We start from the raw sequence: 42,003 nt of genomic DNA on the forward strand, positions 1-42,003 counted from the left end.
ATCGTCATCAATACGGCAATGGCAGCCATCTGGTCTAGCGTGGCTTCAAACATGTTAGAAACAGAAGCGGCAGCGAGTGCGGCCAACACGTTAGCCCCAAGCCAGATACTACGTTTGCGAGCTGATTTTACAACGGGTGCGAAGGTATCTTCGTCATCGTCCATACCTGCCATACTCATCATCGAGTGCTCGGCATCTTCACGGATAACGTCAACTACGTCATCGATAGTGATACGGCCAACGAGATGCTGATTCTCGTCTACGACAGGAGCAGAGACCCAGTTACGACGTTCGAACAGACTAGCAACATCTGAATCACTGGTATCGACAGTGATCGCTTCGTCAGCATCTTCCATGATGTCGACAATTTTGACATCAGGCTGGGTCGTGATCAGCAGAGTAATGGGTAGTTCACCAATCAGTTTGCTTTCTTCATCAATGACATAAAGAGCATCCGTTGCTTCTGGTAGTTCACCTTTCATACGCAGATAACGTAAAACCACGTCCACATCTACGTCACCACGAATCGTGATAACGTCGGTGTTCATCAGTCCACCTGCAGTGTCTTCTGGGTAGGACAGGGCGGTTTCGACACGCAGACGGTCAGAGGAGTCCATTTGCGACAGGACTTCGCGTGACAGGTTGTCTGGCAAGCTACGCAGTACATAAGCCACGTCATCGGTATCCATGCCTTCTGTCGCTTCTGCAAGCGCCTCTGGTGCCATTTTGGATACGAGACTATCTTTGACGTCTTCGTTCAGTTCGTCGAGGATTTCACCGTAGTCTTCAGGGTCGGTGAGTTGCCAGAGAACTTCACGGCTTTTGCGTGGAGAGGCTTCTAAAAGGTGAGCGATATCCTCAGGTTCCATGTCCTGTAACTGACGACGAACATGGACGAAGCGGCCATTTTCTAGCGCTTCTGTGACTTCTTGGAGGGCTTGGTGAGCTTGGTCGAATTCAATTTGCTCTGCCATTCATTCCTCCCAATTCCTGATATTTACAATGCGTTGAATAATAACTTAATTCTAGGCGCCTTTTAATAACAACTTATGATACTAAGCAAATTTATTTATTGGAGCAGTGAGGGGAAGGAGAGTGAGAGGTAATAAAAAAGCGAGTAAATTACTCGCCTTCATCAAATTTATCTTCGATTAAGTGGCAAACGGCATCCAGTGCTTCTTCTGCTTGCTCACCCGCAGCGTGGATTGTGACGTACTGTCCTTGAGCAGACTCAAGCATTAATAAACCCATTACGCTGTCTGCTGTGGCGGTTTTGTCTTCTTCATTGTCGATAGTGATGACCGCTTCAAAGCTCTGGGCCAGTTCGACCAGTTTGACGGCTGCGCGAGCATGTAAGCCAAGGCGATTTTGAATCAATACTTTACGACTTAACTCCACAGCTACTCCTTAGTGTTTTTCTCTAGTGAGGTATGACGAATTTGCACTTGGTGTCCTTTATTGGCGAAGTACTCACCGATTTGCTGAGTTAAGTACACCGAACGATGTTTACCTCCGGTACAACCTATTGCAACGGTCAAATAGCTGCGGTTATTTTTCTCGAGCAGAGGTAACCAATTCTCTATAAAGTTTTCAATTTGGTATTTCAAACTTAACACCGATTGGTGCTGCTCCAAAAATGCGGCGATAGGGGCATCCAAACCCGTAAGTGGGCGCAACGCTGGTTCCCAATGTGGGTTGGGCAAGAAGCGAACGTCGAATACGTAATCGGCATCGGAAGGCAGGCCATATTTGAAGCCAAAAGACTCAAATACCATAACAAGCCCTTTGCGATCTCTGCCTTCAACACGCATACGCACGGTTTCACTCAACTCATGCAAAGATTGTCCGCTGCTGTTCAGTACAAGATCGGCATGCGCTTTAAGTGGCGTTAAAATTTCTTTCTCACGCTCGATGGCTTGGTCAAGGGAGAGAGAGGTGCCACCTAAAGATAAAGGGTGGATTCGGCGTGTTTCGCTGTAGCGTTTGAGTAGCGTTTCCTTATTGGCGTCCAAGAAAAGCACGGTCACATCAAGCTCTGTTTTCAACTGCTCCAGTGTACCAGTCAGTTCTTTTAGCTTTTTAGGGATATTGCGAATATCAATGCTTACCGCAACATTCTGCTTGCTGTCAGCAACAGAGTGAACAAATGCGTCCAGCAAATTCACTGGGAGGTTATCAACACAGTAATAACCTAAGTCTTCCAGTACGCGCAGCGCAATACTCTTACCGGCACCTGAGTGCCCGCTAACCACGATTAGTCGCATGATGTCCGTCCTGCTTATTGGTGAATCATGATGTCGTAAAGTTCTTCATCACTCTGAGCATTGCGCAGTAGTTTCAATACTTGCTTATCGCTCAGACGTTCTGCCATAGAGGATAGAGTCTTGAGGTGCTCTTTGCACTGTTCTTCTGGTACAAGGAGCGCAAAAAGAAGGTCGACAGGTCGATTATCAATCGCATCGAATTCAATTGCTTCATCACATTGCAGCAAGACAGCAATAGCCTTGTCGCTCGATTGCATTCTAGCGTGTGGGATCGCAATACCGTTTCCGATACCAGTACTGCCCATTTTCTCTCTGTTGAGCATGCACTCGAACAGTTCGGTAGAATCTTGGCCCGTTTGATCAGCCACGATGCGGCTGATCATTTCAAGGGCGCGTTTTTTACTCGTGCAGTGGACCGCACTCTTGGTGCAGTCCAATGACAGTATTTCGCTCAGTTGCATGATTAATGACTGTTTAGTTTTTCTTTGTGCTTATTGAGTTGGCGAACCAATTTATCTACCAGCGAATCGATCGCGGCATACATATTTTCGTCATCAGCTGATGCGTGGATTTCGCCTTGATTTATATGAAGCGTAGCTTCCGCGATTTGAGTGATTTTTTCAACTTTTAGTACAACATGTACTTGATTGATATGGTCGAAGAACCTTTCGAGCTTCTGAAACTTAGAATTTACATAGTCTTGCATTGAATCGGTAAGATCAACGTGATGGCCTTGAATATTGATTTGCATAGACTTTCCTTTTCAGTTAGTGCCTTATAATAGGCGTTTACGCTGACTTGAAGGGGCAATTCCCAAGGATTCTCGATATTTGGCTATCGTACGTCTTGCGACCTGAATCCCTTGGTCAGCCAGAAGAGCAGCAATCTTGCTATCACTCAATGGCTTAGCAGTATTCTCTGCTGCGACCAGTTTTTTAATGAGTGCGCGAATTGCTGTTGACGAACATTCTCCGCCGTTGTCAGTACTAACATGGCTAGAGAAGAAGTACTTCAATTCAAAAATGCCACGTGGTGTATGCATAAATTTTTGTGTTGTTACACGAGAAATCGTGGATTCATGCATGTCCACTGCCAAGGCTACATCATTTAGTACCATTGGCTTCATGGCTTCCTCACCATACTCGAAGAAATCTTGTTGATGTTCAACAATACATCTTGCAACTTTGAGTAGCGTCTCGTTTCTACTCTCTAAGCTCTTAATTAACCATTTTGCCTCTTGCAAATTGCTGCGGATGTACTGGCTATCCGCGCTATTGCCTTTGCCTAATTGAGCATATTGTTGATTAACTTTTAATTTTGGAACGCTATCTGGGTTGATAGAAACAGTCCATTTGCCGTTGTCTTTAAAAACGGACACATCTGGAATTACGTACTCGGTATCATCCGGTGTGATACGGCTACCGGGACGAGGATCTAACTGCTGGATAAGTTTGAGGACTTCACGGAGATCGGCTTCTTTCAGCTTAGTCTCTTTGATGACGAGCTTGTAATCACGGTTCCCCAGGTGATCAATATGATCCGCAAGAATCATTTTGGCTTCAGCAAGCCATGGCGTGTCTTCTGGGAAAGTCGCCAGCTGTAGCAGTAGGCACTCTTGTAAGTTGCGTGATGCCACACCGAGCGGATCGAACTGCTGAATACGTTTACGAACGGCTTCTACTTCGTCTAACTCAATCTCTTCGTTATCGAAGCTCTCATGAATTTCTTCAGGAGATAGGGTTAGGTAACCGTAGTCGTCAACAGCGTCAATAATCGCTAATGCAATCGTACGATCGGTTTCACTGAATGGTGTCAGGTCAAGCTGCCACATTAGGTAGTCATGCAATGATTCCGTGGTTTCGCCTTGGTAGACGGGCATATCATCATCAAGAGCTAAGCCAGTGCTACCGGTATTCGCGCTGTAGACGTCATCCCAAGTGGTATCGATTTCAAGTTCAGAGCTGATCTCTGACTTCTCAATTACGTCTGAACTGTCTGGAACGTCAATGTCTGCTGGTTCGTTAGCACTGTTGCTATCAGCAGCCTCGACCGCTGATTTATCTTCACCGTTTGCTAGAGGCTCATCTTGGCCTTCTTCAACTTCCAATAATGGGTTTGAATCCAAGGCTTCTTGGATTTCCTGTTGAAGATCGAGTGTCGACAGTTGCAGTAAGCGAATCGCTTGTTGCAACTGTGGCGTCATGGCTAACTGTTGACCTAGCTTGAGTTGTAATGAAGGTTTCATTCAGTGTTACTTACCTTGTAATGCTCAGAATCTTACCGTTCCTAATATAATCATAGACGGAATTGTTCGCCGAGATAAACTTGTTTCACCTGTTCATTATTGAGAACTTCTGCCGGAGTTCCCGATGCAATTAGGTGCCCTTGGCTTACGATATAGGCTTTTTCGCATACGTCCAGTGTTTCACGCACGTTATGGTCAGTGATTAACACTCCGAGGCCGCGATCGCGTAGATGCTCGATGATTTTCTTGATGTCATTAACCGAGATTGGGTCAACACCTGCGAAAGGTTCATCCAACAAAATGAATTGAGGGTTGGCTGCTAAAGCGCGAGCGATTTCCACCCTGCGTCGCTCACCCCCTGATAGTGCCATACCCGCACTGGTTCTGATGTGCTGGATGTGGAATTCTTCCAACAAATCTTCCAGCTTATCTTGGCGCTCTTCACGTGTCATTTCTTGACGAGTTTCGAGTACAGCCATGATGTTATCTTCTACCGACAGCTTACGGAAAATCGACGCTTCTTGCGGAAGGTAGCCAATCCCGAGACGCGAACGACTGTGCATCGGCAGAATACTGATGTCTTTATCATCAATGGTGATGGTGCCTTCATCTCGTGGCACTAAGCCGACAATCATATAAAACGAGGTGGTTTTACCTGCGCCGTTTGGGCCTAGCAGCCCAACAATCTGACCAGATTCAACTTCCAAGCTAACATCGGTTACGACTTTGCGCTTTTTGTAGCTTTTCGCCAAGTTTTTCGCACTCAGTACTGCCATATTAGTTCTCTATCTGATTGGGTTGCAAAATGGTCGTAACGCGCTCTTCCTTAGAGCTATCAGCGACTAGCTTTTGTTTACCAATTTGGTAACGAATCGAAGAACCTTTAATAGTGTTGTTGTCTTGTGCCAGTTGCGCTTGACCTTTCATGGTCAATTCGTCTGTAGAAATACGGTAATCCAGCTCCACAGCTTGACCACTCAGTGTCTTACCATCGTCCATCAGCTGAGAAAACTTCGCAGGTTTACCAAATGCTTGAATCTGTTTGATGGCTTCGGTTTTAGGATCGCGCGTTACCACGATTCTATCAGCATCGATATTGATGCTACCTTGCTTAAGAGATACATCGCCTTTAAAGATAACCTGGTTACTCTTCATATCCACCTGTTGGGTGTCAGAGTTAATGTAAACCGGTTGTTGAGTATCCGACTTAAGTGCCAGCGCTTGAGGCGCCGCCAATACCAGTGCCAGTAGGCTAAGGTGTAACGGTTTCATATCGACCTTGAACTTCGTCTGTCAGAGTTGCGGTATGCTGCTTTAAGTTGCCTTGCATTGCGCCTCCAGTAGTTTCAAATTGTGGCCCAACCAACATGACCTGTTGATCAGCTTTAAAATCACGATTGGTTAGATTAATGACTAACTTGTCTGTTGCCATGGTATCAAAACTCGCACCTGGCAGAAGATTTTGCATTAAGACCTTGTCATATAACGTTAAGACTTGGTCTTCATCTAACACGGCTCTTGTGGCCGTCACCTTCCATTCAATGACGCTACCTTCACGGTAAACCATCAAAGTCGGGTTATTAAAAATGGTATCTCCACTCTTAGCATAATGGTCTAAGTTCGTGGAGCGGATGATGTAACTGCGGACACCATCTTCACCATAGGTGATGTTTTCCAGTCCAGTACCACTGAACATGGGCAGTTCAGAATCTGGTGCTACTTGAATTGCGTCGTTGCCTTTTGGGGTCAGTAGGTAATAACCGCACCATGCGACAACGAAGATCAAGAGCAAATAAATAAGGCGAGTAAAACTCATATAATGAAGGCCTATCGTTTAGCTCAGTACTTCCCTGACCATTGCCTTTATTTGTGTAATAAATGATTTAAATGTTTGTGCTGATATTACATCACGCCAGCTTTTAGTAAATCGTGCATGTTCAGTGCACCCACAATTTTTTCGTCTTTACATAAAATCAGAGCGTTAATATTTTTATTCTGCATCAAGTTCAAACCTTCAACCGCTAGCATATCAGGGTGCGCTGTGGTTGGATTTGTCGTCATGACTTCGCCAATCGCGGTCGTATGAATATCAATGCGTTTGTCTAAGGTGCGACGTAAATCACCATCGGTGAATATACCAAGCATAGCATCGTGCTCATCGACGATAGCGGTCATGCCTAGCCCTTTTTCTGAAATTTCAAGCAGGGCATCGCGAATCAATGCGTTTGGAGAAACTTTAGGTAACGCTTCTCCAAAGTGCATAATATCAGACAACTTAAGCAGCAGTTTTCTCCCTAACGCGCCACCTGGATGAGATAGGGCAAAATCTTCGGCAGAAAAACCACGCGCTTGAAGTAGGGCTACGGCTAATGCGTCTCCCATTACTAATGTGGCCGTGGTACTGCTGGTCGGTGCCAACCCTAGTGGGCAAGCTTCTTGAGGTACCGTGATTTGCAGGTGCAAGTCAGACAGTTTTGCCATATTGGATTCTGGCTTGCCTGTCATGCTAATTATCTTGATGTTCAGGCGTTTTAATACCGGAAATAGAGACAGAATTTCGTTTGACTCACCAGAGTTAGAAATTGCGAGCACAATATCTCCAGGGCTGATCATGCCCAAGTCGCCATGTGCTGCTTCGCCAGGGTGAACAAAAAACGCAGAAGTCCCCGTGCTTGCCAGAGTCGCAGCAATCTTGTTACCAATGTGGCCTGACTTGCCAATACCCATAACGACTACTTTGCCGCTGTTGGAAAGGATCAGTTCGCACGCTTTCTCAAATTGATCATCAAAGTAGGTATCCAGCTCTTGCAGAGCAGCAACTTCGATATCAAGAACTTGTTTAGCAGCAGCGCGAAAATCAAATTGATTGGACATATCAGTTCTCTACTTATTTATCGTGGTAATTAAGCGGCCATGTTTGCGAATAAGTACACTTGATAACCTAGGAAGCATGCAAACAAGATTGCACCTTCAATACGGTTAATACTGCGTGATTTACCCAAACACATCGCGACAAGTAACAGTGAAACGCCTAACATGACCCAGAAGTCACGTCCCATCGCGTACTCACTCAGCACCGATGGATTAATGATGCCAGGAATGCCCATTACGGCCAGAATATTAAACACATTCGAGCCAATAATGTTACCGACGGCCATGTCGTCTTCACCTTTTAAAACACCAGCAAGCGATGCTGCGAGCTCAGGTAGACTAGTGCCGATGGCAATGATAGTCAGGCCGATGACAAGATCGCTCATGCCAAAATACTTCGCAATAATCACCGCGTTATCCACTAGCATGCTTGCTGCCAAAGGAAGCAGTATCAGGCCAATAACCACCCACATGATCGCTTTAGGGTTGCTGACGCCTTCTGGGATCTCTGACTCTTGGTCATCAAGAAAAACATCACCTGATTTTTGTTCTTTGCGGCTGATCTGCAACATAGCAAATAAAAATGCCCCAAAGAGTACAAACAATAAGACACCTTCATAAAAACCGAGATGGCTATTCCAAAGCAGAATACCGGCGAGTACTGTTACTGCAATCATTAATGGCAGTTCCCGGCGGATGACCGCGGAGCTAATCGACAGAGGCTTGATGAGTGCTGTAATACCTAGGATTAACGCGATGTTCGCGATGTTTGAGCCTAAAACGTTACCCACTGCAGTATCGGTTTTTCCGTCCCAGGCTGCGGTTGCAGAAACCATCATCTCTGGCGCAGAAGAGCCCATCGCAAGGATTGTCATGCCGATGACAAGAGGTGAAATACCGACGTTGCGGGCTATCGCTGCAGAACCAAAAACAAGTTTATCTGCACTCCATACGAGCAAAACAAGACCGACTATAAGCAACGCTACGGCTTCGAGCATGAGAATTCCTAAGTATTAAATAAGTAAAATGAATAACCGCTAATTTTGACCTTTTGCGGCCTAAAATGGAAGATAAACGACGAATAAATTAAAGGTTAGTAACGAAAATGTATGCAAATGTCGTTCATTTAAATCAGCAATTCTTGTCTAGGATTTAAACACTTTGCGCTGATTTGATCGTAATCCACAAAAAATTGCAGGTATATACTCGACTTTATTTAATTGAACAGTGCTTTAAATTCAAAGCCAATGTGCTTATGATTGCAGCCTAATAAATGTACCGACGTTACTTTATTAAACGTGAAATTCAACTCCGTTGTGTGTCTGGTTGATGATGCCGTGAGTTGCAACGCTCCGACAGTAGAAGAGATGATATGTCGAACAACGATTTAGTCACCGTGAACAACCTCACTTTTTCACGGGGAGAGCGCAAGATCTTTGATGGTATTGATCTGCATGTTCCTGAGGGCAAAGTGACGGCCATTATGGGACCATCGGGAATAGGTAAAACTACACTGCTGCGTTTAATTGGTGGTCAGTTGTATCCCGAGCAAGGAGAGATCTGGTTTGATGGCGACAATATTCCCTCTCTCTCGCGTAAAAAACTCTACCATGCTCGAAAGAAAATGAGCATGTTGTTTCAATCAGGAGCTTTATTCACTGATTTGAATGTCTTTGATAACGTCGCCTTCCCATTGCGAGAGCATACGAATTTATCTGAAGAGCTGATTCGTACCATGGTGTTGCTTAAGCTTGAAGCCGTCGGTCTACGCGGCGCGGCACAATTGATGCCGAGCGAGCTATCGGGTGGCATGGCTAGACGCGCTGCGTTGGCGCGTGCGATCGCCCTAGATCCTGATTTAATCATGTATGATGAACCATTTGTCGGACAAGACCCAATCACCATGGGTGTCTTGGTTGAGCTCATTAGTAATCTAAATCAAGCGTTAGGTTTAACTTCTATAGTCGTTTCTCACGACGTGCCTGAAGTAATGAGTATTGCCGATTGGGTTTATCTGATGGCCGATGGCAAAATTATCGCTTTTGGCACACCAGAAGAGCTTAATCAGAATCCTGACCCTCGCGTTCAGCAGTTCTTACAAGGTGATGCAGATGGTCCTGTACCGTTTCGCTTCCCTTCTCAAAGTATCGAAAAGGACTTATTTGATGGTCGATAACTTTATGCATTTTGTCGCCTCACTAGGTAGACGAACGCTCTCCATCTGCGGAGCATTTGGTCGTGCGACTTTCATGCTGATTGGGGCACTGTTTACTAAGCCACAACCGCTCAAAAGCTTTCCTCTGCTCGTTAAACAACTTTATTCCGTAGGCGTCCAGTCTCTGGCGATTATCGTCGTATCTGGGTTGTTCATTGGTATGGTCTTGAGCCTACAAGGCTATGTTGTGCTGGTGGATTACGGCGCAGAGGGCAGTTTGGGGCAAATGGTGGCGCTCTCATTGCTACGTGAATTAGGGCCCGTTGTCACTGCACTTCTGTTTGCTGGTCGTGCAGGCTCTGCGTTAACTGCAGAGATAGGTTTGATGAAAGCGACGGAGCAACTCTCTAGCCTTGAAATGATGGCGGTAGATCCTTTGAAAAGAGTGATTGCGCCACGTTTTTGGGCTGGTGCTATTTCAATGCCATTGCTGGCTATGATTTTCATGGCAGTGGGTATTTGGGGCGCCCAGCTTGTTGGTGTTGACTGGAAAGGTGTTGACCATGGCAGTTTTTGGTCAGCGATGCAGTCCTCAGTTGAACTAGGACAGGATATTGGTAACAGTATGATCAAATGCTTTGCGTTTGCAATTACGGTTACTTGGGTCGCTCTATTTAATGGTTATGATGCTATTCCTACTTCGGAAGGGATCAGCCGAGCAACTACGCGCACTGTTGTGCATTCTTCTTTAGCAGTACTGGGACTAGACTTTGTACTGACCGCATTGATGTTTGGGAATTAATCATGCAACAAACACGTAAAACTGAATTATGGGTTGGCAGCTTTGTATTAGCGGGAATTTGCGCGATTCTTGTGATGATTTTTCAAGTTGCTGACGTAAAAAGCATTGGCTCTGGTGATACTTACACCCTCAAAGCTGAGTTCGATAATATTGGTAGTTTAAAAGTTCGCTCGCCAGTAAAAGTGGGTGGGGTTGTGATTGGCCGGGTAAGCAATATTTCGCTTAACCCAGATAACTTATTACCTGTTGTAACTCTATCGATCAATAGCAAATACGATCAATTCCCAGAAACGTCGAGCGTACAAATTTTGACGTCTGGCTTGATTGGTGAGCAATACATTGGTTTAGTACCAGGCTTTGTTTTTGACGATGAAGTCATGCTGGTCGATGGCGATACCATCGAAGACACCAAATCAGCGCTCGTGCTTGAAGACTTAATTGGTCAAGTGCTTTACAGCGTAGGTGGTTCAGACGATTCAAGTAAGGAATAACTATGTTAGCGAGATTATTACTTTCAGTTTGTGCTGTGTTTAGCGCGTTTGGTACAAGTGCAGCAGAAGTGGATAAAACTGAACCTTATAAGATGATGAAGCAAGTGGCTGAAGTCACGTTCGAAAGATTAAAAGCTGAGCAGCCGAAAATCAAACAAGACCCAGATTTACTCAAGGTGATTGTTGAAGAAGAGCTAATGCCTTACGTCAACTACCGCTATGCTGGGTTAAAGCTCCTAGGTCCAAACCTAAAAGGAGCGAAACGTGAAGACGTACTTGAGTTTATCGATGCATTTCGCGCGTACTTAATTGCTTCTTATGCCCAGGTGCTAACGCAATACAGTGACCAACAAATTGAATTTGGTCCTGAGCCTAGCATTGATGACTCTAAGCGTATCACCAGCATTAAAGTTGATATCATCGATACGCCGCGTCCAAACATCAAGCTAGAGTTCAAATTGCGTAAAGACAACAAATCTGGTGAGTGGGAAGCATTCGATATGATTGCGGAAGGCATTAGTTTACTCTCTAGCAAACAGTCAGAATGGAATAGCAAAATTCGTCAAGAAGGCATTTTATCTGTCGCGAAAGATCTAGAAAAATTAGCTGCGGAACCGGTTCGCTTTGAGGCGAAGAAATAATGGCCCAGACTCCCGCTCAGTGGCAATTAGATCAAAACATTCTTAAGCTAACAGGGGCACTTGATAGAGATACAGTGCCCTCATTGTGGGCGTATGCTCAGCAATGGCAACCAGCTCAAGCTGAGCTGGAATGCTCGTTAAAAGAGATAGAGCGCGTCGACTCTGCAGGAATGGTGATGTTAATCCACTTATTAGAGCATGCAAAAAAGCAAAACTGTCATATAATGCTCAGTTTCGTGCCGGCGCAACTGCGCACTTTGTTTCAACTGAGCAATGTTGAATCTTTAGTGGCCAAACACATACAGAATTATCAGGGGTAAATTGTGGATAGCGCAAAAGTACAACAGTTATTAGAAGAAGCACTAAACCTTCAAGAAGTGCATGTAAAAGGTGAAGGTAGCCACTATGAGGTGGTTGCTGTTGATGCTTGTTTCGATGGAATGAGCCGCGTTAAGAAGCAGCAGTTAATTTATGGTCCTCTGATGGAATACATCCAGCGTAACGACATTCACGCATTATCAATTAAAGCGTTCACACCAGAAGAGTGGGCTCGTGATAAGAAACTGATGTCGCTTTAAGGTTTATTGATGGAAAAGTTTCGAGTTATTGGGTCAGATAAACCACTCGTTGGTGAAGTGACCATTTCCGGTGCAAAAAACGCAGCACTGCCGATTTTATTTGCGTCTATCTTGGCGGAAGAGCCTGTAGAAGTGGCAAACGTGCCACACCTTCGTGATATCGATACAACCATGGAACTGCTTAAGCGTTTAGGCGCGAAAGTAAGCCGTAATGGTTCTGTTCACGTCGATCCAAGTAGCATTACTGAATACTGCGCACCGTATGATTTGGTGAAAACCATGCGTGCTTCTATTTGGGCTTTGGGCCCGCTCGTAGCGCGATTTGGTCAAGGTCAGGTTTCTCTACCTGGCGGTTGTGCTATCGGTGCTCGTCCTGTTGATCTGCATATTTCTGGCCTAGAGCAGTTGGGCGCAACGATTACGCTTGAAGATGGTTACGTTAAAGCTGAGGTTGATGGTCGTCTAAAAGGTGCGCACATCGTGATGGATAAAGTCAGCGTAGGCGCAACGATCACCATCATGTGTGCTGCAGCACTTGCTGAAGGCACTACAACACTAGACAACGCGGCGCGCGAACCTGAAATTGTAGACACAGCGGATTTCCTAAATAAGCTTGGTGCAAAAATTTCTGGTGCAGGCACAGATACGATCACGATTGAAGGTGTTGAGCGCCTAGGTGGTTGTAAACACAACGTGGTTGCCGACCGTATTGAGACGGGAACATTCCTTGTCGCTGCCGCGGTATCTGGCGGTAAAGTAGTATGTCGTAACACTAACGCTCATTTGCTTGAAGCGGTTTTAGCCAAGCTAGAAGAAGCTGGCGCGCTTGTCGAAACGGGTGAAGATTGGATTTCAGTTGATATGACTGATCGCGAGCTGAAAGCAGTGAGTGTACGTACAGCGCCGCATCCAGGCTTCCCGACCGATATGCAAGCGCAATTTACGCTACTAAACATGATGGCGAAAGGCGGCGGCGTAATCACTGAGACTATCTTTGAAAACCGCTTTATGCACGTACCAGAACTCATGCGTATGGGCGCGAAAGCCGAGATTGAAGGCAACACCGTTATCTGTGGTGATGTTGAGTCATTAAGTGGTGCGCAAGTCATGGCAACCGACCTACGAGCTTCGGCTAGTTTGGTAATTGCGGGCTGTATTGCTAAAGGCGAAACCATCGTTGACCGTATTTACCATATCGACCGCGGTTACGACAAAATCGAAAATAAACTGGCTGCACTTGGCGCAAATATTGAGCGAGTGAGCGAGGCAAGTTAAACTGCACCGCAGGTAACTTGGATATCAAGAGAGCCGAAACCTGAGTTTCGGCTTTTTTATATCACTCTCATGACCATAGTTATCCTTTATGGAAAGAGAGAAATTAATAGCTGTATCTGGCAAAAGCCGGTTCCTGGAGAACAAGAATGATTGCACTGTTACGTGTATTTGCTGTCGCTATCTTTGCGATTGTTATGTTTATTGGTGGTTGTGGTTACTGCCTGTTAAGCCCCCGAAACCCTAAGCACGTTTTCACTTTTGGCCGCTTGTTTGCCAAGATGTCTCGTGTGTTTGGGATTAAGTTAGAGTTGCGTATCCCTGAAGATGCGTATTCACGCGGCCAACATGTTTACATTGCTAACCACCAGAACAATTGGGACATGTTTACTGTTTCTGCGGCTGTGACTCCGAAAGTTGTGACAGTAGGTAAAAAGAGCTTGGCTTGGATGCCACTGTTTGGTCAGCTTTACTGGCTTACGGGTAACATTCTGATTGACCGAGCGAATCGCTCTAAAGCAAAAGGTACTATCGATCAGGTCGTGAGCAGCATGAAAGAAAGTGATGTTTCGGTGTGGATGTTCCCAGAAGGCACGCGTTCTCGTGGGCGTGGTTTGCTGCCATTCAAAACAGGTGCTTTTCATGCGGCAATTGGTGCAGGTGTGCCAATCATTCCTATCGTATGTAGCTCGACGAATAAAATTAAGCTGAACCGTTGGAACAATGGTCATGTGATTGTTGAAATGCTACCTCCAATCAGCACTGAAGGCTATGGTAAAGAGGGCATTCGCGAGTTAGCGAATATCTGTCGTGAACAGATGAAAGAGAAGCTTGAATCGTTAGATGAAGAAGTCAAACAGCGCAACGCTGCTTAAGTTTTACTGCGATATCATCACGAAAAGACAATAAAAAACGGGTAGCCTGAGCTACCCGTTTTTTTATGTTTGTCAGCAAGTGCAATTATTTGCGAACAGCGATTGCTTCAATCTCGATACCAACATCTTTAGGTAGGCGAGCGACTTCTACACAAGAACGTGCAGGGTAGTTTGCTACGCCGTGCTCATCAAAGAACTTGCCGTAAACTTCGTTCACCGTGCCAAAGTCGTTTAGGTCTTTAACAAAAACCGTTAGCTTCACGATATCTGACACTTTAAGGCCTGAAGATTCAACCACAGCCTTTACGTTTTCTAGAGACTGACGAGCTTGCTCTGCGATATCAGCAGACACTTCACCTGTCGCTGGGTTTACTGGGATTTGGCCTGAAGTAAGAACCATGTTACCTAGATCTACGCCTTGAACGTAAGGACCGATTGCTGCTGGTGCAGATTCAGTGTGAAGTACTTTCGTCATTTGATTTTTCCATCAGTTGTAGGGAATAAAGATTCTCAGTTTGCCTCTAAACCCGTGGTAGGTAAAGAGTAAAATACCCCGACATTGCGGGGTATTTTAAACGTATCACGCCTAGTCGTACGGTGTGTTTATCGTTCGGTTACGATCTCACGTGAGAACACTTTCTCGCAGTACTTACACTTTAGGCGGATTTCTTGTTTCTTTTCGAATACGCTAAAGCTGCTTTCTACTGGCTCATTGTGAGAAATACAGTTTGAATTTGGGCATTCGAAGACATCATTGATGCGCTCTGGAAGCTCTAACGCGAGCTTTTTCACCACTTCATAGTTTTCGATTTGGTTCACGGTCGCGTGAGGAGCATACAGCGCCAACTTGCTCGCTTGCTCTTCATTAATAAACACATTTTCTATTTTCAGTAGATCTTTATGACCGAGTGCCGATGATGGCAAGTTCAGACCAATCGTAACGCGCTGTGATGAATTGTGCATATCGAACAGTCTTAATACTTTGATGCCGATTTGCGCAGGGATGTGGTCGATGACTGTGCCATTTTTGATTGCTTCTACCTGCAATTGAGTTTCTTTAGCCATGGGTTTTCTCCTCGATTACAGTGTTTCGTTTAGAACAAGCGCCAACAGTGCTTGGCGAGCGTATACGCCATTTTGAGCTTGCTGGAAGAAGTAAGCATGAGGCGTTTTATCAACATCGGTTGTGATTTCATCCACACGTGGTAGTGGGTGGAGTACTTTTAGATTTTCGCGCGCCCCTTCGAGTAATGCCGCTGTCAAAATATACGCCGATTTAATGTGCGCGTACTCCGATTCGTCAAAACGTTCTTTCTGTACTCGTGTCATGTACAGAATATCCAGTTCAGGAATCACGCTCTCCATGTCCGTGTGTAGGCTATATTGAATGCCAGCTTCGTCTAGCTCTTCGCAGATGTAATCTGGCATTGCCAATGCTTCTGGTGCAACAAAGAAGAAGCGGATGTTATTAAACTTCGCTAATGCTTGAGTCAGTGAGTGCACCGTGCGGCCATATTTTAGGTCACCGACGAACGCTACGTTCAAGTTGTCTAGACGACCTTGTGTTTCCGCGATGGTGTATAGGTCGAGTAGCGTTTGAGTTGGGTGTTGGTTTGCACCGTCACCAGCGTTGATCACTGGCACGCCATTTGAGAATTCAGAGGCCAAGCGAGCGGCGCCTTCTTGTGGATGGCGCATCACAAAGGCATCGACGTAAGAAGAGATGACCTGTACTGAATCTGCGAGTGTTTCGCCTTTTTTCGCCAGAGAGGTATTACCATCATTATCAAAGCCAATCACGTCACCACCAATGCGTTGAATCGCTGTTTCAAACGATAAACGTGTACGTGTTGATGGTTCAAAGAAACAACTGGCAACGACTTTGTTTTTAATCAGTTCTGGTCGAGGTGCTTTTTTAAGGCTGCCTGCTGTTTCTACGATAAGTTCCAGCTCTTCACGTGAAAGCTCTGGAATAGAGATGATGTGCTTCTGGTAAAGCGAGTTCGCCATGATCTTCTTCCCTATAACATTGATGACTACATCCAAATTGCCGAAAGGAATTTTGGACATAAAAAAACCTCCCCAAATGGGGAGGTTTTAAAATTCAATAGAATTAACGAAAATAACACCACGTAAGCGTAGTCGCTTAGCTAGAGCAAATCGCGTTTTCATGTCGGCAATTAGCTTGGTCATTTCTTAATCCTCAGACAAATTGCCGAGCATTATACGCTTAACTTTCGTGAGCGCAAGCGATTACATCATGGTTTTTAGCGGCTGTTTTGGCTTGCTAGTTTAGCTTCCTAATGTTGCTACCATCACGGCTTTGATGGTGTGCATACGGTTTTCAGCTTCGTCGAATACGATGGAGTATTCTGACTCAAATACCTCTTCTGTTACATCAAGGCCTTTCATGCCGTATTTTTCAGCGACTTCTTTGCCGACGGTGGTTTCATCATTGTGGAAAGCAGGAAGGCAGTGCATGAATTTCACATGTGGATTACCCGTTTGCTTAATCACGTCCATATTGATTTGATATGGTGTCATTAACGCTACACGTTCATCCCATGCCTCGGCAGACTCACCCATAGACACCCAAACGTCGGTGTATAGGAAATCACAACCTTTCACACCTTCCTCCACGCTTTCAGTTAATGTGATTTTTGCACCAGTTTGCTGCGCGATAGTTTGGCAAGTTGCCACCAGATCTTCTTCAGGCCAGAACGCTTTTGGCGCGACAAGGCGAATATCCATGCCCATTTTAGCAGCACCCACCATGAGCGAGTTGCCCATATTGTTGCGTGCATCGCCTAGGTAAGCGAAGGTCATTTCATGCAGCTGTTTACCACGGCCATGCTCTTGCATGGTCAGGAAGTCAGCAAGGATTTGGGTAGGGTGGAACTCATCAGTCAAACCATTCCACACTGGAACACCAGCATAAGTGCCAAGCTCTTCAACAATGGATTGGCCAAAACCGCGGTATTCGATGCCATCATACATGCGGCCAAGTACGCGCGCGGTGTCTTTCATTGATTCTTTATGGCCAATCTGAGAACCAGAAGGGCCGATGTAAGAGACTTGAGCGCCTTGATCAAAAGCTGCGACTTCAAACGCACATCGGGTACGAGTCGAAGATTTCTCAAAGATGAGTGCAATGTTTTTACCTTGAAGTGTCTTCTGCTCTGTTCCTGCATATTTTGCTTTTTTTAGCTCTGCAGACAGTTCGAGCAAGAACTGGATTTCTTTGGTTGAGAAATCCAATAGCTTCAAAAAGTTGCGGTTACGTAAATTGAAAGCCATAGCTCGTCCCTTAGTACGTGTGATTGAATTAATAGAATGCATTAAAACATATAAATGCTTTATTTGTGAATAATTATTTTTACGTAAAACTAAAAAAGGTTGATGCATTCACATCAACCTTAGTTTTTATTCATTTAATGTAAAAGGACGAATTGGTTATATATCGTCTCGTTCTATCGGACAACTCATGCAGCGGGCGCCACCACGGCCACGGCCAAGCTCGTTACCTGGGACTGTCAGTACTTTGATACCAGCTTTGTCGTATTTTTCGTTGGTGTATACATTGCGTTCGTAACCAATCACAACGCCCGGTTTTACGGTAAGAACGTTATTGGCGTCATTCCATTGTTCGCGCTCAGCTTCATAACTGTCACCACCCGTGGTGATGATTTTCAGCTGATCTAAGCCAAGAGCAGATTCAATCGCATGTAGGTAGTTATGAGATGCTTCAACATGCATTTCACCATTGCCTTTTGGTGTTAAGCGCCATGTGTCGAGATCTTTGCGCATGATCTCTGGGTAAACAGAGAACGTGTCCACATCCATATGGGTCATAACGGTGTCTAAATGCATGCATGAACGGTGTTTAGGCAGATCAATCGCAATCACTTCGGTTGCTTGTCCTGCCTTAAACAGGCTCGCTGCAAGGTTTTCTACACCTTGCGCGGTCGTGCGCTCAGACATACCGATCAGAACTGCACCTTTACCAATAACCAACACATCACCGCCTTCGACATTCGCATTATCATAATGCAGATCATCATCACCGAAGTATTTGATAAAGTCTTGGCCAGCAAAAATTGGGTGCCAACGATAAATCGCACGTAAGTGGTTTGTTTCACGTTGGCGTGCAGGCATCATCATTGGGTTGAGCGATACACCACCATAAACCCAGCATGAGGTATCACGCGTAAATAGGTGGTTAGGTAGTGGCTCAATAACAAAATCCAGCGGACGCTTCATTTTTGGCAGCATAGAAGATGAGGTGATCGGCAGCTCTGAGTAAGCTAAGCCACCTAAAAAGATGCTGGCAAGGTGTTCATCATCCATTTCTGAAAAATATTGGCGTAGGTCTCGCGCAAAGGTTGGCCCGTAACGAAAGTCAGAAATCTGAGTATCTAGCAGCCACTGTTTTGCTTCTGGAACGGCGAGGGTTTCGACCAGTAAATCGTGGAGGAGAAGCACTTCTACATCTTGATCGCGTAGCGTGCGTGCGAGCGCATCGTGCTCTTCACCGGCCGCTTCTACAGCAAGAACATCATCAAACAGTAACTCATGACAGTTTGATGGAGTTAAGTGGGTTAGGGCGCGCTCTGGGCGGTTTAATAGAACTCGTCGAAGTTGACCAACTTCTGATCCAACGTACAGCTTGCTCATTTTGTATCCTTACAAATTTTCCAGCCGTTAGTTATGACAAGCTTCCTAGAAAGATGCAAATCACTACACTTTGTCTATATTCTGAGTTTTTATTGTTTTTTAGATTTTAGTTTTGGGTATTTTTCTTATGAAGTCTTGGTTTAGGTTTAAATTCTATTTTGTGAAATGTGGAGAGCGTGCGTTTTTATTCTAATTTCCCCGTTGAGAAAGAATACATGCATAGTGCATAAAACGTGCATTTTTATTCTCAATTATGCATTATTAAAGTAAATTTATTCGTTATGCTTCTTCGTTTTACACGTGAGTGTATTCAAGAAAGCGCCATAAACACGCACAGAAAGAGAAAATAACCGCATTAAGTGTCAGTTAGGATATTCTGAATATTAAAAAATGCCATTTTTTGTTAATTTTTTGTTTCTTTGCGTGGTCGGTTTAATATTTATATTCAAATAACCGATAAGAATCGCGGTGGTATGATGTTTGTTTGTGGCTTTTCATCGCAATCCATGCCATATTTCACCGGATCAGCATACTCAGTATCGGGTATAGTGTTTCTATCAAGTAACTAATCTGGAGCCAAAACATGTCTCACGAAGATGAATATCTATCAGTAGAAGAATTAATTGAGATTCAAAAGGAAGAGACTCGCGATATCATTGCAGCATTGCTAGAAGATGGCAGCGATCCAGATTCGCTATACGAAATCGAGCACCACCTGTTTGCAGAAGATTTTGACACGCTAGAAAAAGCGGTAGTTGAAGCATTCAAGATGGGTTTTGAAGTGCTTGAAGCGGAAGAAACTGAAGATGAAGATGGCAACAAGTTGCTTTGCTGTGACGCAACCATGGAATCAGCATTAGACGCAGAAGCCATTGATGCGCAAGTTGAAAAACTGATTCACTTGGCAGAAAAATACGACATCATCTACGACGGTTGGGGTACGTACTACGAAGGCGAAGATGCGCTTTACCCTGAAGAAGATGAAGACGACGAGTAATCAAAGCTCACCTCTTTTAAAAAAACCAGCGTTTAACGCTGGTTTTTTTATACCTTGAAAATGGCATCCAACAACAGATGAATGTGGAGGTGATAAATAATTCACATTGAGTTTATAGGGGATTTCTCCCTATAATGCGTGAAAATTGATCTAGCGCAAGGTGTATATGCAACTCTCACTCGCCGGTTTATGGCAAGTCTCTCCACTGACGGACCTCTCGATTCCACAGGATGACATCACTTTTCCCGCCCCTTTAAGTCTGGTCCTGCCTGATGAATTGACGGAAGAAGCGATTCGTCAACAAGAATGGCACTTGATGCACGATATTGAAGTGGATGAGGCGATGATGGCATTTCCTGCAGTGGAAATGGTAATGGGTGGTGTTGATTACCATGCGGAGGTACGTTTGAACGGCGTGGCTGTGTTTGATTGTGATGGCTCGCAAAGTGTGTATAAGAAAGACATTCGCCCATACATGCAAATGGGGCGTAATCGCTTTGAGATATTGTTCCTAGAGGAAGAAGAAGATCTTTTATTCGATGAGGATAAGCCAGAGCTGTGCCCGCTTTCTGAACATCAATATAAGAAAAGTGATGAGCGACTGGGCGTGTGGCAAGAACCGTACTTGCAGTTTATTCGCAACGTGCGTTTAGAGCGCGTGGCAACCGAGCAGATTTGGCACCATGGTGGCGGGTGTGAATTTAAGGTCGATTTGTATTACCAGACATTTGCACCAGGGCTAGTGTCAGCAGCGGTAAAGTTTAATGGCATGACTTACCATATCCCAATTGACGTTCGTGCAGATCACGCCAGCGCACTCTTTCAGATTGAAGCGCCAAAGTATGCTGATCTTAATGACCCTGATCCAAATGATCTCTATCAGTTGTCTGTTGAATTGGATGGGCAACGCCAAAACTTCACTGTTGCATTGAGCCAGGAGCTTTGCGTTACCCATGTTGTGCTTTAACGTCTGATAATATTTTTTATTACAGTACCTTAAGCATTACGACTTCACATGCATCATGCCCTGTTTGCCCAAGCGGGGCATCGAGATGCTCAAAGCCTAGCTTTTCATACAAGCCTACCGCCTCTCTTAGACATTCGGTCGTTTCTAAATAGCACTGCTGATACCCAAACTGTTTCGCCAGTTGTAAGCTCAATGCGACGATGCGTTTGGCTAAACCGTGTCCTCGTGTTTGAGGTAAGAAGTACATCTTTTGCAGCTCACACACATTTGGCTCACCAGCTAAAGGGGCAAAGCCACCGCCACCAACGATCTCTCCGCGATGTTCAATGACCCAATAGGCGGCGCCGCATTGATTGTAAACCGAATACATATCATCAAGCGTTGGATCTGCCACACCATAACCTTTGTCTGCGGTTAAGCCGTATTCAGCAGAGACTTTACGAATCACATCTGCGACTTGCGGGTTGTCTGCTTTAGTAAGAGGTCGAAGAACGTATTCCTCAGCCTGACACACTTTTGTTAGCCCTTTTAGGTAAGTCTCTAAACCAAGTTTGAGTTGTTCTTGCTCACAGTCATCAAGTTGTGTAAGTAACTGCTCAAAAAAGCTGTTTTGTTGTTGGTCTAGTTGCGCTAACGCCTGCTGTCCTTGAATTGTGAGTGCTACGAGTTGGCTTCGTTTATCTTTCGGGTTTTCGATGCTCTCAACCAAGCCTAATTTAATCAAACCAGTAATGGTGCGGCTTGCATTGGACTTGTCGACACTAAGCTGCTGCGCCAGTTGGTTGATGGTCAATGGCTGCAATTGGATTTCACCTAACGCGTGCGCTTGTACCGGGGTAAGAGCGACATCGCCGCATTGTTTATCGAGCATACCAAGCAACCGGACGGCTTGACGGGAGTAGTGTCGGAGTTGACGAGCGTTCATTATCACTTACCTCTAAAAATAAAGTTGCGTACCGCAATTAAATTAATTGCGGTGCGCAACTTTGTCAATAGTAAATGTCATTTGGCTCGTTAGGAGACGTAGTGAGCCTCCATGTTTAAGCGTGGTGATGTAAACAAAACTGCGGTGCTGGAGTTTTTGCTGATGATTTACGCATCCATACTTTCTCGTGGAAGTAGTAAGCCACCGTATTCAAACTCGGCTCTAGCATCGCCATTACGCCGCCGACAAATGCATCACCTGTTAGTAAGTAAACCACGGTAAAAGCGACGCTGAAGTGCACGGTCGCAAAGCTTGCGGTTTTTAATTTGGTCATCCACTGACGAGCTTTAAGTGCTGGGACTTTTGTCCATGCCTTTTCATGAAAGTAGAAGGCTACGGTGTTCACTGAAGGCTCAATCATGGCAATTAAACTACCAATTAAAATGTCGCCTGTGAGTACGTAAGCGACACTAAATGCGATAGTAAAATGCAGTGCTGCGAAAGTTAGTGTCTTTTTCATGATAATTACTCAATCGTGTTTGTTTCGATGAGTTTATTATCGATAATAATTCTCATTAATGCTAATGGATGATGAGTATTGTTGCGATAGGGGAAAGCTATTGATGATGGTTTTTGGTGAAAGATATACAAAAAAGGTTGACCATGATGGCCAACCTTTGGATTCAAAGTGAGAAGTGTTAGTTCTTCTCTTTCACTGAGGCTTAAAGTGCAGCGATCGTTGTCTTCTGCTCTTCTAGCTTAGCTAGTGTCTCTTTGTAGCCTTCAAGCTTCTCACGTTCTTTAGCAACAACCGCTTCAGGTGCTTTCGCTACAAAGCCTTCGTTGCCCAGTTTGCCTTCGATACGCTTGATTTCGCCGTGCGTCTTCTTGATTTCGCCATCTAGACGAGCAAGCTCTGCATCTTTGTCGATCAAACCCGCCATTGGGATCATCAGCTCAGACTTACCAACCAGTGCCGTTGCACACGCTGGGGTTTCTTCGCCAGCTTCAAGCACGCGTACTGCTTCTAGCTTCGCTAGAGACATCAATACTTGTTTGCTTGCTTCTAGACGAGAGGCGTCTTTCTCATTCGCTGCTTTCAGCATAACGTCTAGAGGCTTGCCTGGGTTGATGTCGTACTCAGCACGTAGGTTGCGGATGCTAGTGATGAACGCTTTCACCCATTCGATGTCGTCTAGCGCTTCTTGGTGGAAGTTCGCTTCGTCAAACTGAGGCAGAGTTTGTAGCATGATTGTCTCGCCCTCGACACCTTCAACTAATGGCTTGATGCTTTGCCAAATCGTTTCTGTGATGTAAGGGATCACTGGGTGCGCTAGACGTAGAGTCTTCTCAAGAACCGTGATTAGTGTACGGCGAGTACCACGCTGTTGCGCTTCAGTACCTTTCCATAGAACGGGTTTAGTTAGCTCTAGGTACCAGTCACAGAATTGGTTCCAGATGAATTCGTAAAGCGTGTTAGATGCCATATCTAGACGGAAGTTGTCGATATGGTTGTTGAACGCTTTCGCTGCGAGCTCAAACTGAGACTCGATCCACTTGTCCGCTAGTGAGTACTCGATCTCACCACCGTTGAAGCCACAATCTTGTTCTTCTGTATTCATCATGACGTAACGGCTTGCGTTCCATAGTTTGTTACAGAAGTTACGGTAGCCTTCAAGACGCTTCATATCCCAGTTGATATCGCGACCTGTTGATGCCATTGCAGCAAGCGTGAAACGTAGTGCGTCAGTACCGTATGCTTCGATACCGTTTTCAAACGTCTTACGTGTGTTCTTCTCGATCTTCTTCGCTAGCTGAGGCTGCATCATGTTGCCACAACGCTTCTCTACTAGAGACTCTAGGTCGATACCATCGATCATGTCGATTGGGTCAAGAACGTTACCTTTTGACTTCGACATCTTGTCGCCGTTTTCATCACGGATTAGACCAGTAACGTAAACTGTCTTAAATGGTACTTGTGGCTTGCCATTTTCGTCTTTCACGAAGTGCATGGTCATCATGATCATGCGGGCAACCCAGAAGAAGATGATGTCGAAACCAGTTACTAGAACGTCTGAAGGGTGGAATACTTTCAGATCGTCAGTTTGCTCTGGCCAACCTTGAGTACCGAACGTCCATAGCGCAGAAGAGAACCATGTATCCAGTACGTCTTCGTCTTGGTGCAGCTCAATTACTGACTCTAGGTTGTTGTTCTTGCGAACTTCTTCTTCAGTGCGACCTACGTAAACATTACCTTGGTTGTCGTACCAAGCTGGGATGCGGTGACCCCACCATAGCTGACGAGAGATACACCAGTCTTGAACGTCACGCATCCAAGAGAAGTACATGTTTTCGTATTGCTTAGGAACGAATTGGATGTCGCCGTTTTCTACTGCTTCAACCGCTGTTTTCGCTAGAGGCGCAGTACGTACGTACCATTGGTCAGTTAGCATTGGTTCGATAACCACGCCACCACGGTCGCCGTAAGGAACTTGTAGATCGTGATCTTTCACTTCTTCAAGTAGACCTAGCTCGTCGAATTCAGCAACGATAGCTTTACGCGCGGCAAAACGCTCCATACCGTGGTATTTAGCTGGTAGCTCAGTGCTGTAAGCGTCGCTTGCTTCGCCGTTAGTGTTGAATACTTCTGCTGCGTCGCGGATGTTCGCGTCGAAAGTCAGAATGTTGATCATTGGTAGCTGGTGGCGCTTACCAACTTCGTAGTCGTTGAAGTCGTGCGCAGGTGTGATTTTCACACAGCCAGTACCTTTTTCCATATCGGCGTGCTCATCGCCCACGATTGGGATGCGACGATCAACGATAGGAAGGATGATTTCTTTACCGATAAGATCTTTGTAACGTGGATCTTCTGGGTTAACTGCAACACCCGTATCGCCTAGCATGGTCTCTGGACGAGTCGTTGCAACAACGATGTAGTCTTTGCCATCCGCTGTTTTAGCACCATCTGCTAGTGGGTAGCGGAAGTGCCACATGTGGCCTTTAGTGTCTTTGTTCTCTACTTCTAGATCTGAGATCGCTGTGTGTAGCTTTGGATCCCAGTTAACTAGACGCTTACCGCGGTAGATTAGATCGTCTTCGTATAGACGTACGAAAACTTCTTGAACGGCGTTAGATAGACCATCGTCCATCGTAAAGCGCTCACGGTCCCAGTCTACTGATGCGCCAAGACGACGAAGCTGTTTAGTGATAGTGCCGCCAGATTCGCCTTTCCATTCCCAGATTTTGTCGATGAAAGCTTCACGACCGTAATCGTGTTTTGTTTTGCCTTCTTCTGCAGCGATCTTACGCTCAACAACCATCTGAGTTGCGATACCAGCGTGGTCAGTACCTACTTGCCAAAGGGTGTTTTTACCCTTCATACGTTCACAACGGATAAGCGTATCCATGATCGTATCTTGGAACGCGTGGCCCATGTGTAGGCTACCAGTGACGTTCGGTGGCGGGATCATGATGCTGTATGATTCTTTAGTAGTGTCACCGTGTGGCTTAAAGTAGCCTTTCTCTTCCCAAGTCTGATACAGAGCTTGTTCGATTGAAGTTGGGTTGTATGTCTTTTCCATAGCGCTCTTTTAATGGATACGTTGATGGTTGAATCTTAGTCAATCTTTATAAGTGAGGGATCTTAACAAGATCGCCTTAACTATAAGGATTGACCGTTAAGGATATTGAATTTCGATCGTTTGCAGCTGGTAACCTGCTTGACGGTAAATTTTATATCTTTCTCTTGCGAGTTGTTTAGCTTTTTCTTCGCAGGGCACGAAGTCTACCACTTGAGCAAACTTGTTCGCAAAGGTTGTCTCATTTTCCGCCAAATTAATTACCAATTGACGATTCCAAGACGGCTTTACACCGTTATGGCCGATCTCAATATTGGTGGCGTATTTCGGTCCCTCGCCTACTAGGTTATGTGCCATGAACTTGTCTGCATCAACTTGCCAAAAGGCTTCAGCGAGCTGCTCGGCGTGTGGTTTGTCTTGGCAGTTTAAATACACTTTAGCGCCTTGGCGGGCAAAGTGCTGCGCCAAAAACACAATGTACTCTTCAAAGCCAGCCACCGTTGCTTGCGGGCTCTCTTCGTTAATGATGTAGAAGGTTGCAGTTTGCATCATTCTCTCACTTGCCTTGGGTCTCTTCCTAAGACCATCTTAAATCCCATTTTCATTTTAGAAAATTAGGATAATAAAAAAGGGCCTTGCGGCCCTTTTAGATTTTGTTCAGAAATTACTCTTCTGTCTCTTGGCCGCTGCGGTTCAAAAGGAATTGGACAAGCATTGAGACAGGACGGCCCGTTGAGCCTTTCGCTGCGCCTGATTTCCACGCAGTACCTGCGATATCGACGTGAGCCCAGTTGTACTTCTTCGCGAACTTAGATAAGAAGCAACCCGCAGTGATAGTACCAGCAGGGCGGCCACCAATGTTTGCCATATCCGCAAACGGGCTCTTCAGCTGCTCGTGGTACTCATCTGCCATTGGTAGACGCCATGCACGGTCACTCGCTTGCTCTGAAGCGTTAACTAGCTCATGAGAAAGAGGGTTGTGGTTAGAGATAACGCCACTGATGTGGTGACCTAGTGCGATAACACAAGCACCAGTTAGGGTTGCAACGTCAACCACGCAGTCTGGTTCGAAACGCTCTACGTAAGTCAGTGCGTCACAAAGAACAAGACGACCTTCTGCATCCGTGTTCAGAACTTCTACAGTTTGACCAGACATTGTCGTTAGGATGTCACCTGGACGGTAAGCATTGCTGCCAGGCATGTTTTCACAGCCTGCTAGAACACCAATAACGTTAATTGGTAGGTTTAGCTTCGCTAGCGCTTTCATTGTACCGAATACCGATGCCGCACCACACATGTCGTACTTCATCTCATCCATACCTTCGCCCGGTTTTAGAGAGATACCGCCTGAATCGAAGGTTAGACCTTTACCTACTAGCACAATCGGTTTTGCATCTGAGTCAGGGTTACCTTTGTACTCGATGATAGACATCATAGATTCGTTTTTAGAACCACGACCTACTGCTAGGTAAGAGGTCATACCCAGTTTTTCCATCTCTTGCTCACCAATGATTTTGGTGGTTACGGTTTCGTAATCGTCCGCTAGACGACGAGCTTGAGAAGCAAGGTAAGCTGGATTAGCTACGTTTGGCGGCATGTTGCCAAGGTCTTTTGAGGCTTTGACACCAGATGCGATAGCGAGACCATGAGTGATTGCTTTTTCACCCAAGTTTAATTCACGACGTGTTGGTACGTTGAAAACAAGCTTGCGCAGTGGGCGGCGAGTCTCAGGTTTAACGCTCTTGAATTGATTAAATGTGTATAGACCATCTTTAGTCGCTTCTACAGCCTGGCGTACTTTCCAGTATGTATCGCGACCCTTAACATGCAGTTCAGTTAGGAAACATACCGCTTCCATTGAGCCTGTCTCGTTAAGTGTGCTGATCGTCTTTTGAATGATTTCCTTGTACTGGCGCTCGCCAAGTTCACGCTCTTTGCCGCAACCGACAAGTAAAACGCGCTCTGACAAAACACCTGGTACTTGATGCAGTAGCAGCATCTGACCAGGTTTACCCTCTAGATCACCACGGCGAAGTAGTGAACTGATGTAACCGTCACTGATTTTATCAAGTTGTTCGGCTACTGGAGAAAGGCGACGTGGTTCAAACACACCAACAACGATACATGCGCTACGTTGTTTCTCTGGACTGCCACTTTTTACACTGAACTCCATGCGTACTCCTACATCCTGAAGACAAATTGCTCTAAATGTTAGATAATGATCGCTTACTTGTTGAATTTTAGCTCCAGGCTTACATGCAGAGCTGATTAAGCGACTAACATCTAGTTTATAATTTTTAAAAAAATAAATGGTTCAACGGGAAACTATAGTGATTCGACCAAAAAAACAAGTTTTGTATAGGTAATTTCAGCGTGATTATTGTTAGATATTTGATCCGCGAAACACTCAAGAGCCAATTTGCGATTTTTTTCGTACTTTTTTTGGTGTTTGTAAGCCAGAAATTCATAAGTGTTCTTGCTGATGCTTCTGATGGGGATATTCCTGCTGGATTGATTTTCTCGATTGTTGGTTTGAACATGCCAGCAATGGGTCTGTTAATGCTGCCTTTGAGTCTGTATATCGGCATATTGATCACGTTTGGTCGCCTGTATGCAGAGAGCGAAATTGTCGTGATGAACGCGACAGGTATTGGTAACAAATTCCTGGTACAAGCGGCCTTGTACTTAGCACTGATTACTTCTGCTGTGGCGGCTTTCAATGCATTGTGGTTATCGCCGTGGTCTCAAGACCGTGTAGAGCAACTTTATGAACAAGTGGCGGCAGAAAACAGCGTTGACTTGCTAAAGAAAGGGCAATTCCAAGGCACGCCAGATGGTTCATCGGTTGTGTTCATTGATGACATTAAAGACAATACATTGAGCAACGTTTTTGTCGCGCAGATGCGCCCGAGAGATTCAGTATTGCCGAGTGTGATGTTCTCGTCTTCTGGTGAAGTAAAAGAACTGTCGGACGGCCGTCAGGTCATCACCATGAAAGAAGGCACGCGTTATGAAGGTGTGCCTACTCGCGTTGAATATATGATCACAAAATTCGATGAATACGAAGGCGTTATCGGCCAGCGTGAGGTCAAAAAGAAAGGGCGAGATTGGGAAGCGTACCCAACGGTTGATTTGATTGGACACCCAGACCCAGAAGCGCAAGCAGAGCTGCAATGGCGAATTTCGTTATTTGTGTGTATTCCACTCTTAACGATGCTGGTTATTCCTTTGTCGGCGGTGAATCCGCGTCAGGGACGATTTGCCAAAATGGGGCCCGCGATTCTTATTTATCTAGCGTATTTCCTGGCGATCAGTGCAACAAAATCTGCATTAGAAGATGGTGACATTCCGGCGGCAATCGGCATGTGGCCTATTAATGCGATGTTACTGATTGTCGCAATCATGGCCAATATGATGGACAGCGTTGCTGCTCGACGAATAAAAGACAAATTCCGTAAGAAGAGGCTCGCGTAAGCTGTGTTCAAAATCTTAGACCTTTACATCGGTAGAACCATCATCTCTACCACTGCCTTGGTTTTAGCGACGTTTGTTGGCTTATCGGGCATCATCAAATACGTAGAACAGTTACGTAAAGTAGGGCGAGGCGTGTATGACCTCACTCATGCGTTGTACTTTGTGTTGCTCAGTGTGCCGCGTGATATCGAAATGTTCTTCCCAATGGCGGCATTACTCGGTGCCCTGATTGGTTTGGGTATGTTGGCGTCAAGCTCTGAGCTGGTGGTGATGCAAGCTGCTGGTTTCTCAAAGTTGGATATCGGGTTATCCGTGCTCAAAACGGCAGTGCCACTTATGCTTATCGTTATGACGTTAGGGCAATGGGGCGCTCCAGAAGCACAAAAAATGGCGCGTGACTTACGTGCGTTTGCGATATCGGGAGGTAGTATTGTCTCAGTTCGTTCTGGAGTTTGGGCTCGTGACGCAAACGACTTTATCTTTATAGGTAAAGTCGAAGACGACAAGCTTTATGCTTTAAATATGTGGCGTTTTGATGATGATAAGAATCTACAAAAAGTTATTTTCGCCGAAGAAGTCGACTATCAACAAGATAACAACTGGTTGATGCGCGACGTACAAATCACGGATATGAAAAATGAAAACGTGATTTCGAAGCAAGACATTGAACAGATGGAGTGGCATACGTCATTGGCTCCAGATAAGCTAGCTGTGGTGACGGTAAAGCCTGAAGAACTGTCACTGAGCGGTTTGTATGATTACGTGACCTATCTGAAAGCATCTGAGCAAGATGCGTCTCGCTATGAATTGGCGTTTTGGCGTAAGTTGACACAGCCGCTTTCAATTGCCGTGATGATGTTGATGGCGCTATCGTTTGTTTTCGGTCCACTCAGAAGTGTGACCATGGGGGCAAGGGTATTGTCGGGCGTGGTTGCCGGGTTTACTTTTTATATATCCAGTGAGTTCTTTGGCCCATTAAGCTTGGTATATGGCATATCCCCAGTGTTTGGTGCATTGGCTCCGAGTCTGGTGTTCTTAGCCATTGCGATTGCGCTGCTGAGAAGAAAGCTGTAGCTGAAGTATCACTGAATAAACCATGTTTCATCGGACTAAATGTAAAAGGAAGGCATTATGCCTTCCTTTTTTGTATTCCCGGATAAGTTAGTTTGCCTTAGGCAACACAACAACCTCTGTTTTTGCCCAAATGTCGTGGAAACCACGTTTCTTGGGATCAATCGGCACAGTCAGGTTTGCCAAACCAAAGCCAGATGTTGCAATGCGAATCAGGGCTTGAGTGACTGTAATCGGCGCACCGTCTTTGGCATTGCGAACTCGAAGTTTCCAAGCGCGCATCCCAAGTGTTTGCCCTGCTCGCGTCCAGAAGAAGACAAAGAAGTATATCCACACAACCGCAAGATACAGTGTAAATAGAGGGCTTAATACAGGGTGCTTTCCGAGCATATCAGCGGCATCTGCGTACTCGCCATAGCTCAACAGCCCTGCTGCATTTAGTGCAAATACAACGGCCATAACAATACCTGCGGCCATCATTTCAATTGCGATAATAATCAATGTGTCGTAAATCAACGCTGCAAGTCGACGAAAGAGACCAGCAGGTGGAAGAGTTGTAGACGTCGTCATTATTCCATCACTTACCTTAAAAATTGTGCGTCAGAATATAGATTCCCTCACCAAGAGAAAAGAGACCTAACGCACAGAGTCTTTAATTATGCATAAACGAAGTGACTTTTCTGCTGTGTGTTATGAACACATATCACGATGTACAAGGCCTTTCGGTAACCTATTTCAACTGAATTTTACTTGCCTAACCATTAGCTTTTTGGTCTGTAACTAGATTAGACAGATGAGAGAGTTGGTGTTTCTCATCTTCAGTATAATGCTGGCTCAAGGAGAGCTCTAAAGCTTTTTCTGATAGCTTGGTTGCAGGTGATAAAAACAACTTGGGGTGCATACTAGAAAGAGCCAGCAAGGCTTTTTGTAGGCGAATCTGTATTTGGAGTTGCGCTGCACCATCGTGCGCGATTGGCAAAAAGACATCATCAAATAAATCTTGGCAGCTTAATGCGGGCACAAATAGCCTAGAGTATCGAGTCTTGGTGGGAGGTTCGCTGAGTAACTCTCCCCACAATGAAAGGGCTCGTACAGAACGCCCAAGAACATCAATCGCGGTACCGTTATCATTCACGGCGGGGGAGAGAGCTCGTGAGGCGATCTCCGCCATGACGACTAATCCAAAACGAGGATCTTGATCATAGGAACGCTCCGTTCGAATCGTGAAGGCCGCAGTTATTTCGTTTTCGTCTGGCAACGCTCCACAAACCCAAGCCAATGGTTGACTCACATACACAAAACTTCCTGGTTGTCGTTCAAGATAGATGGTGCATTGGTTTGCTTCAGCAATACTATCGAGATGATGCATATCAACATGCTGTAAGTAGCCAATTTCTTGGCTGAAAATAGGCTTGCTTCCTCTGGGTTTATGTTCTGGATGGCTCCATGGGTGAGCGCCTAGCCAGCGTTCCCGACCACGTTTTCTTATCGCATCTAACAAAGCTTGTTCCACGTAGGAGGTAGTTTCACTGACTCTCCCTAGTACGGAAAGGTGCTGAATCCAACGTAGCAAGGTGAGTATGATCATCACGATCACGGCGATGGTAACGATGAATAGGTAAATTTGTGCTTGTTGATGATAGGCGCCAATGCCTAGCGCGATAATGCCTACCAAACTAAATAGAAAAGAGCCAAGAAAGGTCGCCAAAGCATTTTGTGTTGTGCTGTCTTCCATCAACAGTTTTGTCGCTCGCGGCGTTACCCCTGCACTAGCGGCACTGTACGCTGAGACCATTATATTGAGCGAGAATGTGGTCACCGCAAGCATGGAAGTCGCGAGGATATTTAATATGTTGTTAAGCAAATCCTTACTGACGTTGATTGCAGGAGGCAGAGTAATGAACTGGTTTAAAACAATGGATATTAGGGCGGTGGCGACAGCAAGTAAGGCATAAAGTGACGTGCGAACCCACAGTTTGCGCGTCATTTGCTTCAGTAACCATTGCCATTTTGACCCAGTCATTCGTATGCTCCTATTAGGCTCTTACTCGAAAGTCGATAGAAAATTCAGAAAGTTATTCTTGCTTAAGCATAGGTTAAATCTTCCTCGTTCTACTTGGTATTTCATGCATCATGAGAGTAAGAAAGCCGCTTACTTCAAAGAATGGTGTTCTTGAGGTGTGAATTACCAAGATTCTGTTACCTTAATTGATAGATGCATTAAAAGTATGTGATTGATAAGAGGTAGCCATGATTGTAATTACAGGTGCAAGTAGCGGTTTAGGGGCAGAGCTGGCAAAGCGTTATGATGCGGAAGACAAAGAGACGTATATCATAGGAAGAAACACAGAAAAACTATCTGCATTAGCTAAACAACTCTCTCATAACGTCGGCTATCAAGCTTGCAACCTCTCACTGCATCAAGATGTGAAACACCTATTTGATGGGATGAAACAGCCGCCTGAAATGGTCATTCATAGTGCAGGAAGTGGTTATTTTGGCGAACTGGAAGAGCAGGAGCCGGAAGAGATTCAAAAACTGATTGATAATAACCTGAATTCTGCCATTCATGTATTAAGAGAGTTAGTAAAGCGTTACAAAGATCAATCGATAAAAGTGGTCATGGTTATGTCTACTGCTGCGCAACAGCCTAAAGCGCAAGAGTCTACGTATTGTGCTGTGAAGTGGGCTGTCAAAGGATTCATCGAGTCGGTTCGTTTGGAGTTAAAAGGAAAGCCAATGAAAATTATCGCGGTTTATCCTGGTGGAATGGATACGGAATTCTGGAAAACAAGCGGCAACACGATGGACACGAGTCACTTCATGCAAGCGGAAGATGCTGCCGAGATGCTCCATACGGCTTTGTCGAGCATTGGGAATGGTTATGTTTCTGATATTACAGTGAATAGAGTTTAAAAAAGAGTTACGTATACTCATTTTCATCTGGATCAGTAGTAGGAAATGGAGTGTACGTTTCTTATCAGTACAGCTTTGTCACACTTTGTGGCGAAATTATCAGCAAACGATAGTTATTTAAGGTATTTCTGCTTGCGCAGGTCAAAAGCTTCCGTATAATGCCAATCATCAAAGGGCAATAGCCCAAAGATGCCGGTGTGGTGAAATTGGTATACACGACGGATTCAAAATCCGTTGCCCTCGGGCGTGGCGGTTCAAGTCCGCCCACCGGTACCATAATTCATATGATAAAGCCTCGACGTAAGTCGGGGCTTTGTTGTACATAGGGTTTGTGAATTCAAATCCAGCGTGGCGTCAGGAATGCCAGGCCCAGTCAGTCCACTCTTTACTGCTTTCCATTTTTACTTTTCTAAAAATAAAAAAGCGCGAGGGATTACCTCGCGCAAGCTACTACATGATAATAGTAGGGAACAGCTTATAGAGCTGTGAACAAGGTGTTCTGTGAGTCAGGTGTCCAATCGGCTTGAGATACGTGTGGCACATTGACGAGATAACGTTTGCCAGAGTACGTCACAACATCTCCCTCTTTATATGAAACATTCACTTCCCAATTTGTTGCCGGATCAGCATTGGTCCAAAGGCTAGAGGTTGGGGAAGGTGCCCAGTCCTGCTGTGCGTTATGGCTGGTCACTGCTTGGTAAACGGTGCCTAAATGTAGGACGTAGTCGCCAGCGTTGTAGCTATGACCAACTTGCCAGTTTGGTGTGTAGTTATCCATCGTATCGAATACATAGCCAGCTTGTTTTGCTAGTCGGATAAATTCCGCTAATTTAGGTAAATTCTTGGTTGCACCCATTCCTCGCTTACCATCTTCAAACAAAAACTCATGCGTTAGAATAATGACCTTGTCTGCGTGGAGTGGTGTACCACATGGAAACTCTTGTGCTTTTGAGTTGATCGGGTTGATGGTGGTAGGAGCACAGTTGTTCAATGCTGCATCTACGTAACCTAGGAAAGGTTCTGCCTCTGTTAGACTGTTGGCTGGCATTGCTATCCCCCAGTTTTCAGGTGCCCAATCTACATCCCAACCATGTGTTTGATAGCCTTTATTAGCCAGAATGTTTTGTACCGCAATTGAGGCTTTCACACTGTTTGATGGGTCGTTGATATTACAAACGTAGCCTGGTTCCCAAGGTTTAAAGTCATCAGACGTTGCACATAATCCATCTGCTTTGAAGTCTTTAGTCACGCGCCAGCCGTTGGTGTAGGGCAGTCTAGCAAACTCTGTTGCCTTATAATTCGGGTAGCTTGTAATGTTAGGCAAATACTTCTCTAACACAGATAAGTTTTCCGTAAACATTGAGGCATCGTAAACAGGATCTTGGTACGAGTTAAGCTGGTGGTCGCCGGTAGCATTACATTCTGCTGCGCTATTAGGTCCAAACTCATCAACGCAGTTATGAACCATATGATCGTAACTATGGTTCGCGACAATATGACCAGTGTCTAATGCGAGCTTTAAGGCTTCTAGCGAACGGTCTTCATTCTCATCACCAATTCCGTCTAAGTGCCAAGCATTAAAGTAAAACGTCGCTTTGATATCTTCTTGGTTAAGTACTTGAATAACGTCAATAGATGCATTGATTGGTCCATCATCAAACGTTAGATAAATGGTGCCTTTAGAGTCGGTTTGAGCAAATGAGTATTGTGATAGTGCGGCACTTACAAGCGTTGCAATAGCCAATTTATTAAATTTCATTCTCTATTCCTTTTTAGAAATTAATAACGACGTTGTCAGTAGTAATATATTGATAATTTGAAACCTAATGTGGTGTCTTAATTTATTTCCTGACTTTTATCCTAGACCTAAATAATTACTAAAAAACAGGTCGTATTTTCTAAATTGGGATTGTGTTCACGAATAATGCAACCGGTTGCGCTTTTTTGTCTTGGTTATTTTTGCTACAGTTTTTGCAGGTTGAAATTTACACAACGGGAGTAAGGCTATGAAAAAGATCCTTTTATGCTGTAGCGCAGGGATGTCAACCAGTATGCTTGTTAAAAAAATGGAGCAAGCTGCTGAAAATAAAGGAATTGAGTGCAAAATTGACGCGATGTCAGTGAATGCATTTGAAGATGCAATTAAAGAGTACGATGTTTGTCTTCTCGGGCCTCAAGTACGTTTTCAGCTAGAAGAGCTAAGAAAAACGGCGCAAGAGCATGGTAAAAACATTGATGCGATTTCTCCTCAGCATTATGGAATGATGAAGGGAGAAGAAGTACTAGAGCAAGCATTAGAATTAATTAACTAAACCATAGTTTTAAATTAAAAAAAGATAACTGTACATCAAATATAAATATTTGATGCGGGATTCTTTTGCCTAAAATAAGGATGGATTCTATGAAGCTTTATGACGCAATTATAGGCGCAGTCGAAAAGCATATAGCCCCTATAGCAGCAAAAGTGGGGAATCAGCCCCATGTTCGAGCAATGAGAGACGGTTTTATAGTTGCAATGCCGTTTATTATTGTCGGTAGTTTCATTTTGATTTTTGCATTCCCACCATTTGCCGAAGACACGACCTTTACTTTTGGTCGAATTTGGCTCGATTTCGCCACCACACATTTTGATACCATAATGATGCCCTACAACATGTCGATGGGGATCATGACCATTTTTGTTTCGCTCGGCGTTGCTTATAGCTTAGCTAAGGCTTACAAGATGGATGGGATCACGAGTGCTGTATTGTCGCTGATGTCTTTTTTACTCATCGCGGCCCCAGCTAAAGATGGCGCGCTGTCTATGTCACACATGGGAGGAACCGGGATCTTCACCGCAGTGATGTGTGCATTCTTCTCGGTAGAGCTCTACCGTTTTATGAAAAAGCACAACATTACGATTCGCATGCCAGAGCAAGTTCCACCGGCGATTGCACGATCATTTGAAGTGCTGTTACCAGTCTTAGCGATATTCATTACCTTATACCCACTTAGCCTTTTCGTGCAAACCCAGTACGACATGCTGATTCCAGATGCGGTCATGGCTGTCTTTAAGCCTTTAATTAGTGCGTCTAACTCATTGCCTGCCATTATTGGCGCTCTATTGCTTTGCCAACTACTTTGGTTTGCGGGTATCCATGGTGCTGCAATTGTTGTGGGGCTGCTTTCTCCAATTTTCTTGACCAACATTGGTGCCAACATCGAAGCCTTTGTTGCAGGTGAACCGATTCCAAACGTATTTACTCAGCCTTTCTGGGATTTTTACATCTTTATCGGTGGCTCTGGTGCAACACTTGCTCTTGTTATGCTGATGTCATTTAGCCGTTCTGTTCACCTTAAGAGTATTGGTCGAATGAGTGCGGTGCCTGGCTTCTTCCAAATCAATGAACCTGTGATCTTCGGTAGCCCAGTTGTGATGAACCCGACCTTGTTTATCCCGTTCGTCTTCGCTCCAGTCATCAACGCTACGATTGCGTACTTTGCTGTGCATGTCGGCTTTGTGGGTATGGGTGTCGCTACAACGCCTTGGACAACACCAGCACTGATAGGTGCTTCGTGGGGTAGCGGTTGGACCTTTGCGCCAGTATTGCTCGTCATTGGTTTATTGATTCTTGATCTAATTATCTACTTCCCATTCTTCAAAATGTTTGAGAAGCAAATGTTGGAGCAAGAACTACCAACGACGAAAGAAACTAAAGATGAGGCGCAACCTTCAGGCGAAGGTGTTACTGCTTAACGGTGCTTAATGGGCCGCAATTACCGCGGCCCGATTTTCGGAGAGAAAATGATGGAACAAGAATTGGTTGTGATGGAGATCATCTGTAATGCTGGCGAAGCCAGAAGTTTGAGCTACGAGGCGTTGCGTTTATCTAGAGAACAAGATTTTGATGCGGCTGAGGAGAAGCTCTCTCAAGCAAGAGAGTGCATTAACAAAGCCCACTTAATTCAGACTCAGTTGATTGAGGAAGATCAGGGGGAAGGGAAAGTCCCGATGACGTTAGTGATGGTACATGCTCAAGATCACTTAATGACCACGATTTTGGCTCAAGAAATGGCTGTAGAAATCGTTGCACTGAACAAAAAAATCTCGAACAAATAAGGGGAGAAAAATGTCTAGAGAGGCGATCAAACTTGCCATTATTGGCGGTGGTAGTAGCTATACCCCTGAATTGGTTGAAGGGGTTATTAAGCGCTTAGAATATTTACCCGTTAAGAAGATTCATTTTGTGGACATTGAGTCAGGAGCTGAGAAGCTTGAGATTATCAAAGGTCTAGCGCAGCGAATGGTTGATAAAGCTGGTGCAAAGATTGAGATAAAAGCAGACTTTGATCGTCGTGCTGCGATAAAAGATGCGGACTTTGTGATGACGCAGTTCCGTGTGGGTGGCCTTGCTGCTCGTGCTAATGACGAGCGAATTCCAATTAAATACGACGTCATTGGCCAAGAAACAACAGGCCCTGGTGGGTTTGCTAAAGCACTGCGAACCATCCCGGTTATTCTTGATATATGTAAAGATATTGAAGAGTTGGCACCCAATGCATGGATGCTCAACTTCACCAACCCTGCGGGTTTGGTCTCTGAAGCCGTCAGTAAGTACACCAAAGTAAAGAGTATTGGTTTATGTAATGTGCCGGTTTCGATGGAAATGATGATCGCAGAAATGATGGAGTGCGAGCCAAAAGAGCTACAACTTGAGTTTGCCGGATTAAACCATCTCGTTTGGGTGCACAAAGCATGGCTCAATGGAGAAGATATTACTCAAACAGTATTAGAGAAAGTCGGTGATGGTGCTAACTTCAGCATGAAGAACATCTGGGAAGAACCGTGGGATCCCGCATTTCTAAAAGCGCTGGGGGCGATACCATGTCCTTACCATCGTTATTTCTATCAAACCGATGCTATGCTCGCTGAAGAGAAACAAAGCGCGGGTGAAAAGGGCACTCGTGCTGAGCAGGTAATGGAAACAGAAAATGCGCTATTCAAGCTCTATCAAGATCCTAATCTCGATCATAAGCCGAAAGAGTTAGAAGAGCGGGGTGGGGCTTATTATTCAGATGCATCACTAAACTTGGTTGATTCAATTTATAACAATCGTAATAGTATTCATGTTGTTAACGTCTTAAATAACGGAGCGATTAACGGCCTCCCTGACGATGCTGTGATTGAGTGTAGCGCGGTGATTGGTAGTTGGGGCGCGAAACCTCTTGCGGTTGGTGAGCTGTCAAACAATATCAAAGGACTACTCTATCAAGTCAAAGCATATGAACAGTTGACAATAGACGCTGCTGTTGAAGGTAATTATGACAAAGCGCTCATGGCACTAACCAACAACCCATTGGTGCCTGACATTGGCCGTGCCAAGTCAATTCTGGATGATATTCTGGCGGTGAACGCTCCGTATTTACCTCAATTTAAACTAACGACGTTGTAGTACTAAGGAAGCACGCCAATGAAAGTCATTTTTAATGCTGATGATTTTGGTTTAACGATAGGTGTAAATAACGGCATCGTAAAAGCTCATCAGCAAGGTGTTGTTCATTCAACCACCATGATGGTCGGTATGGATGCTGAGAAACATGCTTTAGAGTTGGCTCGCCATAATCCAGACTTGAGAATTGGCGTTCATCTTAGGTTTACAGCGGGAGTGCCTCTAACTGGGCACCCTAATTTGACCAACGGTCGAGCGCATTTTATCAAATACGACGAACTGTGGGGTAAGCAGGACTTCGAAACTCAGGTCATTTATGACGAAGCAAAAGCTCAGGTGGAACATTTTTTATCGCTTGGGTTAGAGCTAAGCCACTTAGATAGCCATCATCACGCGCATACTCACCCTCAAATTTTGCCCGTTATTAAAGAGGTAGCGAGTGAATACCGAGTGCCACTGCGGGGCACTGGCTTGTGTCAAGAATCGATGACAACAAGGTATGTCTTTACTGATGAGTTTTACGATCAAAAAGTAAGTTTGGATGGTTTGATGGCGCATTTATTGAGTCTAAAGACAGACTATGATTTGGTTGAGGTGATGTGCCACCCGGCAGAGGCCGATCAAGCGCTGATTTTAAAGAGTGGTTATGCGCTTCAGCGAGAGCTAGAGTTACAAGTTCTTACCTCTCCCATTTTAAAAGAACAGTTAGCTCAACATGGTATAGCTGTCACGGATTACTCTGAGCTCGTTTCTACCAATCAAATGGTCGGTGTATGATTAAAGGCTGCCAGCTTCGCCCCCCTATAAGCACCTTACGAATTGCTGGCAGCCGTTCTACACAAACGGATATTTAATAACAATTGCAGTTGGACCCAATAGCATTATGGCAAGGATTAAAGATGTCGCCGAACTCGCCGGTGTAAATCGCTCTACCGTTTCTCGAATCATTAATGGGGAGGGGAAGTTTCGCGAAGAAACTCGAAAAAAAGTAGAGCAAGCTATGGCGCAACTGAATTATCGCCCGAGTGCGATTGCTCGTTCACTCGCAACCTCATCCAGTAATATGGTTGGCTTATTGGTGACTTACTATACGGGGGGCTTCTTTGGAGAGATGATGGAGCAGGTTCAGACTGAGCTGGATATTCATAAAAAGTTTCTGATTACCGCTCAAGGACATCATTCTGCAGAAGGTGAAAAGGAAGCCATTCAGCGTTTTAATGATCTGCGTTGTGATGGCTATGTCCTCCATAGTCGTTATTTGTCAGATGATGATTTACGTGAATTAGCAAAACAGCCTACGCCTTTCGTTCTTCTGGATCGCTATGTTGAAGGAATAGAAGAGCGTTGCGTTACTTTTAATCATCATCATGCAAGCCGTATTGCCGTCGAGCATCTTTTAGCTGGTGGTCATAGAAAAATCGCCTGTATTACCGGTCCATCCCAACGTCATAATAGTTTATTAAGAAAGCTTGGGTACGTTGATGCGATGAAGGACGCAGGTATCGATATTGACGAAAGCTGGTGTGAAGAAGGGAATTATGGTCGGCAAAGTGGTTATGATGCAATGGCTGCAATTTTACAACGACACCCTGAAGTTACTGCAGTCTTTTCTTGCAGTGAGGAAATGACGGTCGGTGCAATGCAGTACTTACACGAGCACAATATTTCAGTACCGGAGCAAATCTCTTTAACTAGCTTTGACAGTGTCGACCTTTGTGAAAGCCTTTATCCTACAGTGTCGGCAGTGCACTTTCCTATCAGTGATATGGCCCGTGTAGCGGTACAAACATTAATGGGATTAGTCAAAGGTCAAGAAATAATAGATAAGCCAACGTTCGAGGCTCAGCTTAAAATACGCAAAGCAGATCGAACCTTAAAGTAGCTTGCTTTTGCTCATTAAATGAGTAATTAGAAATGACCATCTGATGTTTTGATACTTACTGATGAATTTATTCACAAAATTTACTAGTATTCTAACTCTCTTAGGCAACGTAAATCAGTAGTGAATAAGTGGCAGCCATTAAACTTACGGTCGATCGTATTCAACCCGGATTACATATCCGTCTTCCGCTAAAGTGGAACGATCACCCTTTTCTACTCAATAGTTTTAAGATTAAAGATCAAGAACAAGTCGAGATGATCCGTCACCTCGGTGTAAAGTTCGTTTACTTTAATCCAGAGCAAAGTGATGCCGCACCACTTCCAGTCGACCAGATACAAGCTGATAGAGTAACGAATGAAGCGTCGCTAGATCATGAAACTCAAAAACTTTGGCAAGAAAAACAAAACCGCATAGAAAAGTTAAGTGCGTATCGTCGACGCGTTATTCAGTGCGAAAAAGAGTTTGAGCGCTCTCTTGCGCGTATGCGCTCAGTCATGACGAAAATTCGCAATCGTCCAACAGCTGCCGTTGATGAAGCAAAGCTTCTTATTGAAGATATCGTCGAGAAGTTAATGTGTGATGATAATGTCACTCTACATCTGATGAACGGTAAAAATGAGTTTGAAGATATTTATTTCCATTCGTTGAACGTTGCTGTTATCGCCATGATGATTGGCCGTGCTAACGGGTACTCAGCTGCGCAGTTGAAAGAGCTTTCATTTTCAGCGCTATTCCACGATATCGGTAAAATAAAAATTCCTACCGCAATATTAAGAAAGCAAGCACCGCTGACGGAACCAGAAATTAACTACTTAAAGTTGCACACCAAATATGGAGTAGACCTTGCGAGTCAAATAGAAGGTTTTCCCGAGGTTGCGAGAGTTGTGATTGCACAGCACCATGAACTAAGAGATGGGTCTGGCTATCCCAAAGGTCTGAAAGGAGATGAGATCAACGAGTTTGCTCAAATTATTGCTGTAGCTAACGCATTTGATAACTTGTGTCATACACCTATAGTCTCAGAGCAAAAAATTCCTTATACCGCACTCTCTCATTTATATAAGAACTGTAAGCACCTATATAAAGAAGAAAACCTGAATATCCTGATTAAGTTTATGGGCGTGTTTCCTCCAGGCACTGTGGTTCAGCTTTCCAATAATATGGTGGGCTTGGTTATCTCAGTGAATGCATCGCATCTATTATTCCCAAATGTATTGGTTTACGACCCATCAGTGCCAAGGACGCAGGCGCCAATCATTGATCTTGCATCAAAGGATATAAAGATAGTTAACGCGGTTCATCCGTCTAAATTGCCGGAGAAAATCAAAGAGTATCTTAATCCGCGTTCACGCATTTCTTACTTCTTCGATAGTGATGAGTAGTTATCCACATATTTTTGTGGGTAAGCTGTAGAAATCTTGAGTGTTATTTTGGGGTAATTTTTAGGTTGGATGGAAAGTATCCACTTGGCATGCTTTTTTAGAAAAAATGTATTTTTAGTCTTGCCAAAGAAAATCTTCTCCCTATAATGCGCATCCATCGACACGGCAGACGCCACAAGGCTTCAGCAGGGTCGGAGAGGTAAAAAGCTTCTACGAAAAATTAGTTGAAAAAAGTGTTTGACACTAACAACCAAATCGCTAGAATTCACCTCCGCTTTGAGAGAAAACTTATCGAAAAGCAAGCTCTTTAACAATATAGACCTATCAATCTGTGTGGGCACTCGTTGATGATAATCCAATTAGAAATTTCTCTAAATAAAGAGGGGTTTCAAATTAGGTTTCAATGAAACGAAGTGACCATTGAATCTTCGGATTCAGCACAGTCAATTCAAACATTACTTTATGTAATGTTCAGTATTCATTGAGCCGAACAAAATCTTAAATTGAAGAGTTT

45 protein-coding genes and 1 tRNA gene (1 of these 46 cut by a window edge) are annotated in these 42,003 nt (G+C 44.7%); 21 read left to right on the top strand and 25 right to left on the bottom strand.

The annotated features are described in order from the left end of the window. The 11 genes from mgtE to FKN16_RS20425 all read right to left on the bottom strand — a co-directional run. Window positions 1-974 carry the 5' portion of a magnesium transporter gene (mgtE, locus tag FKN16_RS20375; RefSeq protein ID WP_006742352.1) on the bottom strand. 385 nt of this gene lie to the left of the window's left edge, so only the first 974 of its 1,359 coding nucleotides appear in the window; the start codon lies at window positions 972-974; the stop codon falls past the left edge of the window. Between the two features lie 148 nt (window positions 975-1,122). Beyond that, entirely contained in the window at window positions 1,123-1,398 is a 276-nt protein-coding gene (locus tag FKN16_RS20380) for an HPr family phosphocarrier protein (protein ID WP_005396244.1), read from the bottom strand. A 2-nt stretch (window positions 1,399-1,400) separates the two neighbouring features. Further along, complete coding sequence (rapZ, locus tag FKN16_RS20385; protein WP_006742353.1) at window positions 1,401-2,264, bottom strand: RNase adapter RapZ; 864 nt, start codon at window positions 2,262-2,264, stop codon at window positions 1,401-1,403. Window positions 2,265-2,278: 14 nt separating this feature from the next. Further along, a complete protein-coding gene (ptsN, locus tag FKN16_RS20390; protein WP_005381116.1) occupies window positions 2,279-2,725 on the bottom strand; it encodes a PTS IIA-like nitrogen regulatory protein PtsN in 447 nt (148 codons plus the stop codon). Between the two features lie 2 nt (window positions 2,726-2,727). Then, entirely contained in the window at window positions 2,728-3,015 is a 288-nt protein-coding gene (gene hpf, locus FKN16_RS20395; RefSeq protein WP_005381114.1) for a ribosome hibernation promoting factor, read from the bottom strand. Window positions 3,016-3,039: 24 nt separating this feature from the next. Continuing rightward, window positions 3,040-4,509, bottom strand: a complete 1,470-nt coding sequence (locus tag FKN16_RS20400; protein ID WP_005396241.1) for an RNA polymerase factor sigma-54 — start codon at window positions 4,507-4,509, stop codon at window positions 3,040-3,042. 50 nt (window positions 4,510-4,559) lie between these two features. Further along, a complete protein-coding gene (gene lptB, locus FKN16_RS20405) occupies window positions 4,560-5,285 on the bottom strand; it encodes an LPS export ABC transporter ATP-binding protein (RefSeq protein WP_005396240.1) in 726 nt (241 codons plus the stop codon). Between the two features lies 1 nt (window position 5,286). Then, window positions 5,287-5,781, bottom strand: a complete 495-nt coding sequence (lptA, locus tag FKN16_RS20410) for a lipopolysaccharide transport periplasmic protein LptA (protein ID WP_005396239.1) — start codon at window positions 5,779-5,781, stop codon at window positions 5,287-5,289. After that, the gene (gene lptC, locus FKN16_RS20415) at window positions 5,762-6,325 is read right to left on the bottom strand and encodes an LPS export ABC transporter periplasmic protein LptC (RefSeq protein WP_005396238.1); all 564 of its coding nucleotides are present in this window, start codon (window positions 6,323-6,325) and stop codon (window positions 5,762-5,764) included. Before lptC ends, lptA begins: the two co-directional genes overlap by 20 nt. An 86-nt stretch (window positions 6,326-6,411) precedes the next feature. Then, window positions 6,412-7,383, bottom strand: coding sequence for an arabinose-5-phosphate isomerase KdsD (gene kdsD / locus FKN16_RS20420; RefSeq protein ID WP_005396237.1), 972 nt, complete (start codon window positions 7,381-7,383; stop codon window positions 6,412-6,414). A 29-nt stretch (window positions 7,384-7,412) separates the two neighbouring features. Next, a complete protein-coding gene (locus FKN16_RS20425; protein WP_005396236.1) occupies window positions 7,413-8,378 on the bottom strand; it encodes a calcium/sodium antiporter in 966 nt (321 codons plus the stop codon). Window positions 8,379-8,752: 374 nt separating this feature from the next. Between FKN16_RS20425 and mlaF the strand changes: the two genes are divergently transcribed. The 8 genes from mlaF (at window position 8,753) to FKN16_RS20465 (ending at window position 14,194) form a co-directional block, all read left to right on the top strand. Beyond that, a complete protein-coding gene (gene mlaF / locus FKN16_RS20430) occupies window positions 8,753-9,556 on the top strand; it encodes a phospholipid ABC transporter ATP-binding protein MlaF (RefSeq protein ID WP_005396235.1) in 804 nt (267 codons plus the stop codon). After that, window positions 9,546-10,337, top strand: coding sequence for a lipid asymmetry maintenance ABC transporter permease subunit MlaE (gene mlaE, locus FKN16_RS20435; protein WP_005396234.1), 792 nt, complete (start codon window positions 9,546-9,548; stop codon window positions 10,335-10,337). Before mlaF ends, mlaE begins: the two co-directional genes overlap by 11 nt. A 2-nt stretch (window positions 10,338-10,339) precedes the next feature. Continuing rightward, window positions 10,340-10,828, top strand: coding sequence for an outer membrane lipid asymmetry maintenance protein MlaD (mlaD, locus tag FKN16_RS20440; protein ID WP_170903457.1), 489 nt, complete (start codon window positions 10,340-10,342; stop codon window positions 10,826-10,828). 2 nt (window positions 10,829-10,830) lie between these two features. Next, window positions 10,831-11,469, top strand: coding sequence for a phospholipid-binding protein MlaC (gene mlaC, locus FKN16_RS20445; RefSeq protein WP_005396232.1), 639 nt, complete (start codon window positions 10,831-10,833; stop codon window positions 11,467-11,469). Then, window positions 11,469-11,789 carry a lipid asymmetry maintenance protein MlaB gene (locus tag FKN16_RS20450; RefSeq protein ID WP_005396231.1) on the top strand — a complete coding sequence of 107 codons (321 nt, stop codon included), beginning with the start codon at window positions 11,469-11,471 and terminating at the stop codon, window positions 11,787-11,789. Before mlaC ends, FKN16_RS20450 begins: the two co-directional genes overlap by 1 nt. 3 nt (window positions 11,790-11,792) lie before the next feature. Beyond that, window positions 11,793-12,047: a BolA family iron metabolism protein IbaG gene (gene ibaG / locus FKN16_RS20455; protein WP_005396230.1), complete on the top strand. Its 255-nt coding sequence runs from the start codon at window positions 11,793-11,795 to the stop codon at window positions 12,045-12,047. A 9-nt stretch (window positions 12,048-12,056) separates the two neighbouring features. After that, entirely contained in the window at window positions 12,057-13,322 is a 1,266-nt protein-coding gene (gene murA, locus FKN16_RS20460) for a UDP-N-acetylglucosamine 1-carboxyvinyltransferase (RefSeq protein WP_046873610.1), read from the top strand. A 146-nt stretch (window positions 13,323-13,468) separates the two neighbouring features. Then, window positions 13,469-14,194, top strand: coding sequence for a 1-acylglycerol-3-phosphate O-acyltransferase (locus tag FKN16_RS20465; protein ID WP_005381088.1), 726 nt, complete (start codon window positions 13,469-13,471; stop codon window positions 14,192-14,194). Window positions 14,195-14,279: 85 nt separating this feature from the next. Here FKN16_RS20465 and FKN16_RS20470 read toward each other — a convergent pair whose 3' ends face one another. The 6 genes from FKN16_RS20470 to arcA all read right to left on the bottom strand — a co-directional run bounded on the left by FKN16_RS20470 (window position 14,280) and on the right by arcA (window position 18,868). Beyond that, on the bottom strand, window positions 14,280-14,669 hold the full coding sequence (locus tag FKN16_RS20470; RefSeq protein WP_005381087.1) for a RidA family protein: 390 nt from the start codon (window positions 14,667-14,669) through the stop codon (window positions 14,280-14,282). Between the two features lie 128 nt (window positions 14,670-14,797). Next, window positions 14,798-15,259, bottom strand: a complete 462-nt coding sequence (gene pyrI, locus FKN16_RS20475) for an aspartate carbamoyltransferase regulatory subunit (protein ID WP_005381086.1) — start codon at window positions 15,257-15,259, stop codon at window positions 14,798-14,800. Window positions 15,260-15,274: 15 nt separating this feature from the next. Next, complete coding sequence (gene pyrB / locus FKN16_RS20480) at window positions 15,275-16,204, bottom strand: aspartate carbamoyltransferase (RefSeq protein WP_005397473.1); 930 nt, start codon at window positions 16,202-16,204, stop codon at window positions 15,275-15,277. 87 nt (window positions 16,205-16,291) lie between these two features. Then, window positions 16,292-16,387, bottom strand: a complete 96-nt coding sequence (locus FKN16_RS20485) for a hypothetical protein (RefSeq protein WP_031780631.1) — start codon at window positions 16,385-16,387, stop codon at window positions 16,292-16,294. A gap of 99 nt (window positions 16,388-16,486) precedes the next feature. Continuing rightward, window positions 16,487-17,491 carry an ornithine carbamoyltransferase gene (locus FKN16_RS20490; RefSeq protein ID WP_170903458.1) on the bottom strand — a complete coding sequence of 335 codons (1,005 nt, stop codon included), beginning with the start codon at window positions 17,489-17,491 and terminating at the stop codon, window positions 16,487-16,489. Window positions 17,492-17,647: 156 nt separating this feature from the next. Further along, window positions 17,648-18,868 (bottom strand): arginine deiminase, encoded by a 1,221-nt coding sequence (gene arcA, locus FKN16_RS20495; RefSeq protein ID WP_170903459.1) that lies wholly within the window; start codon window positions 18,866-18,868, stop codon window positions 17,648-17,650. A 583-nt stretch (window positions 18,869-19,451) separates the two neighbouring features. Between arcA and rraB the strand changes: the two genes are divergently transcribed. Beyond that, window positions 19,452-19,865, top strand: a complete 414-nt coding sequence (gene rraB / locus FKN16_RS20500; RefSeq protein ID WP_005381081.1) for a ribonuclease E inhibitor RraB — start codon at window positions 19,452-19,454, stop codon at window positions 19,863-19,865. Between the two features lie 166 nt (window positions 19,866-20,031). Then, complete coding sequence (locus FKN16_RS20505) at window positions 20,032-20,832, top strand: hypothetical protein (protein ID WP_104974782.1); 801 nt, start codon at window positions 20,032-20,034, stop codon at window positions 20,830-20,832. A 19-nt stretch (window positions 20,833-20,851) separates the two neighbouring features. Here FKN16_RS20505 and FKN16_RS20510 read toward each other — a convergent pair whose 3' ends face one another. From FKN16_RS20510 to pepA, 5 genes are all read right to left on the bottom strand, one after another. Then, window positions 20,852-21,757: a bifunctional helix-turn-helix transcriptional regulator/GNAT family N-acetyltransferase gene (locus tag FKN16_RS20510; protein ID WP_170903460.1), complete on the bottom strand. Its 906-nt coding sequence runs from the start codon at window positions 21,755-21,757 to the stop codon at window positions 20,852-20,854. Window positions 21,758-21,872: 115 nt separating this feature from the next. Beyond that, window positions 21,873-22,277 (bottom strand): DUF2061 domain-containing protein, encoded by a 405-nt coding sequence (locus FKN16_RS20515; protein ID WP_170903461.1) that lies wholly within the window; start codon window positions 22,275-22,277, stop codon window positions 21,873-21,875. Between the two features lie 202 nt (window positions 22,278-22,479). After that, a complete protein-coding gene (locus FKN16_RS20520) occupies window positions 22,480-25,338 on the bottom strand; it encodes a valine--tRNA ligase (RefSeq protein WP_170903462.1) in 2,859 nt (952 codons plus the stop codon). Between the two features lie 96 nt (window positions 25,339-25,434). Further along, window positions 25,435-25,884 (bottom strand): DNA polymerase III subunit chi, encoded by a 450-nt coding sequence (locus tag FKN16_RS20525; protein WP_046873623.1) that lies wholly within the window; start codon window positions 25,882-25,884, stop codon window positions 25,435-25,437. Window positions 25,885-25,999: 115 nt separating this feature from the next. Then, complete coding sequence (gene pepA / locus FKN16_RS20530) at window positions 26,000-27,508, bottom strand: leucyl aminopeptidase (RefSeq protein WP_005397459.1); 1,509 nt, start codon at window positions 27,506-27,508, stop codon at window positions 26,000-26,002. A gap of 200 nt (window positions 27,509-27,708) precedes the next feature. Between pepA and lptF the strand changes: the two genes are divergently transcribed. After that, window positions 27,709-28,809, top strand: a complete 1,101-nt coding sequence (lptF, locus tag FKN16_RS20535; RefSeq protein WP_006742363.1) for an LPS export ABC transporter permease LptF — start codon at window positions 27,709-27,711, stop codon at window positions 28,807-28,809. Between the two features lie 3 nt (window positions 28,810-28,812). Next, complete coding sequence (gene lptG, locus FKN16_RS20540; RefSeq protein WP_046873614.1) at window positions 28,813-29,883, top strand: LPS export ABC transporter permease LptG; 1,071 nt, start codon at window positions 28,813-28,815, stop codon at window positions 29,881-29,883. A gap of 87 nt (window positions 29,884-29,970) precedes the next feature. On the opposite strand, the gene FKN16_RS20545 is transcribed toward lptG, so the two are convergent. Both FKN16_RS20545 and FKN16_RS20550 read right to left on the bottom strand, forming a co-directional pair. Then, window positions 29,971-30,450, bottom strand: a complete 480-nt coding sequence (locus FKN16_RS20545) for an RDD family protein (RefSeq protein ID WP_005397453.1) — start codon at window positions 30,448-30,450, stop codon at window positions 29,971-29,973. A 184-nt stretch (window positions 30,451-30,634) separates the two neighbouring features. After that, entirely contained in the window at window positions 30,635-31,903 is a 1,269-nt protein-coding gene (locus tag FKN16_RS20550) for a DUF2254 domain-containing protein (protein ID WP_170903463.1), read from the bottom strand. Between the two features lie 227 nt (window positions 31,904-32,130). On the opposite strand from FKN16_RS20550, the gene FKN16_RS20555 reads away from it, so the two are divergent. Together FKN16_RS20555 and FKN16_RS20560 are read left to right on the top strand one after the other, a co-directional pair. Beyond that, window positions 32,131-32,796 carry an SDR family NAD(P)-dependent oxidoreductase gene (locus FKN16_RS20555; RefSeq protein WP_170903464.1) on the top strand — a complete coding sequence of 222 codons (666 nt, stop codon included), beginning with the start codon at window positions 32,131-32,133 and terminating at the stop codon, window positions 32,794-32,796. 191 nt (window positions 32,797-32,987) lie between these two features. Continuing rightward, window positions 32,988-33,072 (top strand) — tRNA-Leu (locus FKN16_RS20560). Window positions 33,073-33,271: 199 nt separating this feature from the next. Here FKN16_RS20560 and FKN16_RS20565 read toward each other — a convergent pair. After that, window positions 33,272-34,555, bottom strand: coding sequence for a carbohydrate-binding protein (locus FKN16_RS20565; protein ID WP_046873617.1), 1,284 nt, complete (start codon window positions 34,553-34,555; stop codon window positions 33,272-33,274). 247 nt (window positions 34,556-34,802) lie between these two features. On the opposite strand from FKN16_RS20565, the gene FKN16_RS20570 reads away from it, so the two are divergent. The 7 genes from FKN16_RS20570 to FKN16_RS20600 all read left to right on the top strand — a co-directional run bounded on the left by FKN16_RS20570 (window position 34,803) and on the right by FKN16_RS20600 (window position 41,489). Continuing rightward, the gene (locus FKN16_RS20570) at window positions 34,803-35,108 is read left to right on the top strand and encodes a PTS sugar transporter subunit IIB (protein WP_025767645.1); all 306 of its coding nucleotides are present in this window, start codon (window positions 34,803-34,805) and stop codon (window positions 35,106-35,108) included. Window positions 35,109-35,197: 89 nt separating this feature from the next. After that, window positions 35,198-36,532 carry a PTS sugar transporter subunit IIC gene (locus FKN16_RS20575; protein WP_005397441.1) on the top strand — a complete coding sequence of 445 codons (1,335 nt, stop codon included), beginning with the start codon at window positions 35,198-35,200 and terminating at the stop codon, window positions 36,530-36,532. Between the two features lie 51 nt (window positions 36,533-36,583). After that, window positions 36,584-36,895: a PTS lactose/cellobiose transporter subunit IIA gene (locus FKN16_RS20580; protein ID WP_031780628.1), complete on the top strand. Its 312-nt coding sequence runs from the start codon at window positions 36,584-36,586 to the stop codon at window positions 36,893-36,895. Window positions 36,896-36,905: 10 nt separating this feature from the next. Continuing rightward, entirely contained in the window at window positions 36,906-38,228 is a 1,323-nt protein-coding gene (locus tag FKN16_RS20585; protein ID WP_005397437.1) for a 6-phospho-beta-glucosidase, read from the top strand. 18 nt (window positions 38,229-38,246) lie between these two features. Further along, window positions 38,247-39,002 (top strand): chitin disaccharide deacetylase, encoded by a 756-nt coding sequence (chbG, locus tag FKN16_RS20590; RefSeq protein WP_170903465.1) that lies wholly within the window; start codon window positions 38,247-38,249, stop codon window positions 39,000-39,002. Window positions 39,003-39,108: 106 nt separating this feature from the next. After that, window positions 39,109-40,107, top strand: coding sequence for a LacI family DNA-binding transcriptional regulator (locus FKN16_RS20595; RefSeq protein ID WP_006742369.1), 999 nt, complete (start codon window positions 39,109-39,111; stop codon window positions 40,105-40,107). Window positions 40,108-40,235: 128 nt separating this feature from the next. Beyond that, window positions 40,236-41,489, top strand: coding sequence for an HD-GYP domain-containing protein (locus tag FKN16_RS20600; RefSeq protein WP_048626864.1), 1,254 nt, complete (start codon window positions 40,236-40,238; stop codon window positions 41,487-41,489). Window positions 41,490-42,003: the final 514 nt, after the last annotated feature.

Origin of the sequence: Vibrio sp. 11-4(1) (assembly GCF_013048625.1) — a bacterium.
In the GTDB taxonomy this organism is placed as follows: Bacteria; Pseudomonadota; Gammaproteobacteria; order Enterobacterales; family Vibrionaceae; genus Vibrio; species Vibrio diabolicus.

Bases quoted from the DNA above. Each gene is read 5' to 3' on its own strand.
- FKN16_RS20515 (WP_170903461.1), bottom strand. From the start codon at position 22,277: ATGAAAAAGACACTAACTTTCGCAGCACTGCATTTTACTATCGCATTT.
- FKN16_RS20545 (WP_005397453.1), bottom strand. From the start codon at position 30,450: ATGACGACGTCTACAACTCTTCCACCTGCTGGTCTCTTTCGTCGACTT.
- pyrI (WP_005381086.1), bottom strand. From the start codon at position 15,259: ATGGCTAAAGAAACTCAATTGCAGGTAGAAGCAATCAAAAATGGCACA.
- FKN16_RS20565 (WP_046873617.1), bottom strand. From the start codon at position 34,555: ATGAAATTTAATAAATTGGCTATTGCAACGCTTGTAAGTGCCGCACTA.
- FKN16_RS20490 (WP_170903458.1), bottom strand. From the start codon at position 17,491: ATGGCTTTCAATTTACGTAACCGCAACTTTTTGAAGCTATTGGATTTC.
- FKN16_RS20400 (WP_005396241.1), bottom strand. From the start codon at position 4,509: ATGAAACCTTCATTACAACTCAAGCTAGGTCAACAGTTAGCCATGACG.
- ptsN (WP_005381116.1), bottom strand. From the start codon at position 2,725: ATGCAACTGAGCGAAATACTGTCATTGGACTGCACCAAGAGTGCGGTC.
- lptC (WP_005396238.1), bottom strand. From the start codon at position 6,325: ATGAGTTTTACTCGCCTTATTTATTTGCTCTTGATCTTCGTTGTCGCA.
- mlaD (WP_170903457.1), top strand. From the start codon at position 10,340: ATGCAACAAACACGTAAAACTGAATTATGGGTTGGCAGCTTTGTATTA.
- FKN16_RS20470 (WP_005381087.1), bottom strand. From the start codon at position 14,669: ATGACGAAAGTACTTCACACTGAATCTGCACCAGCAGCAATCGGTCCT.
- mlaC (WP_005396232.1), top strand. From the start codon at position 10,831: ATGTTAGCGAGATTATTACTTTCAGTTTGTGCTGTGTTTAGCGCGTTT.
- pepA (WP_005397459.1), bottom strand. From the start codon at position 27,508: ATGGAGTTCAGTGTAAAAAGTGGCAGTCCAGAGAAACAACGTAGCGCA.
- arcA (WP_170903459.1), bottom strand. From the start codon at position 18,868: ATGAGCAAGCTGTACGTTGGATCAGAAGTTGGTCAACTTCGACGAGTT.
- FKN16_RS20485 (WP_031780631.1), bottom strand. From the start codon at position 16,387: ATGACCAAGCTAATTGCCGACATGAAAACGCGATTTGCTCTAGCTAAG.
- pyrB (WP_005397473.1), bottom strand. From the start codon at position 16,204: ATGGCGAACTCGCTTTACCAGAAGCACATCATCTCTATTCCAGAGCTT.
- hpf (WP_005381114.1), bottom strand. From the start codon at position 3,015: ATGCAAATCAATATTCAAGGCCATCACGTTGATCTTACCGATTCAATG.
- FKN16_RS20450 (WP_005396231.1), top strand. From the start codon at position 11,469: ATGGCCCAGACTCCCGCTCAGTGGCAATTAGATCAAAACATTCTTAAG.
- FKN16_RS20580 (WP_031780628.1), top strand. From the start codon at position 36,584: ATGGAACAAGAATTGGTTGTGATGGAGATCATCTGTAATGCTGGCGAA.
- murA (WP_046873610.1), top strand. From the start codon at position 12,057: ATGGAAAAGTTTCGAGTTATTGGGTCAGATAAACCACTCGTTGGTGAA.
- chbG (WP_170903465.1), top strand. From the start codon at position 38,247: ATGAAAGTCATTTTTAATGCTGATGATTTTGGTTTAACGATAGGTGTA.
- FKN16_RS20520 (WP_170903462.1), bottom strand. From the start codon at position 25,338: ATGGAAAAGACATACAACCCAACTTCAATCGAACAAGCTCTGTATCAG.
- FKN16_RS20425 (WP_005396236.1), bottom strand. From the start codon at position 8,378: ATGCTCGAAGCCGTAGCGTTGCTTATAGTCGGTCTTGTTTTGCTCGTA.
- kdsD (WP_005396237.1), bottom strand. From the start codon at position 7,383: ATGTCCAATCAATTTGATTTTCGCGCTGCTGCTAAACAAGTTCTTGAT.
- FKN16_RS20510 (WP_170903460.1), bottom strand. From the start codon at position 21,757: ATGAACGCTCGTCAACTCCGACACTACTCCCGTCAAGCCGTCCGGTTG.
- FKN16_RS20570 (WP_025767645.1), top strand. From the start codon at position 34,803: ATGAAAAAGATCCTTTTATGCTGTAGCGCAGGGATGTCAACCAGTATG.
- rapZ (WP_006742353.1), bottom strand. From the start codon at position 2,264: ATGCGACTAATCGTGGTTAGCGGGCACTCAGGTGCCGGTAAGAGTATT.
- lptB (WP_005396240.1), bottom strand. From the start codon at position 5,285: ATGGCAGTACTGAGTGCGAAAAACTTGGCGAAAAGCTACAAAAAGCGC.
- FKN16_RS20465 (WP_005381088.1), top strand. From the start codon at position 13,469: ATGATTGCACTGTTACGTGTATTTGCTGTCGCTATCTTTGCGATTGTT.
- FKN16_RS20550 (WP_170903463.1), bottom strand. From the start codon at position 31,903: ATGACTGGGTCAAAATGGCAATGGTTACTGAAGCAAATGACGCGCAAA.
- mlaE (WP_005396234.1), top strand. From the start codon at position 9,546: ATGGTCGATAACTTTATGCATTTTGTCGCCTCACTAGGTAGACGAACG.
- FKN16_RS20585 (WP_005397437.1), top strand. From the start codon at position 36,906: ATGTCTAGAGAGGCGATCAAACTTGCCATTATTGGCGGTGGTAGTAGC.
- FKN16_RS20505 (WP_104974782.1), top strand. From the start codon at position 20,032: ATGCAACTCTCACTCGCCGGTTTATGGCAAGTCTCTCCACTGACGGAC.
- rraB (WP_005381081.1), top strand. From the start codon at position 19,452: ATGTCTCACGAAGATGAATATCTATCAGTAGAAGAATTAATTGAGATT.
- mlaF (WP_005396235.1), top strand. From the start codon at position 8,753: ATGTCGAACAACGATTTAGTCACCGTGAACAACCTCACTTTTTCACGG.
- lptA (WP_005396239.1), bottom strand. From the start codon at position 5,781: ATGAAACCGTTACACCTTAGCCTACTGGCACTGGTATTGGCGGCGCCT.
- FKN16_RS20525 (WP_046873623.1), bottom strand. From the start codon at position 25,884: ATGCAAACTGCAACCTTCTACATCATTAACGAAGAGAGCCCGCAAGCA.
- FKN16_RS20575 (WP_005397441.1), top strand. From the start codon at position 35,198: ATGAAGCTTTATGACGCAATTATAGGCGCAGTCGAAAAGCATATAGCC.
- FKN16_RS20595 (WP_006742369.1), top strand. From the start codon at position 39,109: ATGGCAAGGATTAAAGATGTCGCCGAACTCGCCGGTGTAAATCGCTCT.
- FKN16_RS20555 (WP_170903464.1), top strand. From the start codon at position 32,131: ATGATTGTAATTACAGGTGCAAGTAGCGGTTTAGGGGCAGAGCTGGCA.